This window comes from Nostoc sp. FACHB-888 (assembly GCF_014696655.1).
GTDB lineage: Bacteria > Cyanobacteriota > Cyanobacteriia > Cyanobacteriales > Nostocaceae > Nostoc.
The window spans coordinates 57,672-104,534 of record NZ_JACJQM010000023.1; the positions used below are offsets into that span (position 1 = coordinate 57,672).

Below are 46,863 nucleotides of genomic sequence, written 5' to 3' on the forward strand. Positions count from 1 at the left end.
TCGATTGTGGTATCATTAGAACATACCAGCTAAGAAATAAGACCGTTATTAATATGGCTAATATGACCCTAAGATTACCTGATGACTTGGATCTACAGCTTAAAGCACAGTCACAGGAAAACGGCATTAGCAAGCATCAGTTGATACTCGACTTACTGAATGGAGGCTCAGGATTAACACTAGGATATTCAGAGCTACCCCAAGACACGTTGAGGGACTTACAGGGCCAGATAGACCAGCTAGAGAAAAAAGTAAAGGCGTTAGCAGAAAACGCGGGATATCCCTTTGGGACTTTCTAATACGCCTGGGGGGGCTTAGTTTGTTCCCTTATCTTTTGGACTTTCCTTAAAATAGACAAGAGATAGAGGAACATTGTTTTACCCCGTTCACCACCTAAATAATCATAGATTGAAATCTATGATTACCATAGGATATTTCAATGATTACTTTTAGCCTCTAAGTTCGCATCAAATCACTTCAGAGGCTATAACCCTGATTCTACTGTTGGTTAATAGCTGTATTTAAATAATGACGAAGTAATAGCAGCAGACAGTAGTAGGTGATTGAAAATGAAGAATGCTGATTTAACCGCTAGGTTGACCTTAGTAAGACCACAGAGAAAAGTGTTCTCTATGAACATGACCCAGGATGAACACACGCGCTATGCGGCGATCGCTAAACGGTTACAGCTTCCCCTATCAGACATCATTAAGAACCTACTAAACAACCTAGTGGGGCAACTTGGAGAACCATTAGAAACCAAATAGGGTAACTAGTTCACAGCTAGTTACCCTACAAACCAATATTCAGGATTCACAGTAAACAAACAACGGGCTAAGTACCCAAGGATTCAAATAATGGATTACTCAAACACCAACTTAAAACAAGTTGATATATTTGATTTTAACACAAATACTAACAATAGTACACAGTCAACCGCAAATAAATACCAAGATGTCATCAGACTGCTTGAGGCGATTCATGGGGATAATGATGTTTGCTTTCAGACCTTCGATGACTCCAAAAAAGGCAACAGGTCTATAGTTGGTAACTGGCATGGCTCGATCAACAGAGCAACCATGAACCGCATCGGCGCATTGAACAGCAAAGGGGCAGGTGTTTACTATACAGTTAACCAGACCGATGGTAAAGGCAGAACAGCCGCTAACATAGTTGGCATCAATGCCCTTTTTACAGACTTCGACAAAGTAGAACCACAGAACTTAGACAAACTACCCCCGGCAAGCGCTGTAGTCCAGTCAAAGAACGGTAAGCATATTTACTGGTTCCTAAACCCCGGTCAAGACATCAAGCTATTTACCTCATATCAAACTATGCTGTCCGAGCTAACCGGGGGTGATCCAGTGGTCAAAGATTTACCCAGAGTCCTAAGACTACCCAGCTTTAACCACATGAAGAACCCAGAGAGTCCCTTCATGGTTAAGTTGGTTGAGTTACATACGGATCGCCGCTATAATCTCTCTGACTTCCCCACACCCACCCCAGATACGATTAAGAAGTCCAAGGCGCTAAAGTTAACTGCTGGCGCGTCCTATAACATCTCTGGTTCTATTGAGTCCCTAGAGTCCCTAGTTGCCGAATACCGTAGTATGATTGCCCCAGCCCCCCTGAGTGCGGGTCAAGTAGCAAACAAAAGGGCACAGATGACTAGGAAGCTCTCGACATCCTCAAGGCTTCTAGGCAATGCCTCAGACACCATGTTGAAACTGGGGAACATTATGGGTTCCTTGCTTACCACTGCCACCATGAAGCCCGTAGAGCTTGTAGAGCTAATGTTTGAGGCATCTAAGGCTCAGTTTTGCTCCGAGGTAAAACAAGATGGCTCTGTATGGAATGAAGAAGAAGCCAGAGGTCATCACATCCCACGCGGGTTGGCTTATTTTCTCAATAGCGCGATCGAGTCACAGAAAGCCGCTAAGAAAAACTCAGAGTTCCCCAGTGGGATTATTAAAAACTCTCAGTACGTCTCTGATATGGGTATCGACTATAAAAAAGAGTTAGTAACCATTATTAACTCAGCGATCGGAACTGGTAAGACAAGGGCGTTAGTAGAAACCATTAGAGATATTTTGGCTGTTAACCCCGATGCCCAAATCCGAGTTGCTTGCCACCGAGTTCAGTTAGTGCGCCAATGGGAACATGATCTTGCCGAGTTGGGTTTTATCGCCTATGACAACAAAGAAGCAATGGCTGGTTATAAGAATGTATCCGATGTTAAGCGTTACATTACTACCTATGATTCCTTAGACCGCTTCTTACATGGTTTATGGGTAGTAAATAAAAAGACACCTAGAGTCTTGATTCTGGATGAAGTAGACCAAGCATTTAACTACTTCCTAACCGCAACTGAAACTACTATTGCCAGAGTCCGAACTGAAACCTTCGATGTCCTAAAGATGCTCATGAAGGTTAGTACTAGCATCATCGCTACAAGCGCCACAGTAACAAATACTGAAGCCAAGGTTCTCAAATACCTCACAGGCTCCGATAGCCTCCAAGTATTCATAAATGAGCATAAGCCTTACCAGAAGCGCTTTGTTAAACTACCGGATATTAATGCTGCATACAGCCGCATCTGTAAGTCTATTGATGAGGGTAAAAATGTTTATGCCCCCCTTGACTCTGCCAGCGATGCCGAGGCTCTACATGACCGCCTGAAAGCCAGATACCCTCAACTGTCTATGGCACTATTTACAGCCGCCAACAAGTCCCAATATGACCAAAGCGACATCAATACTTTGGTTCAGAAATACCAAGTAGTTGTTACTAGTCCTACATTGGGCACTGGAACTGATATTAACTGCCAGTATTTTCATGATGTGGTTGGCATCTTCACAAACTCTAGGGATTTGGGTGCTGCTGACTGCCTACAAGCCACTGGGCGTGTCCGGTATCCTCTGGGTAATGTCTATGCCTTCATTGATGACAAGGCTCCTACAAAGGAATATGTAGACTCAGTTAGAGACAAGATTTTTTGCTTAAGCAACAATACCCTAAATACTGACTGGATTTCATACCCGCATATTACCGGGGAAAGCTGTGAGGGAGATGATGAGATCCGCATTGAGACTAAGAAGCACCCGGACATGGAGGCTGCTACCAAGTTTCAAGCGGAATATTTAGAGAAGCAGTTGGCATCTAAGTTTTACCGGGGTAGTCAGTTCTGGCAGACGGTATCCGAGGCTGGACATATCATTACTGATGAAGCTAAGGGCGCGTTAGGTAAAACCATTACAAAATCTGATCTTCGGGCAGCTAATGAAGAGATTAAGCAAAATAATGCCCAGTCGGTTATTGATGCCCCCGTGCTAACTGAGGATGAAGCAAGCCAACTAAAAGCCCTGAAGGACTCGGCACTTTCTAGGACAGACAAGGCAGCCCTTGAGCGCTTCTTTATCGCCAAGGGGATGAAGAAGCAAGACTTGACCGTTGAGGACATCCTTTGGTATGGCAAGGTAGGTAAGAATGCTCTGAGGGTTCATAAGCTTGCAACAATGGACAAAAAACTCTCATGGTCGCTGGATTACCAGGATTACGGAAAACTGAGCGACTATGATGCTAAGTTCGCCCAGAAGGACAAGAAAACAATGGATGCCTTGGTTACGGCGATCGCCCCGGCCCTAGAAAGGGGACAGTTTACTAAGTCTGACCTCGGTGGCTTTGAGGTGGTTATGAAGTCCTTGGGCGCTGAGGCAATCAGGAGATTAGGAATAAAAGTTGATATGACCAAGGCGACTGTAGTCGCCAATGGAATACTGGGACTGATGGGTTATGAAGTGGAGAAGAAGCGAGTTAGGGTAGACAATGTTCTAGTATCTCTAGTCTCTTTTAAGGAAAGTTCAAAAGATACTAGAACAAAAGAGTTAGATTACCTCTACACAGTAACCCCCGGAGAGTATAAATATCTATTCAAATACTCTTTAGTCCCTCAGATCACCTTTGAAGCCATAGAGGACGCAGAGTATCTAGACAGCCTTAATGATGCTTAAGTCCCGTTAGTAGCACTAGCCCTCTCCGGTATCTTTTTAGATAACCGCAGGGGGTAGTCTAGGGGACTCATGGCAAGCGTTTAGGTTTAGTTAACACTACAGGCTAATATTCGTCCAGATTACAGGCAGTAGCTAACATTAAATATTCTGCGGACTCTTTGACCTCATTTAAGATCCAGTCACCGGACTCTATTTGTACTCGGTACTCAACCAGATCCTTGTTACAGTCCGCCATACCCCGAAGTGTCTCACCACTCTGACTGAAATAAAAAACGCTCCAGCCATACGGGGATACTGACTGACTATCGGCAACCAATATGGGTTCATGATTAACCTCTTGGGCGATCGCGGGGGCGCTAGTGGCCAACAATAAACCTAAAATAAAAACTCTATTTAACACCTGGGGAATCCTTTGTCTTTCTCTTGGTTATACCCGTCCACCATAGTGGCTTTGGCGGCTTCTGGACTACTTAAGGTCTGTTGACGGATATCAGTAACCTTAGTGCCAAAAAGAACTGGTTTAGTTCACAGTCTATTACTTGGAAGAGATAAAGTCCATCAGGGATTCTATGGGATATTCTTTGAAGGTTCATAGGGTTATTCCCCCGTGTAGGGTAATCGCAGTGCCCCGGCAATACCTCCAACTGGTCAATATTTATGTATAACTTTGATTGACTTAATCAGAGAAAAGAATACAGGTATTACTAATGAAGAAGACAAAACAGACAGCATTCAGACTCGACCCGGATACCTGGGGATGGTTAGAACAGGAAGTCCAAAGAACAGGCAAGTCTACCTCAGTGCTAATACGTGAAGGTATCGAGCTACTTAAGGCAGAGGTAAAAGTCTTGGCTAGCCTTAAGGCACAGTTTGAAGCGTCAGGGGTTGCCTATCCTGCTATGAAGGCTCAGACCGCATCAGGGGTTAAGCAGGTGTCCCTAAAGAGTTTTGATGTTACCCAAAGTAACAAAAGTGCATCCTAATGAATACCAGATTATACCGAGTTAGTTAACCCCATCCATGAAGTGACCAAAAACAGATCCACATATTGGGTTAAAGATTTGCGATAGATATAGCTAAACGTCGCTAGACTGCCCTATGCTTAAGACACATTTAGGACAAGCTAGAGCGGTTTAGGACTGGTAAATATCTCTGAAAAAAGCCCGTGACGAGGATTGAACTCGTGACCTCACCCTTACCAAGGGTGTGCTCTACCACTGAGCCACACGGGCAAAATATAAACTTGGTTTTTTAGTTGTAAGTTACAATGCTGGGAGCTTTGCTCTTAACCCAGTCATTATAACTTATAACTTCGTAAGTGGTGGGCCGGGCTGGATTTGAACCAGCGTAGGCGCTAGCCAACGGATTTACAGTCCGTCTCCATTAACCACTCGGACACCGACCCGATTTGTCTCACGATTTAAAATCTTAGCACCATGTTTTATAAATTGCAAGTGATTAGAAAAAACAACTTGCGGGTAGAGATCGCAACAAAACTGCGTCTCTACCATTTGTATAAAAAATACTGGTTACACGCTCATCTCCAGCATTCGTTGCATTGGTCGCAGTGCAGACAGCCGAATATCCTCTGGCATAGTAATTTCAGGAGTGCGATTTTTCATTGCCCAGTAGAGCTTTTCTAGGGTGTTTAACCGCATAAACGGACATTCGTTACAAGCACAGTTATTATTCATCGGCGGTGCAGGAATAAAATGCTTGTCAGGAGCTAGTTTTTGCATTTGGTGAATGATTCCCGGCTCTGTCGCAACAATAAATTCCTTGGTAGGGCTGTTTTGACAATACTTGAGTAAAGCGGCTGTAGAGCCAATAAAGCTGGCGTGGCGCAATACACTACTTTCACATTCTGGATGTGCGATCGCCTCTGCTTCTGGGTGGGCAATTTTTAACTGGACAATTTTCTTTTCCGAAAAGGTTTCATGGACAACACAGCTACCTTGCCATAGCACCAAATCTCGTCCTGTCTGTTCCATGACATACCGCCCCAAGTTCCGATCTGGGGCAAAAATAATCGGCTGTTCTTTCGGTATCTGCTCTACAATTTTCACAGCGTTGGAGCTAGTACAAATAATATCGCTCATCGCCTTGATATCAGCAGAGCAGTTGATGTAAGACACCACCAAATGATCTGGATGTGCTGCTTTAAAAGCTGCAAACGCCTCTGGTGGACAACTGTCTGCTAAAGAACAACCAGCATCTAAATCTGGTAAAAGTACTAATTTATCAGGATTAAGTATCTTTGCTGTTTCTGCCATGAAGTGAACCCCAGCAAAGACAATTACATCCGCATTGGTTTTTTCGGCGGCTCTTGCCAGTTGTAATGAATCCCCAATAAAGTCTGCAATATCCTGAATATCTGGCTCTTGATAATAATGTGCCAGGATAACGGCGTTGAGTTCTTTTTTGAGACTCTGAATGGCAGCAAACAAATCTAGTGGTAGTTTACCCAGTTGGGTGTTTTCGCGTTGAGCTAGTGCAGTAGTAAACACAGTTTAGGGGTGCTTTATGTTGCAAATGTATGTCCTGTGGATTCAATTATAGTAGTTTTTACCAAAAATAGTGGACGGTTGATATTTTGGGGTTGTGTCCAAATCGGGCTGAGTTTCATATCCTGGAGATAGACGGCAAGGAAAGTGGCATGACCAGTCAGAAAACTCAATCGATAAACCTCAAAATTGCTGTAGTTGGAGATATTCACGACCAATGGGAAGTGGAAGATGGCGTTGCACTCAAGCATTTGGGTGTTGACTTAGTGCTGTTTGTCGGGGATTTTGGCAATGAATCGGTGGAAGTGGTCAGAGCGATCGCATCTCTCGATATTCCCAAAGCAGCCGTGATGGGCAACCACGATGCCTGGTACACCGCCACCGAATGGGGACGCAAAAAGGCTCCTTATGACCGCTCTAAGGAAGACTGGGTACAGGAACAACTCGATTTATTAGGTTCATCCCATGTCGGTTACGGTAAGTTGGATTTCCCCGCTTGGAATTTAACTGTAGTGGGGGGTCGTCCCTTTACTTGGGGTGGCCCAGAGTGGAAATTCGCGGAAATCTGTAAAGAACGTTACGGTGTGACGAGTTTGGAAGAATCCGCCGATCGCATCTTCAAAGCAGTTAAAAGCGCCGCTTACGAGACAATTATATTTTTGGGTCACAATGGGCCTAGTGGGTTAGGCGATCGCCCGGAAGACCCCTGCGGCAAAGACTGGCACCCAATTGGCGGCGATTTTGGCGATCCAGATTTGGGCGAGGCGATTTCTCAAGCCTTGACTGCTGGCAAAACCATTCCTCTGGTGACATTTGGTCACATGCACCGAGATTTACGCCATACCAAGAAGGTGCAGCGCAAACCCATCTTTAGAAGTCCAGAGGGGACAATTTACTTAAATGCGGCTAGTGTCCCCAGGATTGTGGAAAATGACAGCGAGAAGTTGCGTAATTTTTCCATTGTCACCCTAGAGGCGGGTGTGGTTTCGCAAGTTTCCCTAGTTTGGGTGGGGAATGACTTTCAAGTGGCACGGGAGGAAATTTTGTACGAGCGATCGAATCCAGTAGTGCAATCTGCGTAGATGATGGGGTATAGTATTATCTGTCAGCTTTAGTGCTAACCAAGCAAAAGCGCCTAAATAGCGTCCAAAAGTAGGATATGCACAAGTTTGACAGATTTACTGGAGAGGTGGCAGAGTGGTCGATTGCGTCCGACTTGAAATCGGATGAGGCTAAAACCTCCGGGAGTTCGAATCTCCCCCTCTCCGTTGAATAAATGTTGTTATCAAGTAGTACACCTGTTTTGCATCTAGAATATATCCAAATCGATGCACAAACAGTATTTGGTTAACTACTGATGAAAAATCTAAATATTAAAGAAGAAGCTCGCAAATTGATTTACAAGTTGCCAGAAAATTCCATATGGGATGATTTGATGTACCAAATTTATGTTCGGCAAACTGTTGAAGCTGGATTAGCGGATAGCAAAGCTAGTAATGTTATTTCTGTACAAGAAGTGCGGAAAAAATTTGAACTACCAAAGTGAACCAAAAATAGTTTGACTTAATCCTACATGGGGGTTAAATGCTGGGATGGAGTTCGTGAGTTGTGCATATACCTCTAGCACCAATTCAGGGTCAACTATAGGTAAATTATTACTCATAACATAAGAATTTCTCGTTCGTAACTATCAACACTGGTTGACCTTGGTAAAAGATGATAGGAGGATTGAGGCAGTAAATATTGTAAGGACTGTACACGCCGTATGGACTACCATATAATCCATAGGAATTACGAATGCTGTGTGTACCATAGGAACCACCGTAGATACCATGAAGATTACTAATAGAGTTTGGGTCATATAAATTACTTGATAAAATGCCCAAAAATTGTCCATCAGCAGCCCATAATTGAGCTACACCATTTGCGGAAACCAGAAAATCTACAATTGACATAGGTTTTGACTGTAAAAATTTATTTTCTCCAGCTTCATCCCCTAAGACTGGTAACAACCTCAGCAAAAATGCCTAATTTGTGGTTTTAGCAGGGTGGCAATATTTTTATCCTTATTAATAGGATTTCACATAGAAATATTGAAGCGAAAATCTGATTAACAAGCACGATCGCTCCTCCTATCTATGCTTGCATCATGCTAGCATAAGGGTAAATCCTACTTTGAGGTAAAGCGATGGCTACCCTTTATGTAAGAAATTTACCTGATGATTTGTATGCAAAGCTGCAAGAGTTAGCGGCATCTGAACACCGTTCCATTAACGCCCAAGTTATAACTCTGTTAGAGCAAGCTTTGAAGACTGAAGCACAGCAAGCAGAAGACCAGAAACGCCAGAATGTACTTAAAGTCCTAGAAGAAAGTCGCCAACGTCGCCGTGTGAATCCAGCAGACTTCGCATTACCTGATAGTACTGAAATGATTCGAGAAGACCGCAACAGATGACTATTCCTGTTAGATGCGTGGTGGATACCAGTGTGTGCATCAAATATTTTATCTCTGATCCACTAACCCCCAAAGTTAACCAACTTTTTGATCACCTTGCCAATCCACAGACAGAAATGTTTGTCCTCGATACAAACTCAGAATTGGGAGAATAGAATTTTTCTCACTGATTTACTTAGTTGCAATAAAATTAGTTTGTTGAGTAGGCAATAATCCTACTGTTTTTTAATATTCAATTGTCAAAAATGCCTTTTACTTATAACCGCACGGTTCGCTTTCAAGATACTGATGCTGCTGGGGTAGTTTATTTTGCTAATGTTTTGGGTATTTGCCATGAAGCTTATGAAGAATCTTTAGAAGCATCAGGTATTAATCTCAAAGATTTTTTTACTAATCCATCTGTAGCTTTCCCCATTGTTCATGCTAGTGTCGATTTTTTGCGCCCTATGTTTGGCGGTGACAAGTTGCTGATTAGTTTAATTCCGCAAAAAATAGGTGTTGATAAGTTTGAAATTACTTATGAAATTACTGTGGCTGAGGTAGTAGTTGTTAAGGCTATTACTAGGCACGTTTGTATTGATGGAAGTAGTAGAAGTAAGCAGGAATTACCTGATGAGATTATTCAGTGGTTGGAGACGAACCGCAGAGACGCAGAGGATGCAGAGAGAAGAAGGTCGAGAGAGATTATGTGATGGAATTTTGGAGGAATTCTGTGGCTATTTGTTGTAATTGTTGACGGTTAATTTTACCTTGGGAGTTGCGGGGTAAGCTTTGCTGGGGAATCCAATATTTAGGGATTTTAAATTTGCTGAGTTTGTCTTTGAGTAGAGTTTGGATTTTTAAGGCAGAGGTATCTGATCTTTTGGGAATGTAAATTGCTATTAAAGCTTCTCCCCAGTGTTTATCGGGAATACCGATGACACAAATATCGGCAACCATTTGAGTGGCTTGTATAGCTGATTCAATCTCTGCTGGATAAATATTTTCTCCACCTGTAATAATTTTGTCGCTGTTACGTCCGACAATATTTAAATGTCCTTGTTCGTCTAAAAAGCCTAAATCATCTACTTGGAAATCAGTTTGATTTTCTCTGGTTATTGGATAGTAACCAAGAGATAAAGATTCAGCATGAATGGTAATATTTCCTATTTGATTGGGATTTAAAATCTTGCCTTGCTGATTGCGAATAGTTACTTTGGCATGGGGAAGAATTTGACCACTGCTAATTTTACCGCACAGAAAATCATCTGGTTTGAGGGTGGCGATTTGAGAGGCGGTTTCTGTCATGCCATAAGTAGGTGCTAACCGGATGCAGTGAAATCTGGCTTTTTCTAGTAGTTCGTTCCATGCTGGCGCACCTCCCAAAAGTACAGTATTAAATTGGGATAGCCATTCAGTTAATTCTGGATTTTGCAGGAGGCGTTGTAATTGAGTTGGTACTAAAGATATGAAAAATTCTGATTGTTTAATATTGAATATTTGACTGTATTCTACAGCTTTAAATGGTTGAATAGCTAGTTTACCTCCGGTGGCGAAAGAGCGCATAAATTGCATTAAACCGCTAACATGATATAGCGGTAACACGCAAAATGAATTGACTTGTTTTATTTGAAAGTATTCTGTAAATCCTTGTACTGATGCTGTGAGAGTTTCCCAGGTATGGATGGCAAATTTAATCTGCCCCGATGAACCACCTGTGGGAATCATAATCAGTGGGCATGGGGCATTGGGAATTGGGCATTGGGAATTATCGTTATTTCTTATTTCCCATTGCCTATTCCCTATTCCCAAGATAATATTTGGCTGTACTAAATCAAAGGCTTGTTGCCATTCTTGTGTTCCCCAATCGGGGTTACAAAGAAAAACTGGACAATTAGCTGCACAAGCAGCAATAAAACTTGCTAGAAACCTTAATGGTTCACGTTCAGCTAAGATGATTTTTGGTGGTGTTCCACACGCTGATATTTGTGTTAATTTTAAATATAATTCTTCAAATATTTGATTAAATTGGCGGCTGTTATAACCGATAAGCCAGTCATCTTGAGCCAGAAGATTAAGACAGTCTAAAGGTCGTTCCATAAACTTTGAAACCACGTTTCTTCTTGTTCAAAAAAATGGTCGATGCCAAAACCAATTGCCCTATTGTTTCGGGATAATTCGGCTGCTAGCTGGAGTGCTGCTTGTCTTGCGATCGCAGTTTCAAATACTGAAGAAAATACAGTATCAATTTGATGCTGTTGACAAAACTTTCTCAGACGAGATGGTGATCCAACTATTCCAGGCTTGATCACAAAAATCCCTCGCCAACCTTGTTGATAACAGGCGGTGAGTTGCCCAAGTGTGGCGACAGATTCATCTAAAGCGATCGCAGTTTTATAACTCATACTCAATTCCAACATTTGCTGAAATTGCTCAACAGGTAGCGGTTGTTCGATAAATTCAATTTCTAGGGGTAGTTCTGGATTTGCCTTAAAATTGTCGCAAGTTCGCAGCCATAAGTTTGCTTCGTCATAGCTGAGTCCACCGTTAGCATCTAATCGCAGTTTGGTAAAGGCTGGTAAGGTTTGTATCAGTGACTCAAAAATTTCTAGTTCATCAGCGATCGCATACACACCAATTTTCCACTTAAACGTGTGATATCCCTGCTCCCACAACGTTTCCCATTGATTTAAAGCCGCTTCACCTGCTGGTAATAAGGCACTGTAGAAGAGTGAATTAGGAGTTAGGAGTGAGAAGTTAGGAGTTATGATATTTGCCTCACTCTCCCACTCTTGCGCTGACTCAAAGCCAAATTGACAAGCAGGTAACTCATCTGGGATGGAGAAAATTATCTCGTCTGTAATTTCTTCTGGGAGTTGGCGACAAAAGTCTAAGGCTTGTTCTAGGGTTTCGGAACCAAACCAACTAATAGGGGCAATTTCTCCCCACCCGACTTTACCTGATTCATCGGTAAGGTGAAGAATAATACCTTCACGAATATCCCACTTACCATGATTGGTAGTCAGCGATCGCACAAATCTTCGCCGATAGGGACGAAATTGAAATTTGTAAGTCATTAGTCAAGATTTATTAGTGATTCTTCCAATTTTCAATTCCCAATTCCCAATCCCTAATCCCCTAAACCATAAATCCCAAACCGAACAGCAAGCAAGCCCAGAAATGCACGGCTACGGCAATGAATTTACAGTTACTAACTTTGTCAGGCTGGTTGTGATTTTTTTGGACGTGGCGGCATAATTTGAAGGCGAAAGGTAAACTTACCCAACTTAGTAACGTCCAAATTGGAGAAATCCCCCACAGTACAAACAGCAAGGTGAGGGGATAAATGCTACCAGTGAACCAAGCTAGGAGTTGCGCCCCTTTTTGGGTTCCTAGACGGACGATAGGCGATCGCTTACCTGCGGCTATGTCATCCTTAACTTGGTGGAAGTGTGAGCAAAACAAGACTAAGGTTGTGGCAATCCCGACAATCACTGAGGCTGCTAAACTTGTGATTGACCAAGTTTGGGTTTGGCTGTAGTAGGCTGCCTCCACTGCTAAGGGGCCAAAGGCAAAAAAGCAAAGAATCTCGCCTAAACCCTGATATCCTAAGCGAAAGGGAGGCCCTTGGTACATATAGCCCAATCCGCAGCATAGTAAAATTATGCCGATAACAGTTAGGTCTTGTTGCCAAAAGGCGATCGCTAGTATGCCCAGCAATCCTAAACCTAAACACAAATTTCCTAACCAAAATACTAATAGTTTATCGCCTGTTAAATTAACCAGAGAATGGTGCTTGTTTTGATCAATACCTGTTTCTGAATCAAAGACATCATTACTGATATTTTCCCAGGCAAGAATTAAAATTGCAGCAGCTATAAAAGTAGAAAATACTGTACCATTGAACATTTTAGTTTCTGCAAATGCTACTGCTGTTCCTACCCAAATGGGCATAATGGCAACGCTATACATTGGCGGTTTAATCGCTGCCATCCATAACTTAGTGTTGGGATATAAAATCTGCTTGGTAGTCATCAGTTGTAATTAATTAAATTGCCGGAATATTACTCACTCTTGAGATTTTATGATTTAAAGAGATGCTAGATATACATGAGCTAAAAACAACTGTCACTTTGACTGTAGCTTGTTCACATCGCGTTGTTAACACTCTGCCCTCACCTTGGCAGTCTAAGGCTGGAACTATCTTGTCCGGGTCTAGGAACACCACAAACAAGGTAAACTCTACGCTGGTGAAATAGCAACTTAATATGTTACCTGTAGAAATACGACCACGATTTATTACACTTTAGGAAGTTAACTTAAAAAAAATTTACTATAGATCCATGACAGTTTCACCATGTCGTAGCAACCTCTTTGTAGAGGACAAAGATTTATATCAATTTTTGGTAGCGGTGCAAGAAAAGTGCGTCAAAAATAATTGCAGGCAAATTGTCAGTATTTCTCAGGAGATCGATTTAGTTGACCCTTTACTTGTATTAGATAAACTTACACAAGCAAATGAAATAAATTTTTACTTTGAGGACAAAAGTAAAGGAGAAGCGATCGCAGCAATTGATGCTGTGGCAAAGTTACAAATTGATGGTGCAGATCGTTTTACTCAAGCTGAACATTTTATCAAATCTTGTCTAAAAAATATAATTAATTTTGGTAACATTAGCCAAGGTTTTTCTGGGCCTCACTTTTTTTGTTATTTCAGCTTTTTTGATAAAAATGCCCAAGTAGATTATCCATTTCCATCTGCTACCATCTTTCTTCCACGCTGGCAAGTAGCTGTTAAAAATCAGCGTTGCATATTAGTAACAAATATAACTATCAATAAAAGTGTAAATATTCAAAGATTATTAGAGAATGTGCAAAATAAAATTGATTTTGTCCAATCTTTAGAATATTACTCTCCTAATATTAATTCTTTTTCAGCAAAGTTATACAAGAAATCCGTCACAAATGCTGCCCAATTTAAACGTTCAGTAACATCTGTTTTGGAAAAAATTCGGTCTAGTCATTTAAGCAAGATTGTCTTAGCAGATATATTAGACGTAAAATCAAGCAATCAGTTTGACTTAGTTCAATCCTTAAATAATCTTAGGCAAATACATCCTAATTGTTATATTTTTTCTACAAGTAATGGCAAAGGACAAAACTTTATTGGGGCAAGTCCAGAAAGATTAATTAGTATTAATAATCAACAGTTAATAACTGATGCTTTGGCTGGTTCTGCACCGCGAGGTAAAACCCCTGCTGAAGATGCAGCTAATGCCAATCGCTTACTCAATAGTGAAAAAGAAAAGCATGAACATTCGCTGGTACTGGATTTCATTACACAACGCCTATGCCAGCTAGGTTTATTGCCCCAAATATTAGCACCCCGTCTCCGACAATTATCGAATATCCAGCATTTATGGACACCAATAAGTGCTATGGTTCCCGCTAACATTCATCCATTAAAGATTGTCGCTCAGTTGCATCCTACACCAGCGGTTGCTGGTGCAGCACGAGATGTTGCTTGTGCTGAAATTCGTCGTTATGAAAGCTTTGAGAGGGGTTTGTATGCTGCGCCTCTGGGTTGGATAGATTCTCAGGGAAACTGCGAATTTATTGTGGGGATTCGTTCAGCCTTGATTGATGGCGATCGCGCAAGATTGTACGCTGGTGCTGGTATCGTTGCGGGATCTGATCCTGACAAAGAGTTTGCAGAGGTGCAGCTTAAACTTCAGGCGTTACTGAAAGGGTTAGTTTAAAGAGACTTCCAAATTAAAAAACATCCAAAGATTTCTCTGCATGAAAGCATATCTTTTAGTTCCAGTATCGTAGATGCTTTATGAAAATTGAAGTGGTAAAAGCTACTCAACAACAGAAGTCAGTGCTGGGTAATTTAATGGAACTATACCAGTATGATTTAAGTGAGATAGAAGCTAAAGATGTAGATGCCTGCGGCTTATTTGGCTATCGATATCTTGATTACTATTGGACAGAACCTGAACGACACCCATTTCTAGTTAAAGTTGATGAGAAAGTGGCAGGGTTTGTACTTATTAATCAGCACACCTACCTTTATCAAGATAAGGATGCTATGTCTATTGCTGAGTTCTTTATCCTCAAGAGGTATCGAAGTCAGGATATTGGTAAACAAGTAGCTACTCACATTTTCGACCAGTTTCCTGGCAATTGGGAGGTACGGCAGACTGCTTTGAACTTAGGCGCACAAGCTTTTTGGAGCAAGGTAATTAGTCAATACACTAATGGAGCTTTTAAAGAGGTTTTCTTAAATGATGAGCAATGGCATGGCCCAATTAAAACTTTTGACAACTCAGATAAACTATTAACATAAAAAATACACCGGAGAAATCGGTGTATTTCTAGCGTTACTAGAGCATATACTTTTGATGATATCTTACACTAAATCTTGATGAGTAAAAGCTTTAGCATTGGCCCCAGCGTAAGTAGCTACAATATGACCATCGCCAGTCATTTGATATTTGTATGTGATTAATCCTTCTAAACCAACGGGGCCACGGGGAGGCATTTGTTGCGTACTAATCCCTACTTCTGCACCGAAACCATAGCGGAAACCATCAGCAAATCTGGTAGAACAATTGTGGAATATATTGGCTGAATTTACCAATCCAAAGAAAGTTTCCACAGATGTTGAATCTTCAGTAATAATCGCGTCAGTATGACGAGAACCATATTCGTTAATATGTGCGATCGCACCTTCTAAGGAATCTACAATTTTAATTGACAAAATAAAATCGCTGTATTCTGTTTCCCAATCTATTTCTGTTGCAGCGACGATATTAGGCAAAAGATCCAAGGTGCGTTTATCACCTCTTAATTCTACATGACGTTCTTGCAAAGCCTCAGCAACTTGGGGTAAAAACTCTGTAGCAATTGATTGATGAACTAGCAAGGTTTCAATTGCATTACAAACAGCAGGATATTGAGCTTTGGCATCAACGGTAATCGGAACTGCTTTAGAAATATCAGCCGCTTTATCTATATAAAGATGACAAATCCCGTCGGCGTGACCTAATACAGGAATCCGTGTATTTTCTTGCACGAACCGGACAAAGGAATTAGAACCTCTAGGAATGATTAAATCTACATATTTATCTAATTTCAAAAGTTCTAAAGTTTCTTCTCTAGTTGTCAGCAACTGTACCGCATCAGGGTTAACAGCAGTTTGAGATAATCCTTGCTTAATTGCCTTAACTATCGCTTCGCAAGAACGTACCGCTTCCTTTCCACATTTGAGGATTACACCATTTCCCGATTTGATTGCTAAGGAGACAATTTGAATCGCCGCCTCTGGACGTGCTTCAAAAATAATCCCCAAAACGCCTAAAGGACAAGTAACCCGCTTAAGAATTAAGCCAGTATCAAGTTCGCGGTGAATCTGTACTTTACCAACTGGATCAGCTAACTTACCTACATCTCTTACTCCAGCGATCGCGTCTCTTAATTTATGTTCATCCAACTGTAAGCGTTTATAAAGTGGTTTAGGAATTCCTTCGGAACTAGCAGCTTCACAATCAGCAATATTTGCTTGTAAAATTTCATCTCTAGCTGATTCTAAAGCTTCTGCGATCGCAACAAGTGCTTGATTTTTTTCCTCAGTAGAGAGAATCGCCAACTTACTTGCAGCTTGGCGAGTTTGACCTGCGATCGCAATTAGGGGAGTAGCAATGTTAAAAATAGTCATAGCACAAATCTTTACCTTTTCTTCATCTTATCAATGTGAGTTCACCATTGCTTATCGTCTTCCCCCAATCGGGTGAACCATCTGGGTAATCAATAATTACTCTGATCGGGTGAAGCAAGACTTGGTTCAAAAAATTTATTCTGTGATTATAGAACACAGGGAAAGCGAAGGTAATAACTTCACCACTATCTAAATATTTCAAGTATTATTACAGGCTTTATTTGGAAATTTAAAAATGATTTATGCGTACCAGGGGCTAGAGAGACATCGTAATTTATGTTTTTCTAGCCTTTTTACTTAAATAAATAATTTATACCGCCATTATTTAAATTTTTACGAAATTGCAGTGACGATCGCTGGATCTATTGAGTATTGATAGATCAAATACCACTCCTTTGCTAGGGAGATCCTATGTCATTGCAATCTGGATTAAACGCCTTAAAACAAAAACGTTATCAAGAAGCGGTTGAATTACTAGAACAATTCTGCCGCGATTGTGTTGAGCAAGATTCCTCAGATTATCTTTCAGCACAGATGTGGCTGATGAAAGCCTATCAAGCCATAGGCGAAATCGAAAAAGCCAAGATGCTGTGTCAAAAGTTAATGATGAGTGAAAACCCACAGGCTCGCAGTTGGGCAGAACAAGCTAGTCAAACCTTCCGCCAAACCTCAGCAACCAAATCTAACGCCGGACAAAAAGCTGGTCGCGCCACTACTAGTGGAATGAAATTAGCGATGGGCGGTGTGGGTGGTAGTTTAGTGTTAGCTTCTGGTGTCACCATGACCTTATTATTTGGCATGGTCTTGGCTTTAGGTTTAAGTTTAGTATTTATTTTGGGTAGTAACGATCCACTCCAAGGGTTAGCGATCGCTATTGGTTTTACCCTAGTTTTTAATATTGCTGCCTTTTTCCTGTCTCCCTTTCTCATGGACTTAACCCAGAGATGGCTTTACCAAACTCGCTGGGTAGAGTTAGCAGAAGTTGAAGCCCTCAGTCCAGAGACAGCTAAAGTTATTCGCCAAGTCTGTCAGCAGAAAAACCTGAAAACCCCACGACTAGGAATCATTAACGATCAAAACCCTACGGCTTTTACTTATGGTTCGTTACCTAACAGCGCCCGTTTAGTCGTCAGTCAGGGACTTTTCACTTATCTTGATGACGATGAAATTGCTACCGTTTACGCCCACGAATTAGGGCATATCGTTCACTGGGATTTCGCAGTGATGACTGTAGCTTCTACCTTGGTGCAAATTTGCTACCTGATTTACAGCACAGCCAGAAGATTTGGGCGTGGTGGCGATAGCAAAATTAAAGATGCTATGCAAACTGCTGGTTTAGTTGCCTACGTATTTTATATCATTGGTACTTATCTACTGCTGTACCTTTCTCGGACACGTGAATACTTTGCTGACCACTTTGCAGCCGAAAGTACAGGTAATCCCAATGGATTATCTCGCGCTTTGGTGAAGATTGCCTATGGGATATTAGAAGAAGGTTCGCGGACACAAGAACCCAGTCGTTTAATTGAAGGAACTCGCGCCTTGGGTATCTATGACCATAAAGCCGCCGCTTCCACAGGAACCGCCTACCGCATTGCATCCGATACCCAAAAAATTGGTCGTGTCTTTCTGTGGGATATGTTTAACCCTTGGGGTTGGTGGATGGAATTAAATTCAACTCACCCATTGACAGGTAAACGAGTTCGTGCATTAAGCACCTATGCCGAACAATTGGGTTTACCGACTGAGTTTGATATGGGGCGAGTTATTGGAGAAGGTAAAACTCTGAGTAAGAGTAGGCTTTACGGCAACTTATTTTTAGACGTTGTGCTGTATGGTGCTGAAACTATAGGTTTCTTTGTTGGCTTAGTAATGGGTGTGATTCTGTGGTCAAGTTCCCCAAATACAGGTTTAGCAATTGGTGCGCCATTTCTTGGTTTAGGGATGGGAATTTTGGTTAAAGCCTTGGTGATGTTCCCCGACTACAAACAAGCGCCAGAAACTGACATTCTCACCCTGATGTCAGACCCTTACGCCAGTCCATTGCGTGGACAACCAGCAAAACTTGAAGGTCTACTAATTGGTCGTGGCGACGCTGGTTATAAGTTTGGTTCCGATTTAAAAATTCAGGATCGTAGTGGGATGCTTTATCTCCACTACGCCTCACGCTTTGGCCCCATCGGCAATTTCCTGTTTGGGATGAAGAGAGTCCAAAGCTTGATTGGTGAACAAGTTGGGGCTGTGGGTTGGTTCCGTCGAGGCGTTGCACCTTGGATGGATTTGATTCAACTCCAAAGTGAAAATGGCACTATTGTCAACAGTTACCATCGCTTCTGGTCATTCATCCTTGGCGGTGGATCAATTATCCTGGGAGTGGTCTTGATTATGTTATTGAACAGCTAGTCTGCTGTCAAAGCATTTTTCAGTCCATCCAAGCTGTGACATCTCCTACACTTTCCTTCTCTGCGAGACGCTACGCGAACGGGTAAGTGTAGGCTTCTGTGCAACTCCTCTATGAGGGCATTAACTGAGCTTTAAGACTGGGCGCTATTGTTTTCAACTCTCATGAATGAGCCTTTGGTGATGAATTTACCAACGAGATTATCAAGCTTGATAACCTTAGTTGAATCCTGTTGTAGGATCTCAAAGTTACAAACGATGCTGCTGTAGTCTAGTGTGGCATTACCAGGGCTAGAGTTGAAAATGCCGCCACCATGGCCAGGCTCGTAACTACCAGAGATGAGTTCAATTCCAAAGGCTTTATTGTGTTTGATAGTGCTATTGCCCACTGTTAGGGTGGCATCATTATAGATGCCACCGCCAAGATGTGCCTGATTGCCGCTAATGGTGCTATAACTTACGGCAAGGATGCCAAAATTGTAGCCGTCTCCCGGAGTAGAATTAGAATTATAGATGCCGCCGCCTTCATCGTTGGCATAGTTATTACGGATGGTGCTTTTACTCACGGATAGGCTGCCTGCGTTATAGATGCCGCCTCCAGTAGATGCATTATTGTCATTGATGGTACTATTTTCCACCGTAACGCTGCCATATATTAGTCCATCTGGGCCACGGTAACCAAAGATGATCTCGCCTGCGTTATAGATGCCGCCGCCGTTATTTGTTGCCGAGTTATCATTAATGGTGCTGTTACTAACAGTTATAGTGCCTTCGCTGTAAACCCCGCCGCCGTTGTTTGTCGCTGAGTTGCCAGTGATGGTGCTGCTACTCACAGTTATAGTGCCACCGATTGTAGTGCCACCGATTGTAGTGCCACCGATTGCAGTGCCGCCAATATAGATACCACCGCCGGATTCCGCAGTGTTGCCAGTAATGGTGCTGTTACTCACGGTTATAATGCCATTACCCTCGTTAAGACTGATACCCTCATAGACACCACCGCCATCATAGATACCGCCGCCGTATTCCGCAGTGTTGCCAGTGATGCTGCTTTCATCCACTGTGAGAGTAACACTACTGTAGATGCCGCCGCCGTTGCTGGCGTGATTGCCAGTAATGGTGCTGTTACTCACGGTTATAGCGCCTTCATAGATACCATAGATACCGCCACCGTATTCCGCAGTGTTGCCAGTGATGCTGCTTTTATCCACTGATAGAATGCCAGAGCTGAAGATGCCGCCGCCACCGTAATAGCTGGATCGGAAGTTGACACTATTACCCTTGATGAGGCTGTTACTCACATTTATGGTGCCAAATTCGGAACCATAAATGCCGCCACCGTCGTATTCCGCAGTGTTGCCCCTGATGGTGCTGTTACTCACAGTAACAATACCGATATTGGGGCTGCCGTCTTCCTTAAAGATATAGTTGAAGATACCGCCGCCCTGGTTGGCGTTGTTATCAGCGATGGTGCTTTTATTCACCGATAGGGTACCAGAATTGAAGATGCCGCCACCATTGTTCGTTGCCGAGTTGCCAGTAATGGTGCTGTTGCTTACCGATAGGGTGCCAGAGTTGAAGATACCACTGCCGTATTCCGCAGTGTTGCCAGTGATAGTAGTGTTGCTCAAGTCAAAGATGCCTTCATTAGATATAGCACCGCCTCCTCCAGCTTTTTTGTAGCTATTGGTAATATTCAGCCCGCTGATTGCAGCTGTTACACCATTGCCAATGTCAAAAACACGAGAAGCACTATCGCTACTAATAGTTAGTAAGTCTGGATTTGTACCTTGAATAGTCAGGTCATCTGTGATACTCAGACTACTACCACTCAAACTGATGGTATGAGCGAGTCCATCATTAAACAGCCCACCAAAATTAATGATGTCTTTTCCTGCTAAGGCATTAGCATCTAGAATTGCTTGCCGCAGTGAACCTGTATCACTGTTCTTGGCGTTAGTAACGGTAAATATAGACACTGAGGTTACTCCAATGTTTTCGGCGGTGTAAAATATTACGACTCTGAATCGTTTTATACCAGATTTTTACGGAATTTGGAAAACCTTTCTCATAGAAGAAGAGAAATTTTGAATTTTCTGCTTCTGCTATCGGGAAGGGGGTTAGATTTTTCGTGGGCTTTTGCAGATGACCTAAATAGTTAGGTAGTCGCCTGTGCCTGAACTGCTAAAATCATCGGCGTCGGTGTTAGTACCCATTGGCACTCAAGTCTTTTGCTTTCAAATGCCAACACAAAAAACATCTCAGTATATGGCTGAAACCTAAATTTTTTCTTGCAGTTGTTTTAAGTAAGAAGTGCAAAATTATACGCTTCGGAAATTTTAAAACATTCTTTAAGAGTGTTAATAAAGAAAAATAATCTATTATTCGACACTTGAAAATAGGAAACATCCAAATAACCTGATAATAGTTAAATACCGAAAATTTGTTTGTATGTCTATATTCCAATAAAGATTTTTGCAGAATCTTTATGTTATGGCTAATAAATCTAAGTAGATCGGCGTAAATAATTAAAGGGTTACAATGATAATTTTAGTGCTAAAATCAGGGCTAAATTCTTACCTACAAGCTAATTTCAAGATATTTTATATTACTTAATATAGTTTGATTTATTCTCGCTTACTTACTTACTATACAAGCCCTGAGCTTGATGTATTCTTTATATTTTGCTGTATCTCGTTTGCGTAATAACCCGCAGCTTGGCTGATTAGATAATGCTCCAATTGCTTAATTACAAGTAATATCTCTAAGCTCTAAACGTAAGCAATAAGTAGTATATGGGGTTAATTTTGTCATAAGCCCCTGCTTGTTGGAAGAAGAGCCTAGTACCGCAAGACGGAAGTCAAATGTCGAAAGTACTATAGGATAAGTTCTTTGAGGATTTTTAATCGTTGCTCTATTTATGCCGTAACGTACTAGACTGAGCCATCGTTTCTCTGTAAATTTCCATTTTTGGGTGGCTGATTATCTGGGAAATCAAATTGGTCAGGAAAATTGGTAAAACCTGCGATTACTTCCCAATCAGACTCAAGCGTTAGTGCTTTACAAATTTCTTTAAACTTGTCAACTTTAATTTCCTGTCCTTGAAAAAATTTTTGAATAGTACTGCGACCGACTACACCTGCTAAGTAATTAGCAAAACTTAATTGTGTTCCATGCAATCTTTTGAGAGCTTTCTCAGCTTGTTCTAAACCTTTGGGAGTGGCTTTGAGCGTTTGTCTCTTCTTGCTCATGCGTTGCAGTTGGAGTGGCAGCTAACAAAGTGAAGGTAACTGATCATGATTTTCGGAAAATGGTGTTAAAAGTTAGAAATTGTCAATTTTGCATACTTTTTTTACTCTTACTCCGGTATCGTTTGTCTAAAGTTTGCACCAGTCAAGTTTTGATTGGAGAAATCCTCGGGTATGGCTGGGCTGATGAAAATGAGGCTTTATGTTAGATACAGCTTGATTATGAGATTTTACGGAATGTAGTACAATATTTTTTTAGAAGTGAGTAAATAACTGGCTATAGCAGAATTTCAATACTGCATCATCAATGGTTCTCCTGGTAACCAGTTTCGGGAAAAAGTAGCACCTTAAGCGCTACTGATGTATTTACTTTATTAACCTGAGTTTGGGATAAGCTGAAACCCTCATTAGACAGCAAGAGTACCAGGACAACAGGTCAAGATTGACCCAACCCAGTTGCTGATAAACAATGAGTGGGTAATTGGAATTGGGTGGTAAAAGTCCCAACATCGTCTTTGCTGATGCTGACATGGATGCTGCGATCGCAAGTTCTCACGGTGCCATATTCTTTAACCAAGGGCAGTGCTGCTGCGCCCCTCGGTAGATTTAAGCAATCTGGTACTGGTCGAGAACTAGGGAAATATGGCTTGCAGCAATATACCGAAGTTAAGACGGTTACCATCAAATTGTAGTTATAAAAAGACCTCGGGAAAACCACTCTTTTTAAAGATGGGATGAAAAACGCCCCGACGCCGTTGACGGTTGACTGTTAACCGTCAACCGTCAACGTGAAATCCCATCCCCTTTTAGGAGTGGATGAGCTTAATTACTCATCAACTTTCTTTGGCAAGTTGGGCTTTTGCCTGTTGCCATAACTTTTCTAACTCATCTAGACTGTAATCAGAGAGGGGGCGGTCAACAACTGCCTCCATTTTTTCTAATCGCTGGACAAATCGCTGATTTGTGCCTTGCAAAGCAGCACTAGGGTCAAGATTATGCCAACGGGCTAGCTGAATAACTGCAAACAGTAAATCGCCTAATTCTGCTTCTTGCCGTTCTGGTGTTTCCTCAGCTAAAGCCTGTTGAAACTCCCCCAATTCTTCATGAAACTTATCCCAAACGCCCTGAATATTTTCCCATTCAAACCCGATAGCCGCAGCCTTTTGAGAAATTTTCATCGCCGCCGTCAGTGGGGGAAGAGTGCGCCCATAACGACCGAGTTTAGCACTAAGTTTTTGCGCCTCTGGAGATGCTTCGCCTTTTTCCGCAGCTTTGATTTGTTCCCAATTTTGCCGCACCTCATCCACACTTGTCACTGAAACATCACCAAAAACATGGGGATGACGGCGAATCAACTTTTGGGAAATCCCCTGAGTTATTTCTTTTAAGGAAAATTGTCCAGATTCGCTAGCAATTTGGGCTTGCAATACCACCTGTAATAATAAATCGCCTAACTCTTCTGCGATCGCACTTTTATCGCCACTCTTAATTGCATCCACCACCTCATAAGCTTCCTCGATCACATAAGGCGTCAGCGTTTCAGGAGTTTGGGCCAAATCCCACGGACAACCACCATCAGGCGATCGCAATTTTGCCACTACCTCAATCAATTCCTGCAACGCCGCCAAACTCTCATTTTGATTTTCCATATCTCTGCGCTTCCCTCAGCGTCCCTTTACGTTTAAAAAATTATTTTTTCAATTTTGGCCGACGACTGCGACTTGTAACTTTACGCTTCTTAATTTTGGCATTAGGAAGCAACCCCCGAACCCCCTGTTTTTGAAAGCGCTTGTATGCCGAACCGCTCCAATCGCTGAGAGAATGACTCATTGCACCGAGTTCCAACCCCAAAAACAGAGCAATATATTCAGTATCGTATTGCACGAGCGATCGCCCCACAGTTTGTCCCAAATCCTGCCAAGTAAAGCTCAGATTCCATAACCTTTGGGCGATCGCCAAAACCAAAATTGCCACAATAGCTAGCAAACACCCCAGATAAAGTATCCGCAGAATCGTGCCAATAATCGGCCCGTGAGATAGAAAAGAACGATGTCGCAGACTTTTTTGATAAGGTAGCCAAATCCAGCGCAAGAAACCCCAGCGTTGAAATTGCACAGAGTAAATATCTAAATCGGGGCCAAACATCAGCCCACCAAAGAGAAACCCGCCTGCAACCAACAAAGTTGCATTGCTACTGCGAGTCTGCCACAAAGTAACACCCGCCACGAACGGCAGAGCATACATAGTAATGCGATCGTGCGTTCGGCCAGAGGGCATTTTAAATCCTTCCTCTCTGAGTAACTGAATACTGAGTCAGTATAAGAGAAAAAAAGAATTTCTTAAAACTACTAGCGCAATGCGAAATCTTTTGCTATATTAATTAAGGATTAGTCAAACGGGCGGTTAGCTCAGTTGGTAGAGCGCCTGCCTTACAAGCAGGATGTCATCAGTTCGAGTCTGGTACTGCCCATTAATTCAATTAAGGCTAGAAACAACTTATATGTAGTTTCTAGTCTTTTTTAAATGGATTTGCAATATTTAATTGACCAACTACTACTAACCCATCTTCCATATCTTCAGAATAGAGAATATTTGCTCTTGCGGATAGGGCATAAGAAATAATTAGACTCTCCTAAAACAATTAATCAGTAGTTAATACTGAAGCAAGAAGGTCAGGACAAGACAGATGCGGGCAATGTCCACAAGGTAGCTCAATGGCATCGACTCCTAAGCGCTTGCGTGCAGCGTAGCGTGACCATGTAGGAGACAATATTCGGTCATCGGTACAAACAATATATTTACGTTCAACATTTGGCAAAACTTTTAGAGGATTCGTTTCAAAAATATATGCCATAGATTGTTGCGAACGACTTTTCGAGATTGCCCACTGTGCTACATCTGGTTGACAATCATGATAGAAAAAATCTCTTAATACTGCTTCGTCTGAATAATCTTTGCCTACGGAAGCTGGTTCAAACATATCAGGTTCATCGTGGAACTGTTCGAGTTGACTTGGCTCTTTTGGCTGGTAATTGAATGATTTAAGGGTATCAGCATCAAGACGATGAGAAAATTGATCGAGTGTACTGATTCCGGGATAAGGTATCAGCGCAGCCACAAATACTAGTTGACGGACTTTTACCACTTCTGCAACCAGGGGAATTATAGTACCAGCCATTGAGTGACCGACTATGACAATATCATCATCAGTTTTCGGCAGCGCTTGAATTACTGCATCTGCAAGTTGGGACAAAGTAGCAGATGGATTTTCAATTGGCAAATCCATTGCTATGCTTTTGTGACCCTGTGCTTCTAAATAGGGAATTAGTAAATCCCAACACCAAGTAGCCTGGAAAGCACCGTGAACTAGACAATATAGACTCATATAGCAATCCTAAATCATTTGTGGAAATTATATATCTCTTTCTTCTTTCTTCCCTTTGCGCCCAAAGCCAGTACTTTGCGGTAGCCTGCGGCAAGCCGCTTTGCGTCTACGTTTTCAAATTTTATATTTTCACGAATCAAATAGGACTGCTATATGATTCCTATACACATTGACCCAGACCGCCGATAATATCTTCTTTTTTCGCTTCAAAAATAAACATTGCTGGTGCAGAAATAAATAATTGCTCTTGGGAATTGCTGATGATGTAATCGCAAAAACCTTGCAAGCCTTGAGTTGCATCAACATTAAATTCATTTCCAGAGAACAGGGAGATTTTATTATTTAATAATCGTCTGACCTCTGCCAGGATTGGTGCAATTAAAAACTCTGACCTTGCTTTTTCGGTTGAAATTGCAGTTGCTAAAGGAATGTAATCTATTAAAATCGTTCTGAGTGTTTCTGATGGTGTAACAGGTTTTGTATCAACAAATAAATTCCGAGTTTCATCGAGTGTTAAATCAAAACTCTTTTTCACTTTGGCGAGACTAAAATCGCTGTATGCCATTTACTTGTGTCCTGCCAAGATTTGTTCAGCACTCAAATCCAAGTGTGGAAAGGTCGAAGAGATGATGCGTTCTTGTCCTCGGAATGCAACTGCATCATAGAACCCTTCTACTAAGGTGCATATTGTTACCACCTCTTGAATGGAGTCAACAATCCAGTATTCAGGAATTCCGAGAACAGCATACTCAGAACGTTTACTGCGGTAGTCTGTGGATTGTGTAGATTCGCTGACTACTTCTACTACTAGTATGGGAGGTATTTCGTTGAGTTCAATTACAGCTTCTCGATTAGAAAGTGCTTCCCATTGCTGTGTTGGTAATACTACCACATCTGGAATTCGTGAGGTGTCCCAACGTCCAGAGCGTGGAGAACGCACTCCCACAGAAAACTTTTGTGCTGTCCAGTTCTTATCCATTTTGGCACTTTCGTAATCATTGGTTCGTTCTAAAAACTTCGAGATACCGCCGTGCTTGCCAGTGCCAAGACTCATCGGGATTAATTCTCCATCTACCAATTCATATTGGGTATCCGTGCGATCGCTATACTTGAGATACTCTGCAAAAGTCAGTTTTTTGGTGGTTACAGTCATAGCAAAATTGATGACTCAATACAGTTATTCTATGCAATAAGGGAGATGGGGATAAACAAAACTCCTAACTCAGCACGGGCTAAACCTTAGCTATCCACTAACAGCACTCCTAACACCCAATTCCCTAATTCTGTAACTTTTTAAGCTCTGCTTCTGTAAACGGATTCTTCCCCGCTCGTAAATCTTTCACCCAGCGCTGCCGTTGTGCTTTACTATCTTCATCTTCAGTCTGGGCAATGTATGCTTCAAAGTCCTCAATCGCTCCTTGGGTGTTGCCTGTCAGCGCCCTAGCCAAGCCACGACTATCACGAATGTTGCCATCTTCAGGTGCAAGGGCAACGGCTTGTTCACAGGCTAGTAACATATCAGCAGCTTGTTTTTGCAGACTCCCGTACCAGCATAGTGTGCTCCAATAACTTGTAGGAATTAAGACTTTTGGATCAAACTTGAGGGCTTCGGTATAAGCTGCTAGTGCTTCCTTGAACTTTTTCTCTCCTAAACGGCTGTTTCCTTCATCAACTGAGCGTTCAGCCTTGCCTTTGTTGACAAACTCTTTCGCTCTGGCTTGGAAATCAAACTTTAATTTATTATCCCACTGCTGTGCTTTGCCAAACTTTTCAACAGCGCCATTAATATCATCATTTCGCGCTAACTTCTCACCTTGGATGACTAACACTGTCGCCCCTTGCGCCAACCGCACTGGAGTTTGGCATGATTGCAACTCTTCTAACACTTCTGGATGGGCAATTAGATAATTATTCAGCAAGTTGCAACCACTGCGTAATAAATTATCGAAATCCAAATCCCATAAAATTATTGTTTTGTCAGCACTTGCAGAAGCTAACTGTTGTCCATTGGGGCTGTAGGCGACGCTATAGACCACACTGCTATGACCTTCTAAAGTATTCACCTCGATCGCACGGTTTTCTTTCTTCTCCTTTGATTTTAAGTAAACTGCTTGCTGTAAAGTTGCTACAGTTTGTATTCGGGTATTGCTTCTTTCTAGTGCCGAAGGTGTAAGTTTGAGTTTGTTACTTGCTTTTAAGGCTGCGATTAAAGCATCTGGATGTTGTCCAGATGCCAAAAACGCTTCTGAAGAATTATTAATAGCGTTAATTTCATTAATATCGGCTTGCTTTCTTTGCTCATTTGCCTCATTTGCCGATCGCCATGATAACCCTGCCAACCCAGCTAATACTAATCCTGCGGCTACAGAACCAAAAAGGGCGCGTTTGAGAAAGTTATTCAGTTTCGCGTCACTCAGTTTTCTTTGTTCTCGTTCCTTTTCCAGTTCCGCCATTACCTGCTTTAACTTCGGTTCTTGTTGCTGGCGGATAAAGGCGGCGATATAGTCATGTACCAGTTGATAACGGTCAGCCGGGTTTTCTGGTAGCAAAACCACCAAGCCAGATTGGACAAAAATCTCTAACACTAAATCTAATTTACTGATTTCAGAAGCTTGTTCCGCCCTAGTTTCTGATCCCCCCGCCTGTGGCGACCCCCTTAAAAAGGGGGTTGAAAGAATAAAGCCCCCCTTTTTAAGGGGGGTTGGGGGGATCTCCGAGAAATACGGCATCAAATCGCGTTCCAACTCAGCGCGAGTCTTGAGAGGGCGAGTTCCTTTTTCATCGGTCAGCAAATACAGTAATATGTCTGCTGCTTGCTGATTTTCTTCACCGCAATCATTAACAACTTCATCCAAATAACGCTTAACCAATTCGTCTTTAGTACCACCCTTGCGATATTCTGCCAGAGTTCTAATATTCTCCGTTTGCAGTTGCGCCCCCACAATCTGCAACTCAATGGGACGAACTTCACCCAATTCCCCGGCTAAATCTTGCAGCAGTTGTTGAACTAAAGCACATTCCAAGCGGAAACTAGTATTTTCAGTTAAACGCTGAATAATTGACTTTGTATCAGCACGCGAGAAATTCCCCAACTTGTAAAGCACATTATTACTGAGAATGTCATTGCCAATAATCTTGAGACTCGACAAATCATTGCACTCTAGCAAGTAATGGATGTAATCTACCCGCAGCGATAAAATAACTTTCACCGATAGAACATTCAGACACTCTCCCAGAAACTCAAAGAATTGCTTCCTTTGTGCAGGTTCGGTGTAAACAAAGAAAAATTCCTCAAATTGATCAAAAATTAGGACTGTGCGGAGGTTGTGCTGTTCGTTTTTGCGAAGTTGAGTGATTAGAGAGTTAGGAGTTAGGAGTGAGGAGTTAGGAGTTTGAGTGTTTGAGGTCGAAGTTCCGAGTTCAGAGGTCGGAGTTCCAAGTTCAAAGGTCGAACTTCCGAGTTCAGAGGTTGAGGTTCCGAGTTCAAAGGTCGAACTTCCGAGTTCAGAGGTTGAGGTTCCGAGTTCAGAGGTTGAAGTTCCGAGTTCAGAGGTTGAAGTTCCGAGTTCAGAGGTCGAAGTTCCGAGTTCAAAGGTCGAACGTCCGAGTTCAGAAGTCGAACTTCCGAGTTCAGAGGTCGAAACTTGAAGTTCTAACTCCCCCTCATCCCCTTCTCCCCTGCTCCCTGCCCCCTGCCCCCTACCCTCATCTTCCCCATTTCCCAAAAGCCTCCCCAACTCTTCCACCCAGTTGGTGTAAACGCGCATTACCACTGGCAAATAATCTTGAGTACCGATCGCTTTATTCTTCAAAGCTGGTATTAGTCCCGCATTTACCAGGGAACTTTTGCCTACACCCGATTGCCCATGAATTACTATCAACTTATAATCAGGGCGACCCATGCGTTCAATTAAACGTTCTACATCCAATAGGCGACCAGATGCAGCAATTTCTGGGGCAATGTTTCCTTGGGGAGAGTTTGAGCGTAATGTCTCTACAAATGCCTTTTTTGTTGCTTCTAACCTACCCGCACCAATAAAAGCCCGCAAGCCAAATTGCTGTTCAATAGAACGCTGTTGCTGTTTGATTTTGTATGCTTTGAGATATTCTTTCTGCTCAAAATAAAGCTGCTGCAAAAACCTGAGAATATCCAAGTAAAGCCTGACATCTTCTAGGGGATTACCTACATCTATAGCAGTTTCTAAGCTGAAAGTTGCCTGTTGAGTTTGACCTAAATGGTATTGAGAACGACCTAAAATAAACTGATATAAACTCAAATCTTTTGATTTTAAATCTCTTTCAGGAATATCAGATAAAATCCCTGATGTATTTGCTGATTCCAAATTGAGAATCGTAGAAAAAACCTTTAAGGCTTGCTGAACTAACTGATTTGCTTTCACCCAGCTTTTTTGAGCCAAAGCTACCTCAGCTAAAAAACCGTAATCTTTGGCTAACTCTCTTGGCTGGTTGTTGTTTTGATGGATTACTAAAGCTTGTTTAGAAAGACTTTGTAATGTTTCCCACTTTTGCAATTCTCGCAAGATATCACCAAATTTAACTACTGCATTAGCAATTAAATCTGGACTTCTAAACTGGCTAATAAAATTTATATACTCTTGAATATAATGCCAAGTCGCTTGCCAATCTGGATGATTGATATCTTGATGTTTAAAAGCTTTTAAATAATAACAAAAGCCAATCTCACCAAGGATTTTTGTCTGTCGTTCTAAATTATGATTTTGCTGCCAAAGTTCTAAAGCTTTGTGATAATGCTCTAACGCCGAATCTTTTTGATTATTTATTTGTTTAACAAATCCTAATAAAGATTCTAAATTAGCTTGATTTTCTAAATTATAAATATCTGGCTGGTTGAGTAAATATTTTCGCGCCGCCTCTAACTCATTCTCCAATTTAATATATACATCTACGCTAAAATTTAAGTTATTACTAAACCATTTATTAGCCGTTTCGATGATAAAATCTACTAATTCTGGCGTTGAGATGGCAAAATTTCTCGTAGTTGCCCAACTTTCCAAATCTGGCGCAAGCTGTATTAGTTGCTTGTAAATTTCATCGTCAATCCACAACACTAAGGGGAAAGCAAAATTCTTGCGAAAGTCTTCCCGCACCTGATTTGCAGAAGTTAACATCACAGATAAATTCTGCACAGATTCCAAACCCACAACCGTCACACAGGCTGGTATTTCTGCGCCAAATTCTTCCTGAATCGCAGTATAAAGAGTTCTGTTAGATTGCTGCACTGCCAAGACACGAATTTCGACTTGACAAATTTCTCGCAGTCTGGAGATTAAGCGATCGCGCAAGCTAGCATAATTACACCGTGCCAAAATCAGCTTAAACTGTCCCACGGAGGATTCGATCGCCCAAGCTAATTGTTTCAGAGAGCGATCGCTGTTTACATGGTCATCTTGTAATGGTTGCGAGTCTGTCATAAGTCATAAGCTGACGTAAATCTAGAGTGTAGGAGGCAGAGGAAAGATTAAAGACTACAAATTATACTTCCTGGCGTTTTAATTCCTGTATCAATACTTGAGCGCGTTTGCTAGCTTCTCTTGCTTGCTGTCTAAGAGGTTGTTTGAAAAGTGGTTGGCTGTGATTTTAGGCACTTATTGATTCCCCCTAACCCCCCTTAAAAAGGGGGGAACCGGAATCAGAGTCCCCCTTTTTAAGGGGGATTTAGGGGGATCTAAAACGTTTTGCTACCAAGATGAGGACTTTTCAAACATCCTCTAAAATACTTGGCTTGCTGACCGTTACTTAAGCATACTTCAGATGCTTTTCTACTAAATTCAACAGCTTGTTGACTGAGTTCTTTAATCCGAGTCTTTAACTCTTGGATTGTTTTCACTGCAACTCCTTCGCTTCCGCCAAGATGGGATTAACATCAAACCAAGACTGGCCACCATCCCGATATTCAAAGACAAACCGACTGCGAATTAGTTTTTGATATCCGTGGTCATCACTCACCTTTTTCCTTTCCTTGACATGACGTAACAATTGCCACTCATCATCAGAAATTGGCAACATGATTTCATTCCGCCGAGAACGAATCACTTCCTCTAAGGTTTCACCGGTTAGGGGAAGGCTCATCTCTTCCATAATCCAGGTATTTAGCAGCCTCAGCACATCCCGCACATGACCACCGCTCATTTGACATAAGCGTTCTAGGCTAGCAGCACTATCAAAAATTTCGGTAACTTTATTTAAACGCTCCTCTGATGTTATATCAGGAAAAGCTCTAGCAAGTACCATCTGCTGCATGAGTGCCATTCCCTGTGTATGAACACTTCCATCAGTCTTTTGTACAGGTACCATTGGTAACACTTTGGGGTCTTCTGGGAAACGCTGAGTCAGCATTCCGTAATCATTGGAAAACTTCAAAGACAAGGGCATGGTGTAGATGAGATGACAATTCAGCTTGGTCAAAAACTCACCTTGATCGACAAATAAATATTCTTGCTGTGGACGACCCCAAGGTTTGACACGATTATCTATGCGGTCAAGATTATCGACAATTACCACTAGACCATTTTTACCCTGCTGTTTGAGTTTAGCCACGGCAGGTTCTAATAATTCTTGATTAATCGCTTCCAGCAGCTTAGTTTTTTGCGGTGCTAAATACTGATTGAGTTTTTCTCGCAGGGTTGGGTCATTTTTCATCTTGGTAGTGATTTCACCAATGCCCACAGACAGAGACAATTTTTCTTTTTCAGAGGTGACACCAAAATCACCGACATTGGGAACCTTTACTTTTACTCCCGTCACCTCGGAGTTTAAGACCCTCCAAGCACCTTGCAGCAACTCATTAAACTTGTTAGGTTCCCCCAGGGTAATTTTATCCAGACTTTGACTCACCCGCCGAGCGATCGCTAGTAGCACATCAGCAATATCGACATCGGTCATTTCCAAATCGTCACTAGACTCAAAATAGACCACATGGAAGCCTAACTTTTCCAGTTCTGCTTGTAATCGCAATAGTTCTGTCGATTTCCCACAACCAATATGCCCAGTAAATAACGTGCAAGTGGGTTCATTCGGTTTAAAAAAGGTAATCTTCTGCTTCAGCTTGCCAAGAATATCACCACCTCGGACTGGGGAAAAATCTATATAATACTTGCTATCAGAGCTATTGTTGACAAACAGAGTTCTGCTGGGGTCGCTAGCCTGATAAAATTCCCGTAAATCTATGGGCATAACCTGGTAGTGCAATTATCTGGGATTGTATTAACATATCCTTGTTTAAAAGGATAAAGTTATTTACATCTTTGCATCTCAATATTTCGGATAATTTTCGCTTTTACCTCTCTTCCTCTGCGTCTCTGCGGTTCGTTAAAGAATAAAACCACAGAGGCGCAGAGAAGCCAGTGCGTTACGGTGAATTCATCGTTGTAGGCGGGTTTCCCGCCGTAGGCGACTGGTGTTAGCGTAGCGGTAGCGACGTTAGGAGCGTCACCCGAAGGGGGGTTCCCCCCGTTGTAGCAACTGGCGCGGCATAGAGAAATAAGAGTGCAAAACTGTAAGTAATATTTAAGTGATCTGCAAAAACCGAGATTTTTTTTGATACTATTTAAGACCGGACTCTTGAAATATTGATTGACGTATGAGCAAAGGTACCCTGTTTGATAAAGTTTGGGACTTACACACCGTTGGTACACTTCCCTCAGGACTGACGCAACTATTTATCGGGCTTCACCTAATTCATGAAGTCACCAGTCCCCAAGCCTTTGCTATGTTACGCGAGAGGACTCTAAAAGTACTATTTCCAGAGCGGACTGTCGCTACAGTCGATCATATTGTGCCGACAGAAAATCAGGCGCGTCCTTTTGTGGATAGCTTGGCAGAGGAAATGATTCAGGCGCTTGAAAATAACTGTCAAGAAAATAACATAACTTTTTACAATATCGGTTCTGGTAGTCAGGGTATAGTTCATGTAATCGCTCCAGAACTTGGGCTGACTCAGCCAGGAATGACGATCGCTTGTGGAGATAGCCACACTTCTAGTCATGGGGCATTTGGTGCGATCGCATTTGGTATTGGTACTAGCCAAGTCCGGGATGTTCTCGCTTCCCAAACGCTTGCCCTATCAAAACTGAAAGTCCGCAGAATCGAAGTTAATGGCACTCTCAACCCTGGTGTTTACGCCAAAGACGTAATTTTACATATCATCCGCACCCTTGGTGTTAAAGGTGGCGTGGGCTATGCTTACGAATTTGCCGGTACGACATTTGAGCAAATGAATATGGAAGAGAGGATGACTGTCTGCAATATGGCGATCGAAGGCGGTGCTAGATGCGGCTATGTCAATCCAGATCAAGTCACCTACGATTACCTCAAAGGCAGAGATTTTGCACCCATTGATGCAGATTGGGATAAAGCAGTGGCTTGGTGGAATTCCATTAAAAGCGATGCTGATGCCCAGTACGATAATGTAGTGATATTCGACGCTGCGGAAATTCCTCCTACCGTTACTTGGGGGATTACTCCCGGTCAAGGTATCGGTGTCAACCAGTCAGTGCCTCAACCGGAAGAACTGCTTGAAGAAGATCGATTTATTGCCGAAGAAGCTTACCGCTACATGGATTTATATCCTGGTCAACCCATTAAGGGCACTAAAATAGATGTCTGCTTTATTGGTAGTTGCACCAACGGCAGAATTAGCGATTTGCGGGAAGCTGCGAAAATTGCCAAAGGTCGCCACGTCGCGGAGGGAATCAAAGCCTTCGTTGTTCCTGGTTCTGAGAGGGTGAAAGAAGAGGCGGAAGCTGAAGGGTTGGATAAAATCTTTCAAGAAGCCGGATTTGAGTGGCGTGAACCGGGATGTTCCATGTGCCTAGCCATGAACCCCGATAAGCTACAAGGAAGACAAATCAGTGCCTCTTCCTCTAATCGCAACTTTAAAGGAAGACAGGGTTCCTCTTCCGGTCGGACATTGTTAATGAGTCCGGCGATGGTCGCCACTGCTGCGATTAAAGGCGAAGTTTCTGATGTGCGTGAGTTGCTGTAATTTTTTTGTCATTTGTCATTGGTCATTTGGAGAAATTAACAGGCTGTCATTGAAATGATAGGTAAATAAAGTTTATGGTGAGTGAAGTTAAAACAGTTTCAGGGCGCGGTATACCCTTAGTGGGGAATGATATAGATACCGATCGCATCATTCCCGCGCGATATTTGAAAGCCATTACCTTTGATGGGTTAGGTGAAGGTGCATTTATTGATGACCGGACAGCACTTAAAGGTGAACATCCCTTTGACCAACCCCAGTACCAAGGCGCGAATATTTTAATAGTCAACCGCAACTTTGGCTGTGGTTCATCACGGGAACATGCACCCCAAGCGATCGCAAAATGGGGAATCCAAGCTTTAATCGGTGAAAGCTTTGCCGAAATCTTTTTCGGTAACTGTGTGGCAATGGGGATACCTTGTTTGAGTGCCGATGCTGTTACTGTTAAACAAGTGCAAGATTTAGTCGCTGCTAATCCCCAAGCCGCCGTGACAGTGAATCTAGAAACCTTGCAAGTACAAATTGGTGATTACACTGCCCCAGTTGCGATCGGTGAAGGCACAAGAAGCACATTTATTTCTGGGACTTGGGACGCTTGCGGTCAGTTGGTGGCGAATGCTGACCAAGTTCGGGTAACGGCTGCAAAATTACCCTACGTGGGCTGGGGCAATTTAGCCGCAAGTTAGTTTCTCTCATTCTCTGGTTGTCAGCCAGGGAATGAGAAAATGCCAAGAATTTTATAACTGCTCCATAAAAACATCAAATATTGATCATCAACCCAAGTTGCGGGTTATTGACCTCTAGGTACTTTGCAACGATAAAGTGATGCGTTCAGTGGCGCTTCATATCAAATTCGGTTGACTACTTATTATATCGCTGCATATCTTGACACCCCACACCCAACCCCTCCCTGCAAACGGGGAACTGGGGAGGGATATAATATCGTGTCCGGTTAAAGACTTATCATTAAGAGCGCAAGGGGGCAGGGAGCAGGGGGCAGCGGGAAAAAGAGTTTTTAAGTTTTTGCACAGATGCAGGAATTATAACTAATCTGCCGAACATGATATAAAGCACAGCTTTGGTGGGTTCTTCGACAATGAAAAGTAATTTACTGAACATGATATCACTCCACTAGAACTAACTCTATAAAAAAATATTTAATCAAATTAAAGTATTACATTTTACTCATTAAATAAATGCTCATTTGAGAGTAAATGCAAAAACGAATGCTTCAATCTTCAGTAAAAACTCTTCCTTAGTAAAAGTATGAATTGGTATTCATACTTGCGTTTAGATCGCTGACACTTTTATATACTATGAATAAAACCTCACTATATTTTACAGATAAATACTCACTTATAAATACTGTTGATTAGTTAATTATTTGTCACTAAAATTACAACACAAGCACGGGTTACTATTTAATTCTCATCTATTGTTTAAACTTTATTTAAAATCATTTAATTAGCTGAAAACCCTTTGAATAAAGGCATTTACGAGCCATTCTTCTTCTTTACATGACCTAAAAAATCAGAATGTAGTAAGGTCTGTCTGCGAATTTCATAGTATAATATCCTTGTGTTAAACATTTATTTCTTCTCTCTGCGCCTTCTCTGTAAGACGCTGCTCGTTAGCAGAAGCCTGTGGCGTCTACGTTAAAAAATTGACTTTGATAACAGATTTTTAGCCTTACCTTAACCATATTGTTTTATAGTAAGGAAGTTTTCCAAAAACCAATATTCTGCATAAAAAAGGAATACACCCCTGAGTAATACTTAGCAGCTAAAAGCTATTAAGTTTTGTAGTTCATAAATAGAAACTAGTATTTTTATACTTTTCTTAAAACTGAACTACTAGTAGCTCATTGTTCACTTAGAAATCCAGAATTAGGAGAATCAATCATGGCAGTAATTTGGACCCCAGGATCAGGACCAACCAATAGAGCAGATATAGGTACTAGTGATGCCGCTTCTGATAACTTTAATGGTTTAGGTGGAAATGACACCCTCGATGGTGGCGCTGGTGATGATACCTTACAAGGTGGCACTGGCAATGATCTCTTACAAGGTGGCGATGGTATCGACTTTCTATTCGGCGGAACCGGGAGCGATACCCTAATCGGAAATCGTGGCAACGACACTTTCAGTGGCGGAACAGGTAACGACCGACTCATTTGGAACAACGGTGACGGTAGCGACAGAATCAGTGGTAATACTGGCGATGACGTGGTTGAGGTCAACGGCGCCGCAGCTGCGGGAGACACTTTCCGCCTGGAACAAGATGCTCAAGGAAGAGCAATCTTTGATCGGCTCAACTTAGTTCCTTTCACCCTGACTGTAGACACCGCAGAGAGCTTTGAAGTCAATGGTGGCGGAGGCGATGACATCTTCGATGTTAACGACTTGGCGGAAACTAGCGTTGATGCAGTCAGCTTTACAGGCGGTGCTGGAAATGACTCTCTTGATGGTAGTGGCACATCAACACCCTTAACTGCCTCTGGTGGAATTGGTAATGACACCCTAATTGGTGGAACTGGAAATGACACCCTTAATGGTGACGCTGGTAATGACTTGCTACGAGGTGGCGATGGTATCGACTTTCTATCCGGTGGAGCCGGGAGCGATACCATAATTGGAGATCGTGGCAACGATACTTTCACTGGCGGAGCAGGTAACGACCGACTCATCTGGAACAACGGTGATGGTAGCGACAGAATCAGTGGTAATGCTGGCGATGACGTGGTTGAGGTCAACGGTGCCGCAGCTGCGGGAGACAACTTCCGCCTGGAACAAGATGCTCAAGGAACAGCAATCTTTGATCGGCTCAACTTAGTTCCTTTCACCCTGACTGTAGACACCGTAGAGAGCTTTGAAGTCAATGGTGGCGGAGGCAATGACATTTTCGAGGTTAACGACCTGACGGAAACTAGCGTCAGTGCAGTCAGCTTTACAGGCGGTGCTGGAAATGACTTTCTTGATGGTAGTGGCACAACTACACCATTAACCAGCTTTGGTGGTAACGGCAGTGACAGCCTCTATGGTGGCGCTGGCAATGACATCCTTAATGGTGATGCTGGTAGTGATGTTTTAAGGGGTGGCGCTGGTAATGATATCCTAACAGGCGGTGGTGGTAGCGATCGCTTCGTATTCAACTCAGGCGCTCAATTTAGTGCTGGTAGTTTAGGCGTAGATGAAATTACTGACTTCAACCGCAATTCTGACAGAATTGTTCTGTCTCGGACAACTTTCGTCGGACTCAACAATCTGTCCGATATTAGGATAGTAGCTAATGATGCAGCAGCCGCAACTAGCTCTGGAATCATTACTTACAGCTTTGGAACTGGCAATTTGTACTTTAATCAAAACTTGACATCACCAGGCTTTGGCACAGGTAGTCTGTTTGCCAACATTGATAACGATGCATCCACAACACCACCTGTATTAGGAACTGTAAACTTTGAGATCGTTGCTTAATTACACAGAATCTAATGATATGTCTGCAAGCTTGCAGCTAGATGCCAATAGCCGTAATTGTAATCATCAGTATTGCTAATTAGGGATATCTAATCCTCCTCGTACTTGAAGTACGAGGAGGATTATAATTTGGACTCTTTCGGATTTTGAGGATTTTAAATCCAACCACTACAGAATCATAGAAATTTATTATCTCTTAAAAATAAATATTTTAATTAAGCTGTTTTGATTTTGCACGAAGGATTCTGAACTATTCTACGAATTTGTTATGTTTGAAGACTTGACTAAAAACAGCTAATTTTAATATCCTCAAATAACTCGATAAGATTAGGACTTACTATAAGTTTTTCAACTAATTGCCAAAGTTTTTATCCTATGTTCTTTCACAAAAGTAGCAAATATACCAGGCGATTAGAAATCGCGGATACACAGGCTTAGTCCGCCTCCGCGGACTCAAAGAATTTGAAACCCAATAGATATCGTTACTTACGAACAAACTCCATCTCTGGTAAAAATACCCTTCTTTTCCCCCAAAGAACCGTGCTGAAGCTGTTGTGACTAAAAGGTTGGCTTTACAAGTTCGGCAATAACTTTTACTAGCTGGGCAATGTCTACTGGCTTGGGTAAGTGTACTTGAAACCCTGCTGAGATTGCTTGTTGCTTATCCACCTTTCCGGCATAAGCTGTCAATGCGATCGCTGGAATTTGCCCTCCTTGCTCTGGTGGCAAACTTCTAATTTGTTCCAGCAGCATATAGCCATCCATTTCGGGCATTCCAATATCTAACACTAATATATCCGGCTGAAAATCCATCAAAGTTGAAATAACTTCAAATGGCGATCCTACACTTATTACTTCTGCTCCATGCTCTTGAAGTATAAAATAAGCTAATTCCTTAGAATCAACTTCATCATCTACTAGTAAGACTCGGATACCACTTAAATTTAGTTGATTATCAAGCTCTTTAATGTTTGTATTTGTTTGAGTCTGCATTGTCATTAATGGTAGTCTGACAGTAAAAGTACTACCTCGTCCTTCACCAGGACTTTCTGCCCAAACTTGACCACCATGCAACTCTACGAGATGTTTGACAATTGCCAGCCCCATTCCCAATCCACCAAAGCTTCTAGTAGTTTTGCTATCTGCTTGACGGAATTTATCAAACACGTAAGGTAAAAAGTCGTGGCTAATTCCTTGGCCTGTGTCGGTGACTTGTATCTGGACTTGTGTATCAACTTGCTTTAAGCGAACTTCTACAGAACCACCAGTAGGTGTGAACTTGATAGCATTAAACAGCAAATTCCAAAATACTTGCTGTAAACGAGTCGGATCTCCCAAAACAAAACATATATTCGGTGTTAAAATACTGTGCAGTTGAATGTTTTTGGCTTGGGCTGCTAACTGAACACTCTCTACTGCTAGCGAAATTATAGATACTAAATCTACAGAGTAAATATTCAGGCTGAGTTTACCTTGCAGAATTTGAGAAATATTTAAAAGGTCTTCTATCATCTGAGCCAACAATTTTGCATTGCGCTCAATAATGGCTATAGCTTCAGTTTTCTTAGACTCGTTTAACTGGTGGTCAGTAAGTAGCCTACACCAACCGAGTATGGGATTAAGCGGCGATCGCAACTCATGAGATAAGACGCTAAGAAATTCATCTTTAATTCGGTTAGCTGCTTCTGCTTCTGTCCGTGCAGCTTGTTCTAGTTGCAGCAATTGTTCTCGCTGTTGCTCTGCCTGCTTACGTGCTGTAATGTCCTCAATGATGCCATCAATTACTGTAATCTCATTATTGGCGCTCAAAGTCTGACTAATTCGCACCCAAATTTCATTGCCATCTGCACGTCGTAAAAGTACTTCACGTTCGGTTGAATCGCCAGTTTGCTTGAGTTCTTGTAAGAGTTTGGCATAATCTCCTGGCTGAAAGTAAGGCTCAAGGGTGTGGCTTTCTAGAATTCTATTCAAAGAATTTATACCCAACAGATTCAGAAATGCACCATTACTTTCTAATAGAACATTATCTGCTGTCAGACGATAAACTCCTACATTTAGTTGATTTAGCAGGGTTTGAAAGCGCAATTCTAGACCTTGAACTTTACGTTTAGTTGCAGCCCGTTCTACTGCTAAACGTACCGCTATAGGTAAGCGCATATAATGACGCGCAGACTTAAGCACGTAATCGTCTAACCCTGCCTTCATTGCCTCTACAGAAATTTCTTCTGAACCACTATTAGTGAACATCACTACCGGCAGTTCGGGATAACGGCTTTTAAATTTTTGCAGAACAGTTATACCATCACTCCATCGCAGTTGATAGTCAGTAATTACTACATCAAAATTCCCTGTTGACAACGCCTCTTTTAGCTCTTCTGGACGAATAACTTGCTTAATCTGAAGATCGGCAAACTCTTGTTCCAATGCGTGAATTGCTAACAAGCGATCGTGAGGATTATCGTCTATTAGAAGGATGTGTAATACCATTTCAACGTCAGGTTTTTAAAGTTAATATGCAAGCTTATAAAGATAATTTACGGAATTTCAATTTGTGGCTTTTCATTAAAAACTATCCAATGTCGGTTAAGAATATCGATAATTTCGACTAAATTATTGAAAGCAACAGGTTTGACCATATAAGCGTTAACACCTAAGTCATAAAGATGATTAACATCAGCATATTCCCGCGAAGAAGTCAGAACCACGACTGGCATCCGCTTGAGTATAGGTTGCTGCCGTAACCACATCAAAACCTCAGCCCCAGAGCGGCGCGGAAGTTTCAGATCGAGTAATATTAGTGCTGGTAAAGGATAATGACTACGTTTGCTATAAGGTTCTTCTCCAGATAGGTAAAGCACAGCTGCATCTCCATCGTTCACTACTTGAAGTGGGTTAAGAATCCCAGCTTTGCGGAAAGCTCTTTGGATCAGGAGAATATCTCTTGAATTATCCTCGACTAGTAAAATTGTGTCCTGTGTCTGCAAAGAATTCATTTCCTACTTGTAGTTAATAGCAATTTCATATCCCAGCAACTTCTCCTAACTAATTGAGATTTTGCACCTACTTGGCTATTTATCGGTGTAGCTTCTTGGCATAAAGTTGTGTTATCTAACTTTGTTTAGAATTCACTTTAGATATATCTCAACTCCTAAAAACACTGAGCATTTACCTGTATTAAACCTAAACAATCCTCAAATCTTTGTCTTCTCTCTCAAGTATTAAGAGCTAATGCAGTTGTTCTCCAAAACAGCTTTTGGCAAAGTAAAAAAGAAGCGACTACCTTGACCTAACTGTGATTCTACACCAGAGAAACCACCCATTTTTTCTAGAGCTTTACGTATAATGGCTAACCCAATCCCTGTGCCTGGATAAACTTCTATACCATGAAGTCGTTCAAATACTTGGAAAATACGTTCCTGATGTTCTGGTGCAATGCCGATACCATTGTCAACTATCCACAATTTGATCCAACTTTTACCCTCTTGAATATACTCCTGGGAGTAAATGTGTATTAAAGGTAATACGCCTGGTTGGACAAACTTGAGCGCGTTGCTAATCAAATTTATCACCGCTTGCATCAGTGTAGGATAGTGAGCCATTACCTGCACTAAAGGAATGTCAACTGTAACTTGGGCCTGTTCTTCTTGGATTTGTTCTTGTAATTTTTTGAGTGCTTCGTTAACTACAACAGCTAAGTCAACAGGTTGAATTTCGATTTGGCTTCGACTCAGACGACTATAAGACAGCAAATCAGTAATTAAGCCGTCCATTTGCATGGCACCTTCATTAATATAGTTGAGGTAGTTTTGTGCAAAAGAATCTAGTTGGCTGCTGTAGTCTTCTTGTAATGCCTGAGCAAAGCCTTGTATAGTGCGTAAAGGTGCGCGTAAGTCATGAGAAACGGAGTAACTAAAAGCTTCCAAGTCTTGATTACTTTCTTCTAGTTGTGCAGTGCGTTCCAAAACACGATGCTCTAGTTCTTCGCCATAAGCTTGCAGTTGTTGACGGAGTTGAGATTGTTGAATGGCGATCGCTAACTGTTCTGTGACTTCACAAGCCATCTGCCGATTTTCGTTGTTAAAAGCCTCAACTTCAGTGCTGGCAAGATGAAGCTCACCTATCAAAGCTTCCCGAATCTGCATCGGAATTGTTAAGCAACTATGTAACCCTGCCGCCAGCATTTGCTCTAGAATTGGCGATCGCTGCTCTAATTGAGCAATGTCTTGAATCAAACGAATTTGCCGTTGCTGTAAAACTTCAGTAGTAGCAAAGTCTTCCATTGGCAGTGCCATACCTTCAGCAGACTGGAATACACCATCAGTGCCACTTTCAATCACTTGAGCTGTTTTGGTTTCTAAATCGAATAACACCAAAAACGCTTGTTGGCAATTTACGAGTTGACGCAATCGTTCCAGAGCAAATTGTATAATTTGATTATTAGGTATAGCAGATAAAATCGCCCGATCAATTTCATGCAAATCAGCAAGACGTTGAGCAGAGTGTTGAACAATTTGAGTTTGCTCAATTGCCGTTTTCAAAGCACCTTCATAAGTTGTTGACACCTTCAAGATTTGTCGTCGAATAAATAAAGTTAGAATAGCGCCAATTCCCAACGCCAAAAGAACACTACTTACACTTAGCTGTATTGTTGTCTCACGTACCGCTTCACTGCGCCGGGCTAGTAGCTGTTCTTCTGTGGCAATAAAATCATTAATGTGACGACGGATAGCGTCGATTCGCTGTTTACGAGCTTTGAGGTTTAACAAAGATACCTCGTTGCCTGGCTGATAACGTTTCTGCGGCAAAGATACTAAAAGTTTCCAATTATCATATTGGCTAATCAGTTGACGGACACTTTGCACCTGACTGGGATTATCCGACACTAAATCACTTAATTCTTGAAAAACGGTATCAATAATCGGACTAGCCTTTAAATAAGGCTCCAGGAATTGTTGCTCACCTGTGAGCATATAGCCACGTAATCCTGTTTCCAAGTCTTCTAGCAGTTTCTGGGTTCGGTATGCCTGACCAATTACCTGGTGTGTATGATCTACCCATTGCAGTGCTGCAAACAAACGGCTAACTTGCCACTGCGATATCCCAGAAAACAGCAACAAAAAAAGGCTGGGTAGAGCGATTACCCTAGTAACCTGACGTTGAAATATAGTTCTAGCATTTTGGAGTCGCATACTATTGCCAATTTAACGTTAATTTGACACGTATGACAGTTGTCATTGGTGTGAATTTAACGCAAAAGCAACTCTAGAATCAGCTTTAAGTGATTATTTTATTCCAAGTCAAGACTTAGAATGCCTAATTGAGATGTTGCCTCAAGACTAGCGGCGGCAACCTAATGACGAGCATTTCCACTACCCGCAGAAAGCGACTTCAGTAAAGTCTAGTTATTGGCTATAACCCTATACTTCGAGTTGTTAAGGTACAGTGTAGCTGTGTTGAATTAGTTAACCGATTCGACACCCTTAAGCGTCTTTTTTTAATTAATAAGAATGTTGACTAATTTCGCTGTATTTAGATTATTATCCTATAAAAAACTAGTGTAATCTTCGGGTTACAAACCCTAGCGCATTTATAAGTGTATTTAGAGAAATTCCTGTAAATTATTAATTGCTTAAGTTAGTCGGTTTTTACTTTGAAAGACTTTACTAATCTTAACCAATCTCATAGCTTCAGGAGAAACAAAGAGCATTAAAATATCGCATTTGTTACTTCAAAAACCGCATCAGCAATCTACTACCCCTCTTATATTAGTCTGCCTCTGCAAAGTTTGCCTTTTTAACTGCACCTTCCATTCGCTTCGATTATTCTCTTTCCAAAGTCATTACATAGCATTAAGATGCTTGAAAAAACTTTGATAGTTTAGCATACTAATATTAGTTGAAGTAGTTTGAGGAAACTCATCATGCTAAAAACAACTTCTCAAACAGAAAAAGATTCTTTTTCTATTACCTTTGATGACCTTGATGAAAATTCATTATCTGAATTAAGCTCCGATGAAGCCTCTGAAATTCTAGGAGGTTTTACAGTTATCAATGATACAAATAGTACGAAAGCTTTTTATAATTTTGGAGCGTCCGTACTGGCAGAACGCCAAGTTTTACAACCTGGACAGAGTGCTGATTATGATGGAGAATATATTTTATATAATTCTTCAAGAACCGCATTTCAACCAACATTATCACGGAGACTTGCTCCAGATGACTTCGTAAGTTTTCGTCAGGAGGGAAATAATACAATAGTTCTTGATACTAGTGGAATTATCACTCTTCGCAGCATCGCGTCTGAATTATAAAACTGGCGTAAGTTGGGGAGCCACTGCGTGATGCGGGTTCCCCAATGAGCAACTGGCGTGCGAATTCCATTCGCTTTGGCTGTGCCTCTACTACGTGGTCTATTTACCAAAAATAGCTCCAAAACATGATCAAAACGCCTAACGCACCTCTATCATGGTGAGTTAGGCTAAATTTTTAACACACTTTACTGGCTTAATTACGAATTACTTTAACGTGCATCGCCAATCAAGACAAATGGCGACCAATAAAAAGGATGGCGATGGTCTGCAATTAGTTTCAACTTAGCTTGTTGCAAAGCCTCGCCTTTAGTCATACCTTGCTTGAGATTTTGATAAAATTGAACCATCAATTGCTGAGTTGCTTCATCATCAACTGCCCACAGACTTGCCATTACAGCTTTAGCACCAGCCCGCTCAAATATATAAGCAACACCTGCAATTCCTGCGCCATTAAAATTAGTGTCTACAGCAGTTTGACAAGCACTAAGAGTAATCAATTGTGTGCCTTGTAACCCTAAAAGAGCAGCATTGGCAATGTCTAAGGGTTTGTCAGCAAATAGTAATCTATTATTTAGTAAATTAACTTTTTTGCAGTCTTCAGCTTGGAAACAGCCGTGAGTTGCTAAATGCACAAATGAAAAACGCAATGCTTGGGATCTAAATTTTTCTAGGGTGGCTTCATTGTGGATATAAACTTCACTTTCTGGTAATATTTCTTTAATATTTCTGACTTCCGTCTCTGCACCTGGGAGATTTTGCGGGTCACTCGGTACAGGATTACCAAATGCTAAAACAGCTTCTAGTTTGCGGGGTACGGCATTTTGCACACCTGGAGATTTTAGAGAATTATTGGAAATGCGAGTGAGATAGTTTACAGGATATTTTTGGATGAGAAATTGATTGGTTTTACTGTCGTAAAGAGTCTCAAAAGGTAAATGGCGCAGTTTACCAGTAGCAATAATGCTCACTTGTTTGGGTGATAAAGATTGAACTTTTGCTTCTACAGGACGAATGAGAATATCATATAGTTTGCCACCTGTTTCAATGAAGTTAGCATCACTATCGTCTTGTACCTGTTTTAGGTAATTGGCAATAAGTTTATTAAGCTCAGTGGGATCAATGGATTTTTTAATAACGCTCAAATGACCTTTTGTGAAGATGAAAAATGCGACGTTATTAGGCATATCTCTCACATTAGTCAATAAGACAGGTTGAACTACGACCGTTCCTGCGGGTATGGAGGATGTAAGATTTTTAATATCTACGGGTGTAGTTTCAAATAGTTCTGCCACTTCAGGGAAACGGCGAGAGATATTTTCGGCTTCTGAGTAAACTTGTGTTTCTAATTCTCGAATTTGTTGGGGTAGGCTTTCGGAGAGATCGCTTTGCAGTTGTTGTCGCAGTGCTTCCAATTGCTGATTTTTTCTACTCCAATCATCAAGACTCTGCTGTGCTTCTGGGTTGGCAACTTTGGCATTAATGAGGCGAGTATAATCAGCAAGGTCGGCTGTGGTGAATAGGTTAACCCATTCAAACGCTTGAGCGTATTTCTTTTGATTAATCAAGACATCGACTAAAGCAGTTGCACTCCAATTGTTTTCCTGTAAAAACTTTTGGCGATTTTCTCGCTGCAAACCCCGGCGCATTTCTAAGCTGAGTTTAAGAGATTGCTCTAAATTAGTAATGGCTTGGGTTGGTTGATTTATACTTTGGAAGAGTACACCAATATTACCCAAGGTAACGGCTTCACCAGAGCGATCGCCCACAGCACGCAAAAGGGGCAGAGCTTGGTTGTAAAAATCGAGTGCTTTTTGCTTTTGTCCTAAATCGGAGTGGACTTTGCCGATACTATTGAGTGTGACAGCTTCACCAGAGCGATCGCCCACAGCCCGCCTTATAGGAAGAGCTTGGTTGTAAAAATCGAGTGCTTTTTGCTTTTCTCCTAAAGCGTCGTAGACTGCACCGATATTATTGAGTGTAGTGGCTTCACCAGAGCGATTGCCCACAGCACGATATAGTGGCAGAGCTTGGTTATAAAAATCGAGTGCTTTTTGCTTTTGTCCTAAATCGGAGTAGACTAAACCGATATTATTGAGTGTAGTGGCTTCACCAGAGCGATTGCTCACAGCACGCAAAAGGGGCAGAGCTTGGTTGTAAAAATCGAGTGCTTTTTGCTTTTGTCCTAAATCGGAGTAGACTAAACCGATATTATTGAGTGTAGTGGCTTCACCAGAGCGATTGCTCACAGCCCGTCTTAGGGGCAGAGCTTGGTTGTAAAAATCGAGTGCTTTTTGCTTTTGTCCTAAATCGGAGTGGACTTTGCCGATACTATTGAGTGTGACAGCTTCACCAGAGCG

Annotated in this window: 39 protein-coding genes and 4 tRNA genes; 20 read left to right on the top strand and 23 right to left on the bottom strand. The window is 41.8% G+C overall.

Going from position 1 to position 46,863, the window contains the following annotated elements:
* Window positions 1-53: 53 nt before the first annotated feature.
* The 3 genes from H6G26_RS16340 to H6G26_RS16345 all read left to right on the top strand — a co-directional run bounded on the left by H6G26_RS16340 (window position 54) and on the right by H6G26_RS16345 (window position 4,010).
* Complete coding sequence (locus H6G26_RS16340) at window positions 54-299, top strand: CopG family transcriptional regulator (protein WP_190730261.1); 246 nt, start codon at window positions 54-56, stop codon at window positions 297-299.
* A 333-nt stretch (window positions 300-632) separates the two neighbouring features.
* Entirely contained in the window at window positions 633-767 is a 135-nt protein-coding gene (locus H6G26_RS43795) for a hypothetical protein (RefSeq protein WP_277883880.1), read from the top strand.
* A 90-nt stretch (window positions 768-857) separates the two neighbouring features.
* Window positions 858-4,010: a DEAD/DEAH box helicase family protein gene (locus H6G26_RS16345; RefSeq protein ID WP_190730262.1), complete on the top strand. Its 3,153-nt coding sequence runs from the start codon at window positions 858-860 to the stop codon at window positions 4,008-4,010.
* Window positions 4,011-4,113: 103 nt separating this feature from the next.
* Here the strand turns inward: H6G26_RS16345 and H6G26_RS16350 are convergent, their stop codons facing one another.
* Entirely contained in the window at window positions 4,114-4,410 is a 297-nt protein-coding gene (locus tag H6G26_RS16350; protein WP_190730263.1) for a hypothetical protein, read from the bottom strand.
* Window positions 4,411-4,717: 307 nt separating this feature from the next.
* Between H6G26_RS16350 and H6G26_RS16355 the strand changes: the two genes are divergently transcribed.
* Window positions 4,718-4,993 carry a hypothetical protein gene (locus H6G26_RS16355; RefSeq protein WP_190730264.1) on the top strand — a complete coding sequence of 92 codons (276 nt, stop codon included), beginning with the start codon at window positions 4,718-4,720 and terminating at the stop codon, window positions 4,991-4,993.
* 177 nt (window positions 4,994-5,170) lie between these two features.
* Here H6G26_RS16355 and H6G26_RS16360 read toward each other — a convergent pair.
* From H6G26_RS16360 to nadA, 3 genes are all read right to left on the bottom strand, one after another.
* Window positions 5,171-5,242: transfer RNA gene (locus tag H6G26_RS16360), tRNA-Thr, on the bottom strand.
* Window positions 5,243-5,329: 87 nt separating this feature from the next.
* Window positions 5,330-5,415, bottom strand: a tRNA-Tyr gene (locus H6G26_RS16365).
* A 124-nt stretch (window positions 5,416-5,539) separates the two neighbouring features.
* Entirely contained in the window at window positions 5,540-6,517 is a 978-nt protein-coding gene (nadA, locus tag H6G26_RS16370; protein ID WP_190730265.1) for a quinolinate synthase NadA, read from the bottom strand.
* Window positions 6,518-6,666: 149 nt separating this feature from the next.
* On the opposite strand from nadA, the gene H6G26_RS16375 reads away from it, so the two are divergent.
* The 3 genes from H6G26_RS16375 (at window position 6,667) to H6G26_RS16385 (ending at window position 8,060) form a co-directional block, all read left to right on the top strand.
* Window positions 6,667-7,596, top strand: a complete 930-nt coding sequence (locus tag H6G26_RS16375; protein ID WP_190730266.1) for a TIGR04168 family protein — start codon at window positions 6,667-6,669, stop codon at window positions 7,594-7,596.
* Window positions 7,597-7,697: 101 nt separating this feature from the next.
* A tRNA-Ser gene (locus tag H6G26_RS16380) sits at window positions 7,698-7,782 on the top strand.
* Window positions 7,783-7,871: 89 nt separating this feature from the next.
* Complete coding sequence (locus tag H6G26_RS16385) at window positions 7,872-8,060, top strand: hypothetical protein (protein WP_190730267.1); 189 nt, start codon at window positions 7,872-7,874, stop codon at window positions 8,058-8,060.
* A 109-nt stretch (window positions 8,061-8,169) separates the two neighbouring features.
* Here H6G26_RS16385 and H6G26_RS16390 read toward each other — a convergent pair whose 3' ends face one another.
* Entirely contained in the window at window positions 8,170-8,469 is a 300-nt protein-coding gene (locus H6G26_RS16390) for a hypothetical protein (protein ID WP_190730268.1), read from the bottom strand.
* Between the two features lie 233 nt (window positions 8,470-8,702).
* On the opposite strand from H6G26_RS16390, the gene H6G26_RS16395 reads away from it, so the two are divergent.
* The 3 genes from H6G26_RS16395 to H6G26_RS16405 all read left to right on the top strand — a co-directional run bounded on the left by H6G26_RS16395 (window position 8,703) and on the right by H6G26_RS16405 (window position 9,661).
* On the top strand, window positions 8,703-8,969 hold the full coding sequence (locus H6G26_RS16395) for an Arc family DNA-binding protein (RefSeq protein ID WP_190730269.1): 267 nt from the start codon (window positions 8,703-8,705) through the stop codon (window positions 8,967-8,969).
* Window positions 8,966-9,124 carry a hypothetical protein gene (locus H6G26_RS16400; RefSeq protein WP_242053745.1) on the top strand — a complete coding sequence of 53 codons (159 nt, stop codon included), beginning with the start codon at window positions 8,966-8,968 and terminating at the stop codon, window positions 9,122-9,124. The genes H6G26_RS16395 and H6G26_RS16400 overlap by 4 nt, the downstream gene beginning before the upstream one ends.
* 90 nt (window positions 9,125-9,214) lie before the next feature.
* The gene (locus H6G26_RS16405; protein ID WP_190730270.1) at window positions 9,215-9,661 is read left to right on the top strand and encodes a thioesterase family protein; all 447 of its coding nucleotides are present in this window, start codon (window positions 9,215-9,217) and stop codon (window positions 9,659-9,661) included.
* On the opposite strand, the gene H6G26_RS16410 is transcribed toward H6G26_RS16405, so the two are convergent.
* The 3 genes from H6G26_RS16410 to menA form a co-directional block, all read right to left on the bottom strand.
* Entirely contained in the window at window positions 9,654-11,048 is a 1,395-nt protein-coding gene (locus H6G26_RS16410; protein ID WP_190730271.1) for a 2-succinylbenzoate--CoA ligase, read from the bottom strand. The two genes, H6G26_RS16405 and H6G26_RS16410, sit on opposite strands and share 8 nt — an antisense overlap.
* Window positions 11,033-12,025: an o-succinylbenzoate synthase gene (locus H6G26_RS16415; protein ID WP_190730272.1), complete on the bottom strand. Its 993-nt coding sequence runs from the start codon at window positions 12,023-12,025 to the stop codon at window positions 11,033-11,035. Before H6G26_RS16415 ends, H6G26_RS16410 begins: the two co-directional genes overlap by 16 nt.
* 61 nt (window positions 12,026-12,086) lie before the next feature.
* Complete coding sequence (menA, locus tag H6G26_RS16420; protein ID WP_190730273.1) at window positions 12,087-12,983, bottom strand: 2-carboxy-1,4-naphthoquinone phytyltransferase; 897 nt, start codon at window positions 12,981-12,983, stop codon at window positions 12,087-12,089.
* Between the two features lie 308 nt (window positions 12,984-13,291).
* Here menA and H6G26_RS16425 point away from each other — a divergent pair, with 308 nt between their 5' ends.
* The gene (locus H6G26_RS16425; RefSeq protein WP_190730274.1) at window positions 13,292-14,707 is read left to right on the top strand and encodes an isochorismate synthase MenF; all 1,416 of its coding nucleotides are present in this window, start codon (window positions 13,292-13,294) and stop codon (window positions 14,705-14,707) included.
* Between the two features lie 80 nt (window positions 14,708-14,787).
* Window positions 14,788-15,297 carry a GNAT family N-acetyltransferase gene (locus tag H6G26_RS16430; RefSeq protein ID WP_190730275.1) on the top strand — a complete coding sequence of 170 codons (510 nt, stop codon included), beginning with the start codon at window positions 14,788-14,790 and terminating at the stop codon, window positions 15,295-15,297.
* 63 nt (window positions 15,298-15,360) lie between these two features.
* Here the strand turns inward: H6G26_RS16430 and H6G26_RS16435 are convergent, their stop codons facing one another.
* On the bottom strand, window positions 15,361-16,668 hold the full coding sequence (locus H6G26_RS16435; protein ID WP_190730276.1) for a glutamate-5-semialdehyde dehydrogenase: 1,308 nt from the start codon (window positions 16,666-16,668) through the stop codon (window positions 15,361-15,363).
* A 411-nt stretch (window positions 16,669-17,079) separates the two neighbouring features.
* On the opposite strand from H6G26_RS16435, the gene H6G26_RS16440 reads away from it, so the two are divergent.
* A complete protein-coding gene (locus H6G26_RS16440; protein ID WP_190730277.1) occupies window positions 17,080-19,071 on the top strand; it encodes a zinc metalloprotease HtpX in 1,992 nt (663 codons plus the stop codon).
* Window positions 19,072-19,202: 131 nt separating this feature from the next.
* Here the strand turns inward: H6G26_RS16440 and H6G26_RS16445 are convergent, their stop codons facing one another.
* Complete coding sequence (locus H6G26_RS16445; RefSeq protein ID WP_190730278.1) at window positions 19,203-21,047, bottom strand: hypothetical protein; 1,845 nt, start codon at window positions 21,045-21,047, stop codon at window positions 19,203-19,205.
* Window positions 21,048-22,001: 954 nt separating this feature from the next.
* Complete coding sequence (locus H6G26_RS16450; protein ID WP_190730279.1) at window positions 22,002-22,319, bottom strand: hypothetical protein; 318 nt, start codon at window positions 22,317-22,319, stop codon at window positions 22,002-22,004.
* A gap of 484 nt (window positions 22,320-22,803) precedes the next feature.
* On the opposite strand from H6G26_RS16450, the gene H6G26_RS44280 reads away from it, so the two are divergent.
* Complete coding sequence (locus H6G26_RS44280; protein ID WP_242053751.1) at window positions 22,804-22,920, top strand: aldehyde dehydrogenase family protein; 117 nt, start codon at window positions 22,804-22,806, stop codon at window positions 22,918-22,920.
* A complete protein-coding gene (locus tag H6G26_RS16460; RefSeq protein WP_347242467.1) occupies window positions 22,874-23,008 on the top strand; it encodes an aldehyde dehydrogenase family protein in 135 nt (44 codons plus the stop codon). Before H6G26_RS44280 ends, H6G26_RS16460 begins: the two co-directional genes overlap by 47 nt.
* Window positions 23,009-23,149: 141 nt before the next feature.
* Here the strand turns inward: H6G26_RS16460 and mazG are convergent, their stop codons facing one another.
* Window positions 23,150-23,965, bottom strand: coding sequence for a nucleoside triphosphate pyrophosphohydrolase (gene mazG / locus H6G26_RS16465; protein ID WP_190730280.1), 816 nt, complete (start codon window positions 23,963-23,965; stop codon window positions 23,150-23,152).
* Window positions 23,966-24,005: 40 nt separating this feature from the next.
* Window positions 24,006-24,593, bottom strand: coding sequence for a metal-binding protein (locus H6G26_RS16470; RefSeq protein WP_190730281.1), 588 nt, complete (start codon window positions 24,591-24,593; stop codon window positions 24,006-24,008).
* Window positions 24,594-24,713: 120 nt separating this feature from the next.
* On the opposite strand from H6G26_RS16470, the gene H6G26_RS16475 reads away from it, so the two are divergent.
* Window positions 24,714-24,786 (top strand) — tRNA-Val (locus tag H6G26_RS16475).
* 171 nt (window positions 24,787-24,957) lie between these two features.
* Here the strand turns inward: H6G26_RS16475 and H6G26_RS16480 are convergent.
* The 6 genes from H6G26_RS16480 to H6G26_RS16505 form a co-directional block, all read right to left on the bottom strand.
* The gene (locus H6G26_RS16480) at window positions 24,958-25,701 is read right to left on the bottom strand and encodes an alpha/beta hydrolase (protein ID WP_190730282.1); all 744 of its coding nucleotides are present in this window, start codon (window positions 25,699-25,701) and stop codon (window positions 24,958-24,960) included.
* Window positions 25,702-25,861: 160 nt separating this feature from the next.
* On the bottom strand, window positions 25,862-26,266 hold the full coding sequence (locus H6G26_RS16485) for a hypothetical protein (protein WP_242053746.1): 405 nt from the start codon (window positions 26,264-26,266) through the stop codon (window positions 25,862-25,864).
* Entirely contained in the window at window positions 26,267-26,854 is a 588-nt protein-coding gene (locus tag H6G26_RS16490; RefSeq protein WP_190730283.1) for a Uma2 family endonuclease, read from the bottom strand.
* 124 nt (window positions 26,855-26,978) lie between these two features.
* Entirely contained in the window at window positions 26,979-31,154 is a 4,176-nt protein-coding gene (locus tag H6G26_RS16495; protein WP_190730284.1) for a hypothetical protein, read from the bottom strand.
* 254 nt (window positions 31,155-31,408) lie between these two features.
* Window positions 31,409-31,570: a hypothetical protein gene (locus tag H6G26_RS16500; protein ID WP_190730285.1), complete on the bottom strand. Its 162-nt coding sequence runs from the start codon at window positions 31,568-31,570 to the stop codon at window positions 31,409-31,411.
* On the bottom strand, window positions 31,567-32,916 hold the full coding sequence (locus H6G26_RS16505; protein ID WP_190730286.1) for an AAA family ATPase: 1,350 nt from the start codon (window positions 32,914-32,916) through the stop codon (window positions 31,567-31,569). The genes H6G26_RS16500 and H6G26_RS16505 overlap by 4 nt, the downstream gene beginning before the upstream one ends.
* A 406-nt stretch (window positions 32,917-33,322) precedes the next feature.
* Here H6G26_RS16505 and leuC point away from each other — a divergent pair, with 406 nt between their 5' ends.
* The 3 genes from leuC to H6G26_RS43805 all read left to right on the top strand — a co-directional run bounded on the left by leuC (window position 33,323) and on the right by H6G26_RS43805 (window position 38,196).
* On the top strand, window positions 33,323-34,726 hold the full coding sequence (leuC, locus tag H6G26_RS16510) for a 3-isopropylmalate dehydratase large subunit (RefSeq protein ID WP_190730287.1): 1,404 nt from the start codon (window positions 33,323-33,325) through the stop codon (window positions 34,724-34,726).
* Between the two features lie 74 nt (window positions 34,727-34,800).
* Window positions 34,801-35,409 carry a 3-isopropylmalate dehydratase small subunit gene (leuD, locus tag H6G26_RS16515; RefSeq protein ID WP_190730288.1) on the top strand — a complete coding sequence of 203 codons (609 nt, stop codon included), beginning with the start codon at window positions 34,801-34,803 and terminating at the stop codon, window positions 35,407-35,409.
* 1,215 nt (window positions 35,410-36,624) lie between these two features.
* Window positions 36,625-38,196, top strand: a complete 1,572-nt coding sequence (locus H6G26_RS43805) for a calcium-binding protein (protein ID WP_190730289.1) — start codon at window positions 36,625-36,627, stop codon at window positions 38,194-38,196.
* Window positions 38,197-38,754: 558 nt separating this feature from the next.
* On the opposite strand, the gene H6G26_RS16525 is transcribed toward H6G26_RS43805, so the two are convergent.
* The 3 genes from H6G26_RS16525 to H6G26_RS16535 all read right to left on the bottom strand — a co-directional run bounded on the left by H6G26_RS16525 (window position 38,755) and on the right by H6G26_RS16535 (window position 43,385).
* Entirely contained in the window at window positions 38,755-40,683 is a 1,929-nt protein-coding gene (locus H6G26_RS16525) for a response regulator (protein ID WP_190730290.1), read from the bottom strand.
* Between the two features lie 47 nt (window positions 40,684-40,730).
* Window positions 40,731-41,189: a response regulator gene (locus tag H6G26_RS16530; protein WP_190730291.1), complete on the bottom strand. Its 459-nt coding sequence runs from the start codon at window positions 41,187-41,189 to the stop codon at window positions 40,731-40,733.
* Between the two features lie 225 nt (window positions 41,190-41,414).
* Complete coding sequence (locus tag H6G26_RS16535) at window positions 41,415-43,385, bottom strand: CHASE3 domain-containing protein (protein ID WP_190730292.1); 1,971 nt, start codon at window positions 43,383-43,385, stop codon at window positions 41,415-41,417.
* 731 nt (window positions 43,386-44,116) lie between these two features.
* On the opposite strand from H6G26_RS16535, the gene H6G26_RS16540 reads away from it, so the two are divergent.
* Entirely contained in the window at window positions 44,117-44,506 is a 390-nt protein-coding gene (locus H6G26_RS16540) for a hypothetical protein (RefSeq protein WP_190730293.1), read from the top strand.
* 209 nt (window positions 44,507-44,715) lie between these two features.
* Here the strand turns inward: H6G26_RS16540 and H6G26_RS16545 are convergent.
* The coding region (locus H6G26_RS16545) for a CHAT domain-containing tetratricopeptide repeat protein (RefSeq protein ID WP_190730294.1) at window positions 44,716-46,863 on the bottom strand (2,148 nt) is incomplete at its 5' end.

Bases quoted from the DNA above. Each gene is read 5' to 3' on its own strand.
- H6G26_RS16345 (WP_190730262.1), top strand. From the start codon at position 858: ATGGATTACTCAAACACCAACTTAAAACAAGTTGATATATTTGATTTT.
- H6G26_RS16540 (WP_190730293.1), top strand. From the start codon at position 44,117: ATGCTAAAAACAACTTCTCAAACAGAAAAAGATTCTTTTTCTATTACC.
- H6G26_RS16385 (WP_190730267.1), top strand. From the start codon at position 7,872: ATGAAAAATCTAAATATTAAAGAAGAAGCTCGCAAATTGATTTACAAG.
- H6G26_RS16505 (WP_190730286.1), bottom strand. From the start codon at position 32,916: ATGCCCATAGATTTACGGGAATTTTATCAGGCTAGCGACCCCAGCAGA.
- H6G26_RS16390 (WP_190730268.1), bottom strand. From the start codon at position 8,469: ATGTCAATTGTAGATTTTCTGGTTTCCGCAAATGGTGTAGCTCAATTA.
- leuC (WP_190730287.1), top strand. From the start codon at position 33,323: ATGAGCAAAGGTACCCTGTTTGATAAAGTTTGGGACTTACACACCGTT.
- H6G26_RS16490 (WP_190730283.1), bottom strand. From the start codon at position 26,854: ATGACTGTAACCACCAAAAAACTGACTTTTGCAGAGTATCTCAAGTAT.
- H6G26_RS43805 (WP_190730289.1), top strand. From the start codon at position 36,625: ATGGCAGTAATTTGGACCCCAGGATCAGGACCAACCAATAGAGCAGAT.
- H6G26_RS16415 (WP_190730272.1), bottom strand. From the start codon at position 12,025: ATGACTTACAAATTTCAATTTCGTCCCTATCGGCGAAGATTTGTGCGA.
- H6G26_RS16530 (WP_190730291.1), bottom strand. From the start codon at position 41,189: ATGAATTCTTTGCAGACACAGGACACAATTTTACTAGTCGAGGATAAT.
- H6G26_RS16485 (WP_242053746.1), bottom strand. From the start codon at position 26,266: ATGGCATACAGCGATTTTAGTCTCGCCAAAGTGAAAAAGAGTTTTGAT.
- H6G26_RS16395 (WP_190730269.1), top strand. From the start codon at position 8,703: ATGGCTACCCTTTATGTAAGAAATTTACCTGATGATTTGTATGCAAAG.
- H6G26_RS16405 (WP_190730270.1), top strand. From the start codon at position 9,215: ATGCCTTTTACTTATAACCGCACGGTTCGCTTTCAAGATACTGATGCT.
- H6G26_RS16435 (WP_190730276.1), bottom strand. From the start codon at position 16,668: ATGACTATTTTTAACATTGCTACTCCCCTAATTGCGATCGCAGGTCAA.
- leuD (WP_190730288.1), top strand. From the start codon at position 34,801: ATGGTGAGTGAAGTTAAAACAGTTTCAGGGCGCGGTATACCCTTAGTG.
- H6G26_RS16355 (WP_190730264.1), top strand. From the start codon at position 4,718: ATGAAGAAGACAAAACAGACAGCATTCAGACTCGACCCGGATACCTGG.
- H6G26_RS16425 (WP_190730274.1), top strand. From the start codon at position 13,292: ATGACAGTTTCACCATGTCGTAGCAACCTCTTTGTAGAGGACAAAGAT.
- H6G26_RS16375 (WP_190730266.1), top strand. From the start codon at position 6,667: ATGACCAGTCAGAAAACTCAATCGATAAACCTCAAAATTGCTGTAGTT.
- H6G26_RS16535 (WP_190730292.1), bottom strand. From the start codon at position 43,385: ATGCGACTCCAAAATGCTAGAACTATATTTCAACGTCAGGTTACTAGG.
- H6G26_RS43795 (WP_277883880.1), top strand. From the start codon at position 633: ATGAACATGACCCAGGATGAACACACGCGCTATGCGGCGATCGCTAAA.
- H6G26_RS16410 (WP_190730271.1), bottom strand. From the start codon at position 11,048: ATGGAACGACCTTTAGACTGTCTTAATCTTCTGGCTCAAGATGACTGG.
- H6G26_RS16480 (WP_190730282.1), bottom strand. From the start codon at position 25,701: ATGAGTCTATATTGTCTAGTTCACGGTGCTTTCCAGGCTACTTGGTGT.
- H6G26_RS16400 (WP_242053745.1), top strand. From the start codon at position 8,966: ATGACTATTCCTGTTAGATGCGTGGTGGATACCAGTGTGTGCATCAAA.
- H6G26_RS16340 (WP_190730261.1), top strand. From the start codon at position 54: ATGGCTAATATGACCCTAAGATTACCTGATGACTTGGATCTACAGCTT.
- H6G26_RS16440 (WP_190730277.1), top strand. From the start codon at position 17,080: ATGTCATTGCAATCTGGATTAAACGCCTTAAAACAAAAACGTTATCAA.
- H6G26_RS16450 (WP_190730279.1), bottom strand. From the start codon at position 22,319: ATGAGCAAGAAGAGACAAACGCTCAAAGCCACTCCCAAAGGTTTAGAA.
- H6G26_RS16430 (WP_190730275.1), top strand. From the start codon at position 14,788: ATGAAAATTGAAGTGGTAAAAGCTACTCAACAACAGAAGTCAGTGCTG.
- H6G26_RS16470 (WP_190730281.1), bottom strand. From the start codon at position 24,593: ATGCCCTCTGGCCGAACGCACGATCGCATTACTATGTATGCTCTGCCG.
- H6G26_RS16495 (WP_190730284.1), bottom strand. From the start codon at position 31,154: ATGACAGACTCGCAACCATTACAAGATGACCATGTAAACAGCGATCGC.
- H6G26_RS16525 (WP_190730290.1), bottom strand. From the start codon at position 40,683: ATGGTATTACACATCCTTCTAATAGACGATAATCCTCACGATCGCTTG.
- menA (WP_190730273.1), bottom strand. From the start codon at position 12,983: ATGACTACCAAGCAGATTTTATATCCCAACACTAAGTTATGGATGGCA.
- mazG (WP_190730280.1), bottom strand. From the start codon at position 23,965: ATGGAAAATCAAAATGAGAGTTTGGCGGCGTTGCAGGAATTGATTGAG.